The organism is Sphingobacterium sp. UBA7249, assembly GCF_002472835.1.
In the GTDB taxonomy this organism is placed as follows: Bacteria; Bacteroidota; Bacteroidia; order Sphingobacteriales; family Sphingobacteriaceae; genus Sphingobacterium; species Sphingobacterium prati.
This window is the reverse complement of sequence record NZ_DKST01000010.1, coordinates 1-57671: the sequence shown is the minus strand read 5'-3', so window position 1 is coordinate 57671 and position 57671 is coordinate 1. Positions and strand designations below refer to the sequence as shown.

At 38.5% G+C, this 57671-nt stretch carries 52 protein-coding genes and 1 tRNA gene (1 of these 53 running past the window's edge); 30 read left to right on the top strand and 23 right to left on the bottom strand.

The genetic code is table 11. The features are described from left to right. Positions 1-199: the 3' portion of a DUF6766 family protein gene (locus B4A24_RS06330; RefSeq protein ID WP_293943642.1), read on the top strand. It extends 473 nt beyond the left edge of the window; only the last 199 of its 672 coding nucleotides appear in the window; its start codon lies off the left edge, out of view; its stop codon occupies positions 197-199. Between the two features lie 80 nt (positions 200-279). Beyond that, entirely contained in the window at positions 280-507 is a 228-nt protein-coding gene (locus B4A24_RS06325; protein ID WP_293943641.1) for a hypothetical protein, read from the top strand. 122 nt (positions 508-629) lie between these two features. On the opposite strand, the gene B4A24_RS06320 is transcribed toward B4A24_RS06325, so the two are convergent. Both B4A24_RS06320 and B4A24_RS06315 read right to left on the bottom strand, forming a co-directional pair. Further along, positions 630-1118, bottom strand: a complete 489-nt coding sequence (locus tag B4A24_RS06320) for a hypothetical protein (RefSeq protein ID WP_293943640.1) — start codon at positions 1116-1118, stop codon at positions 630-632. An 83-nt stretch (positions 1119-1201) separates the two neighbouring features. Next, entirely contained in the window at positions 1202-1816 is a 615-nt protein-coding gene (locus B4A24_RS06315; protein ID WP_293943639.1) for a DUF4142 domain-containing protein, read from the bottom strand. Positions 1817-2246: 430 nt separating this feature from the next. Between B4A24_RS06315 and B4A24_RS06310 the strand changes: the two genes are divergently transcribed. Together B4A24_RS06310 and B4A24_RS06305 are read left to right on the top strand one after the other, a co-directional pair. Next, positions 2247-2900, top strand: coding sequence for a response regulator transcription factor (locus tag B4A24_RS06310; protein ID WP_293943637.1), 654 nt, complete (start codon positions 2247-2249; stop codon positions 2898-2900). 219 nt (positions 2901-3119) lie between these two features. Beyond that, entirely contained in the window at positions 3120-3350 is a 231-nt protein-coding gene (locus tag B4A24_RS06305) for a hypothetical protein (RefSeq protein WP_172394039.1), read from the top strand. A 135-nt stretch (positions 3351-3485) separates the two neighbouring features. On the opposite strand, the gene B4A24_RS06300 is transcribed toward B4A24_RS06305, so the two are convergent. Both B4A24_RS06300 and B4A24_RS06295 read right to left on the bottom strand, forming a co-directional pair. Next, on the bottom strand, positions 3486-3977 hold the full coding sequence (locus B4A24_RS06300) for a low affinity iron permease family protein (RefSeq protein WP_293943634.1): 492 nt from the start codon (positions 3975-3977) through the stop codon (positions 3486-3488). Positions 3978-4040: 63 nt separating this feature from the next. Continuing rightward, a complete protein-coding gene (locus B4A24_RS06295; protein WP_293943632.1) occupies positions 4041-4814 on the bottom strand; it encodes an SDR family oxidoreductase in 774 nt (257 codons plus the stop codon). A gap of 209 nt (positions 4815-5023) precedes the next feature. Here B4A24_RS06295 and B4A24_RS06290 point away from each other — a divergent pair, with 209 nt between their 5' ends. After that, positions 5024-6547 (top strand): FAD-dependent oxidoreductase, encoded by a 1524-nt coding sequence (locus B4A24_RS06290; RefSeq protein WP_293943630.1) that lies wholly within the window; start codon positions 5024-5026, stop codon positions 6545-6547. A gap of 263 nt (positions 6548-6810) precedes the next feature. Then, positions 6811-7977 (top strand): alpha-hydroxy acid oxidase, encoded by a 1167-nt coding sequence (locus B4A24_RS06285; RefSeq protein WP_293943628.1) that lies wholly within the window; start codon positions 6811-6813, stop codon positions 7975-7977. Between the two features lie 84 nt (positions 7978-8061). On the opposite strand, the gene B4A24_RS06280 is transcribed toward B4A24_RS06285, so the two are convergent. Beyond that, positions 8062-8229 carry a hypothetical protein gene (locus B4A24_RS06280; RefSeq protein ID WP_293943626.1) on the bottom strand — a complete coding sequence of 56 codons (168 nt, stop codon included), beginning with the start codon at positions 8227-8229 and terminating at the stop codon, positions 8062-8064. 49 nt (positions 8230-8278) lie between these two features. Next, a complete protein-coding gene (locus tag B4A24_RS06275) occupies positions 8279-9892 on the bottom strand; it encodes a fimbrillin family protein (RefSeq protein ID WP_293943624.1) in 1614 nt (537 codons plus the stop codon). Positions 9893-10557: 665 nt separating this feature from the next. Between B4A24_RS06275 and B4A24_RS06270 the strand changes: the two genes are divergently transcribed. The 4 genes from B4A24_RS06270 to B4A24_RS06255 all read left to right on the top strand — a co-directional run bounded on the left by B4A24_RS06270 (position 10558) and on the right by B4A24_RS06255 (position 18761). After that, positions 10558-10887, top strand: coding sequence for a DUF6660 family protein (locus B4A24_RS06270; protein WP_293943623.1), 330 nt, complete (start codon positions 10558-10560; stop codon positions 10885-10887). A 206-nt stretch (positions 10888-11093) separates the two neighbouring features. Beyond that, positions 11094-15371: a CusA/CzcA family heavy metal efflux RND transporter gene (locus tag B4A24_RS06265; RefSeq protein ID WP_409456470.1), complete on the top strand. Its 4278-nt coding sequence runs from the start codon at positions 11094-11096 to the stop codon at positions 15369-15371. An 11-nt stretch (positions 15372-15382) separates the two neighbouring features. Next, positions 15383-16693, top strand: a complete 1311-nt coding sequence (locus B4A24_RS06260; RefSeq protein ID WP_293943619.1) for an efflux RND transporter periplasmic adaptor subunit — start codon at positions 15383-15385, stop codon at positions 16691-16693. A 37-nt stretch (positions 16694-16730) separates the two neighbouring features. Further along, positions 16731-18761: a heavy metal translocating P-type ATPase gene (locus B4A24_RS06255; protein WP_293943617.1), complete on the top strand. Its 2031-nt coding sequence runs from the start codon at positions 16731-16733 to the stop codon at positions 18759-18761. Between the two features lie 75 nt (positions 18762-18836). Here the strand turns inward: B4A24_RS06255 and B4A24_RS06250 are convergent, their stop codons facing one another. The 4 genes from B4A24_RS06250 to B4A24_RS06235 form a co-directional block, all read right to left on the bottom strand. Further along, positions 18837-19124 (bottom strand): hypothetical protein, encoded by a 288-nt coding sequence (locus B4A24_RS06250; RefSeq protein ID WP_293943615.1) that lies wholly within the window; start codon positions 19122-19124, stop codon positions 18837-18839. A 168-nt stretch (positions 19125-19292) separates the two neighbouring features. Then, entirely contained in the window at positions 19293-20528 is a 1236-nt protein-coding gene (locus tag B4A24_RS06245; protein ID WP_293943613.1) for a TCR/Tet family MFS transporter, read from the bottom strand. Positions 20529-20695: 167 nt separating this feature from the next. Beyond that, positions 20696-21163 carry an OsmC family protein gene (locus B4A24_RS06240; protein ID WP_293943611.1) on the bottom strand — a complete coding sequence of 156 codons (468 nt, stop codon included), beginning with the start codon at positions 21161-21163 and terminating at the stop codon, positions 20696-20698. Positions 21164-21211: 48 nt separating this feature from the next. Beyond that, on the bottom strand, positions 21212-21664 hold the full coding sequence (locus tag B4A24_RS06235) for a DinB family protein (RefSeq protein WP_293943609.1): 453 nt from the start codon (positions 21662-21664) through the stop codon (positions 21212-21214). Positions 21665-22130: 466 nt separating this feature from the next. On the opposite strand from B4A24_RS06235, the gene B4A24_RS06230 reads away from it, so the two are divergent. After that, positions 22131-22847: a DedA family protein gene (locus B4A24_RS06230; RefSeq protein ID WP_293943607.1), complete on the top strand. Its 717-nt coding sequence runs from the start codon at positions 22131-22133 to the stop codon at positions 22845-22847. A gap of 83 nt (positions 22848-22930) precedes the next feature. Here the strand turns inward: B4A24_RS06230 and B4A24_RS06225 are convergent, their stop codons facing one another. Continuing rightward, complete coding sequence (locus B4A24_RS06225; RefSeq protein WP_293943605.1) at positions 22931-23341, bottom strand: DUF6157 family protein; 411 nt, start codon at positions 23339-23341, stop codon at positions 22931-22933. 1012 nt (positions 23342-24353) lie between these two features. Here B4A24_RS06225 and B4A24_RS06220 point away from each other — a divergent pair. From B4A24_RS06220 to B4A24_RS06205, 4 genes are all read left to right on the top strand, one after another. Continuing rightward, on the top strand, positions 24354-25628 hold the full coding sequence (locus B4A24_RS06220) for an aminotransferase class I/II-fold pyridoxal phosphate-dependent enzyme (protein ID WP_293943603.1): 1275 nt from the start codon (positions 24354-24356) through the stop codon (positions 25626-25628). Positions 25629-25712: 84 nt separating this feature from the next. Beyond that, positions 25713-26360 carry a TetR/AcrR family transcriptional regulator gene (locus B4A24_RS06215; protein ID WP_293943601.1) on the top strand — a complete coding sequence of 216 codons (648 nt, stop codon included), beginning with the start codon at positions 25713-25715 and terminating at the stop codon, positions 26358-26360. 69 nt (positions 26361-26429) lie between these two features. After that, positions 26430-26855 carry a VOC family protein gene (locus tag B4A24_RS06210; protein ID WP_293943599.1) on the top strand — a complete coding sequence of 142 codons (426 nt, stop codon included), beginning with the start codon at positions 26430-26432 and terminating at the stop codon, positions 26853-26855. A 199-nt stretch (positions 26856-27054) separates the two neighbouring features. Then, complete coding sequence (locus tag B4A24_RS06205) at positions 27055-28254, top strand: metallophosphoesterase (RefSeq protein ID WP_293943597.1); 1200 nt, start codon at positions 27055-27057, stop codon at positions 28252-28254. A gap of 515 nt (positions 28255-28769) precedes the next feature. On the opposite strand, the gene B4A24_RS06200 is transcribed toward B4A24_RS06205, so the two are convergent. The 4 genes from B4A24_RS06200 to B4A24_RS06185 form a co-directional block, all read right to left on the bottom strand. Then, positions 28770-29354, bottom strand: a complete 585-nt coding sequence (locus B4A24_RS06200; protein ID WP_293943596.1) for a hypothetical protein — start codon at positions 29352-29354, stop codon at positions 28770-28772. Positions 29355-29633: 279 nt separating this feature from the next. Further along, positions 29634-30728 carry a DNA alkylation repair protein gene (locus B4A24_RS06195; RefSeq protein WP_293943594.1) on the bottom strand — a complete coding sequence of 365 codons (1095 nt, stop codon included), beginning with the start codon at positions 30726-30728 and terminating at the stop codon, positions 29634-29636. Positions 30729-30821: 93 nt separating this feature from the next. Further along, positions 30822-31217: a VOC family protein gene (locus tag B4A24_RS06190; RefSeq protein WP_293943592.1), complete on the bottom strand. Its 396-nt coding sequence runs from the start codon at positions 31215-31217 to the stop codon at positions 30822-30824. A 155-nt stretch (positions 31218-31372) separates the two neighbouring features. Further along, positions 31373-31798 (bottom strand): MarR family winged helix-turn-helix transcriptional regulator, encoded by a 426-nt coding sequence (locus B4A24_RS06185; RefSeq protein WP_293943590.1) that lies wholly within the window; start codon positions 31796-31798, stop codon positions 31373-31375. Between the two features lie 71 nt (positions 31799-31869). Here B4A24_RS06185 and B4A24_RS06180 point away from each other — a divergent pair, with 71 nt between their 5' ends. From B4A24_RS06180 to B4A24_RS06150, 7 genes are all read left to right on the top strand, one after another. After that, a complete protein-coding gene (locus tag B4A24_RS06180; RefSeq protein WP_293943588.1) occupies positions 31870-34125 on the top strand; it encodes an excinuclease ABC subunit UvrA in 2256 nt (751 codons plus the stop codon). Positions 34126-34287: 162 nt separating this feature from the next. Then, on the top strand, positions 34288-36705 hold the full coding sequence (locus B4A24_RS06175; protein ID WP_293943586.1) for a heavy metal translocating P-type ATPase: 2418 nt from the start codon (positions 34288-34290) through the stop codon (positions 36703-36705). A gap of 35 nt (positions 36706-36740) precedes the next feature. After that, the gene (locus B4A24_RS06170) at positions 36741-36962 is read left to right on the top strand and encodes a cation transporter (protein ID WP_293943584.1); all 222 of its coding nucleotides are present in this window, start codon (positions 36741-36743) and stop codon (positions 36960-36962) included. A gap of 359 nt (positions 36963-37321) precedes the next feature. Continuing rightward, entirely contained in the window at positions 37322-37669 is a 348-nt protein-coding gene (locus B4A24_RS06165) for a hypothetical protein (RefSeq protein ID WP_293943583.1), read from the top strand. A 132-nt stretch (positions 37670-37801) separates the two neighbouring features. Further along, positions 37802-38365: a TlpA family protein disulfide reductase gene (locus B4A24_RS06160; protein ID WP_293943582.1), complete on the top strand. Its 564-nt coding sequence runs from the start codon at positions 37802-37804 to the stop codon at positions 38363-38365. A gap of 430 nt (positions 38366-38795) precedes the next feature. Further along, a complete protein-coding gene (locus B4A24_RS06155) occupies positions 38796-39680 on the top strand; it encodes a cation diffusion facilitator family transporter (RefSeq protein WP_293943581.1) in 885 nt (294 codons plus the stop codon). 238 nt (positions 39681-39918) lie between these two features. Then, complete coding sequence (locus tag B4A24_RS06150) at positions 39919-40506, top strand: outer membrane beta-barrel protein (RefSeq protein WP_293943580.1); 588 nt, start codon at positions 39919-39921, stop codon at positions 40504-40506. A 177-nt stretch (positions 40507-40683) separates the two neighbouring features. Here B4A24_RS06150 and B4A24_RS06145 read toward each other — a convergent pair whose 3' ends face one another. From B4A24_RS06145 to B4A24_RS06130, 4 genes are all read right to left on the bottom strand, one after another. Next, entirely contained in the window at positions 40684-41715 is a 1032-nt protein-coding gene (locus B4A24_RS06145; RefSeq protein WP_293943579.1) for a Gfo/Idh/MocA family oxidoreductase, read from the bottom strand. A gap of 442 nt (positions 41716-42157) precedes the next feature. Next, positions 42158-42231, bottom strand: a tRNA-His gene (locus B4A24_RS06140). 260 nt (positions 42232-42491) lie between these two features. Beyond that, positions 42492-44381: a molecular chaperone HtpG gene (htpG, locus tag B4A24_RS06135; RefSeq protein ID WP_293943578.1), complete on the bottom strand. Its 1890-nt coding sequence runs from the start codon at positions 44379-44381 to the stop codon at positions 42492-42494. 255 nt (positions 44382-44636) lie between these two features. Continuing rightward, the gene (locus B4A24_RS06130; RefSeq protein WP_293943576.1) at positions 44637-45200 is read right to left on the bottom strand and encodes a YqgE/AlgH family protein; all 564 of its coding nucleotides are present in this window, start codon (positions 45198-45200) and stop codon (positions 44637-44639) included. A gap of 154 nt (positions 45201-45354) precedes the next feature. Between B4A24_RS06130 and pdxH the strand changes: the two genes are divergently transcribed. The 5 genes from pdxH (at position 45355) to ruvB (ending at position 49825) form a co-directional block, all read left to right on the top strand. Further along, positions 45355-46008, top strand: a complete 654-nt coding sequence (pdxH, locus tag B4A24_RS06125; RefSeq protein ID WP_293943575.1) for a pyridoxamine 5'-phosphate oxidase — start codon at positions 45355-45357, stop codon at positions 46006-46008. A 1-nt stretch (position 46009) separates the two neighbouring features. Further along, entirely contained in the window at positions 46010-46498 is a 489-nt protein-coding gene (locus B4A24_RS06120; protein WP_293943574.1) for an NADH-quinone oxidoreductase subunit C, read from the top strand. A 5-nt stretch (positions 46499-46503) separates the two neighbouring features. Beyond that, complete coding sequence (locus B4A24_RS06115; RefSeq protein WP_409456471.1) at positions 46504-47700, top strand: NADH-quinone oxidoreductase subunit D; 1197 nt, start codon at positions 46504-46506, stop codon at positions 47698-47700. A gap of 351 nt (positions 47701-48051) precedes the next feature. Next, positions 48052-48789: a polyprenol monophosphomannose synthase gene (locus B4A24_RS06110; protein ID WP_293943573.1), complete on the top strand. Its 738-nt coding sequence runs from the start codon at positions 48052-48054 to the stop codon at positions 48787-48789. A gap of 13 nt (positions 48790-48802) precedes the next feature. After that, positions 48803-49825: a Holliday junction branch migration DNA helicase RuvB gene (ruvB, locus tag B4A24_RS06105; RefSeq protein ID WP_293943572.1), complete on the top strand. Its 1023-nt coding sequence runs from the start codon at positions 48803-48805 to the stop codon at positions 49823-49825. 30 nt (positions 49826-49855) lie between these two features. Here ruvB and B4A24_RS06100 read toward each other — a convergent pair whose 3' ends face one another. From B4A24_RS06100 to B4A24_RS06090, 3 genes are read right to left on the bottom strand one after another with little or no spacing between them, the layout of a single operon-like run. After that, complete coding sequence (locus tag B4A24_RS06100; RefSeq protein WP_293943571.1) at positions 49856-50395, bottom strand: hypothetical protein; 540 nt, start codon at positions 50393-50395, stop codon at positions 49856-49858. Positions 50396-50402: 7 nt separating this feature from the next. After that, entirely contained in the window at positions 50403-52943 is a 2541-nt protein-coding gene (locus B4A24_RS06095) for a S9 family peptidase (protein ID WP_293943570.1), read from the bottom strand. Positions 52944-52979: 36 nt separating this feature from the next. Next, complete coding sequence (locus B4A24_RS06090; RefSeq protein WP_293943569.1) at positions 52980-54404, bottom strand: ATP-dependent DNA helicase; 1425 nt, start codon at positions 54402-54404, stop codon at positions 52980-52982. A gap of 85 nt (positions 54405-54489) precedes the next feature. Here B4A24_RS06090 and B4A24_RS06085 point away from each other — a divergent pair, with 85 nt between their 5' ends. Genes B4A24_RS06085 through coaD form a run of 3 tightly spaced genes read left to right on the top strand, consistent with a single transcriptional unit; the run spans position 54490 to position 56304 of the window. Further along, on the top strand, positions 54490-55287 hold the full coding sequence (locus tag B4A24_RS06085; protein WP_293943568.1) for a DUF3822 family protein: 798 nt from the start codon (positions 54490-54492) through the stop codon (positions 55285-55287). Then, positions 55278-55817, top strand: coding sequence for a 16S rRNA (guanine(966)-N(2))-methyltransferase RsmD (gene rsmD, locus B4A24_RS06080; RefSeq protein ID WP_293943567.1), 540 nt, complete (start codon positions 55278-55280; stop codon positions 55815-55817). The genes B4A24_RS06085 and rsmD overlap by 10 nt, the downstream gene beginning before the upstream one ends. Before the next feature lies 1 nt (position 55818). Beyond that, a complete protein-coding gene (gene coaD / locus B4A24_RS06075) occupies positions 55819-56304 on the top strand; it encodes a pantetheine-phosphate adenylyltransferase (protein ID WP_293943566.1) in 486 nt (161 codons plus the stop codon). A 228-nt stretch (positions 56305-56532) separates the two neighbouring features. On the opposite strand, the gene B4A24_RS06070 is transcribed toward coaD, so the two are convergent. Beyond that, entirely contained in the window at positions 56533-57495 is a 963-nt protein-coding gene (locus B4A24_RS06070; protein WP_293943565.1) for an aldo/keto reductase, read from the bottom strand. Positions 57496-57671: the final 176 nt, after the last annotated feature.

Sequence of the window (57671 nt, the reverse complement as noted above, 5' to 3'; positions counted from 1 at the left end):
GCAATTAAAGGGCTTACCCACAGATAAAGCAACTACATATTTTGTAATGCCTGAATTCTGGTTCGAAACATTTCAAAACTGGCAAAGTGAATTCTTATCGGTTTTGTCAATAGTTTTTTTTACAATATTCCTCAGGCAGAAAGGATCACCTGAATCCAAACCTGTTGATGCTCCGAACGATGAGACAGGTAAAGGTTAAATATTCGGAACGCTCCAATTTATAGACGTAATTTAAATAACATGATGAAAAAAACATATTTAATTGTTAGACTTAATTTAATGTTCAGTCTCACTTTGGCCGGCTTTATTTTTTTCGCCTGTGGAGACGGTAAGAAAAGGGCCGAGGTCGAAGTGAACAACAGAACGGACAGTGTTGGAATAAATAATCTCGGTGTACCACTAGATAATATTCATCGCAGCCGACCCAAGGATAGTCTTACAGAAAAAGGAAGTAAGAATTCAGGACTTCCATTGGACAATCTCGACAGAGCTAGAGACGCCAAATAAAATTCTCGACGGTGTGAAATGAGCCTGTATATTTTTGTAACAATCTGATGGCTTCCATAAACAACGTAAGCCGCCGCGGGTCAATATATTTTTTCAGGTCACTGGAGGAGTGGTGATTACCTTTAACGGTAATATGCCCATCCGCGTAGATTTTCAATTTCGTTGGCATTAGTCAAATCCACTACCATATTGAGCCCCAATTCGAAAGACTGCAAACTGGCTGAGTTGAGTTCGAAAATAGGGTAGAAGAGTGCATGTTCATTAGGAAGATCAACATTTCCTTGCAACCACCTGTATCCTTCTGCTTGTAAATTATCTATGAAGGTATCAGTGATAGCACTAAGATAGCGCATCATTTTTTTGATCCACTCGAGTTCCGCATCGACATGCTTAGGATAATGCTCTTTAATAAAATCGAGTATCAATTGCTCCCCTTGGTTATTTAATCCATCGCGTATCATTGCAAGCCCCATGCTCCGCACTTCTTCTTGGTAATAATCGTTTCCATAGGAGAACTTGATTTCCCCAGCAATCCGGCTAGCCTCTATTTTGGCACGTAGGGCCATTTGCCTATTTAAGAGTTCGTGTATGTAATCGAAAGGTTGTTCCATAAACCAGCGTTTGTATTTAATTAAGAGGACAAAGTTCATCTTACTTTGTCCTCGAACTTGGAAAGTGTGGAGTAGTCTGTATATTATTTTAATGTAGGTTTGAGTGTTTTTCCTTTAACTGGACTGGTTGGTCCGGGGATTGTACTATTGGATGTGCCAGTGGGTACTGTACTGTCTGTTGACCCCACGTTTTTTATCTGATCAAGGTGTTTCTCGAAAGCACTGACCTTATCGGATGCAAACTTGCGTAGGTCTGCATCGGAGGCAGCCGTACCACCGCTAGCATCATTATATAAGGTAATGGCCTCTTGATGGCTCTTCACCATCATATCAGCATATATACGATCAAAGTTTGCTGGATCGGCATTATTCAGGTCATCGATCATCTTAGTATAATTTTGATTATCGGGCGTACTTAATTGCCAGTTTTTATTTTTTACTATCGAAGACAGCTCATTACCTACGGTAGTATGATCGTCTACGATCATTTGTGCATATTGTTTAATGCTTTGATTCTGAGACTTAGCCAATGCAATGTTCGCTGCTTGCAGTTCAAAATTATTTGCTGCCGTCGCTTTGCTTGCAAAATCTAAATCGCCCTGCTGTGCTTTTGAACTAGTCGTGTCTTGTGCGTGCAAGACAGTGCTAAAGGTCAAAATGGCTATGAATAAGCCAAGAAATCTTAAAATGGTTTTCATAATACTATTATTTAATTTATTAACGATTCTTATTATTGCGAGTGCCATTTCGCCGACTTCTATAATTGATAAGGATATAAGTCGCTACGAGAATGAACACAATACCGATAACTATTGATGTAAACATAAGCGCTTGTTTTTACTTAGGAACAAAGCTCAGGAATCTACAGTTTGAAGAGTAGGTATTTTAGGTATTTTAGGCAAAAAATGTCATCTATACGTATCGCTAGCGTATTAATCCACTGTATTCCAACAAGAAATGCTTCTTCCAGATCATCTTTCTCTTACTTAGCTAACAGATGAGCAGATAAAGACGTACACATTCTATAGGTTGTTAAAAGAAAATACTTAAAACTATTTCCAATTAGTCGCTGTTTCTGTTCAAGAAAATCAATTTACCATACCAGTTTTGAAAATAAAACAGACAGCTATGACACGGTTGCTTTTGGTGGATGACCACAAACTTGTAAGATCTGGATTTCAATTAATTTTAGAGGCTCAAGAAGATATTGACGTTATTGCTGAAGCAGAAAACGGAGATAAAGCATTGCAATATCTTGCGCAAACAAGACCTGATCTCATCTTAACAGATATTCATATGGATGTAATGGATGGGCTCAAATTTATTAGGCACGTAAAAGCGTTATATCCAAATGTTAAAATCGTTGTATTATCAATGGATGATAAAATCCAAACAATACGCGAAGCTTTAGATTCAGGGGCAGATGGCTATTTGTTAAAGAGTTCTCATGTTGACGAGATTTTATTCGGCATTAAACTAGTCATGGATGGAATGCAGTACATCAGCGCAGCACTGGGAATAGAAATGATAAATTATTTTTCCCAATATATCGATCCGCAAACCGATAAGAAGGAAATAATGGTAAAATATGAAATCTCCGAAAGAGAACTATCAGTTCTAGAGTTAATAGCAGAAGGGTATACAAACGCTGAAATTGCTGATAAAATTTTTCTTAGCAAGCGCACTGTAGAAGGTCAGCGACAACTACTGCTCGAGAAAACTAATTCCAGAAATACTGCTCAATTGATTCAATTTGGCTTTCAAAAAAAGTTACTCTGCTGATATCTGTTTTGTTGCTCTTCAAAGTATTTGTACTTGATAATATACTTCGTGTTTTATACCACAAAAAAAGTGTTTTTACTTTAACTAAAGGATATATGCGTGATTCGTGAATTTTCCGAATAGTATGTGAACCAAAAAAGTTTAAGCCCTGTTTTAAATTAAGAAATGCAAATGTAATTGATATATAAACAACATTTTTTAACATTAAACTTTAAGATTATGGCATTAACAACAGGAAATGAAGGTGAAATCACCAAAAAAATTGAAGAGCAAACCTCTAAATTACCGTCAACGCTTTTTTTGGGAGCAGCATTGCTTTCTATGGGTGTGTCTGCAGCGCTTAAATGTATGACTAATGATAAGACGGCCTTGTTTGTTGGACAATGGGCCGCACCTTTTTTATTATTAGGTATTTACAATAAAATTGTCAAAACCGAAGGACATGACTAGCGTCTTTTGGTAGAAAAAATGAATGGAAAATGGAAGGATGGCTCAACGATGTTGGGCCAATCTTTATGTAAATAATTGTGTAAAACTTATAAAAATGGATAGAAGAACAGCAATAGGCAATATGGGAACGGGCATTTAGCCCTTATCAATTTTCTTCCCAGTTTTTGAAACATCTTTCCTTTGCCGACGAAACTTTCGTTTAAAATCATGATTCTCTTCAGCCGCATCAATAGAGTGTGTACAAGTAAGCTCGCCTTCTTTTAGTGCCAGTTTGGCAATATGTGCATAAAACTTTGCGAGTTGATCCAGTTCTTCTTCGCTGAGATTTTCCAAATTTACCATACGATTGCTCGTCCCTTCATGGGAAGCAATTAATTCGTTTAATTTTAAATGAATCGCTTTTGAATCTTTATTTTGGGATTTTTGAATCAAAAACACCATTAGAAAGGTAATAATTGTTGTTCCTGTATTGATGACCAACTGCCACGTCTCAGAGTAACCGAAGATCGGGCCGCTCACTGCCCACAGAATTACCGTAGATGTTGCCAGGATAAATGCTGCGGAACTTCCAGTCGCATGTGTTGCCCAGTTTGAAAACCGTTCAAATAAATTTTTTTTTGTTTTCATGTTTTCCGTTTCTTATTTGGACGTTTGCGTCGAGTGATTTGTTTGTTTTTTTACGGGATTATATTAAATGATTTGCCGCAAAGGCTTCACCTGCATGCTCACAATTGAAGTTCGCATGGGTTGGGATACAATAAAGGCAATTGCCCGAGCAATGTCTTCAGCAAAAAGCATCTCCATGGATTCGATTTTATTGCGCTGCTCTTGTGGTGAATAAGGCTGCATATCAGTCCCAACGGAACCAGGTTCAATAAGTGACACCTGAATGCCCTTAGGATTTACTTCCTTACGCAATGACTCAGTGAAGGCTTGGATACCTCCCTTTGAACATACATATACAGAGCTTTCTGCTTCCCGAATATCGGCACTCATAGATCCCACATTTACAATGTGTCCTGAACCCCTGGGCTCCATGCGCGACAGCGCAGCCTGGGCACAAGAAAGATAAGCAAGAATATTGGTTCGTAACAGATAGGCCTGATCAGAATAAGTTCCTTGTTTGACGGATTGGAAGGCGATCGCAGCATTATTAACTAAGATATCTAGATGCTCATACATATTGTCAAACTCTTCAAACAATTGTTGTATCCCCGCCTCAGTAGCTAAATCTACAACAATACCCGATAAAGAACCTGACGTATTTAATGCTTCAAAATCATGCAGTGTATCGTTGAGCTGTTGCTCGTGATGCCCACATATAAAAACGTTGTTACCCATAGCGGCTAATAGCAGCGCAGTGGCTCGTCCAATGCCTGTAGTACCGCCAGTAATTAATATTTTCCTGTCCTTTATCCACAAGGGGAGAATGGAATTAATATAGTCATCGAGATTGCTTATCATAATTTTCAATTTAGTTATCCTGATTTTGGAAATGAACAATGCCAATATGCGCTTGGTTTGATGCTATAGACGAAGACGTATTTTTTCTTTATTTTACGTATTTAAATCAGAAACGATTGCTTAGTGCTGTGGTTCTTAATAGAAATCATAATTAGTTATACCATCAAAATCTGGGTATCTATAGCTCCCAGCCTTTAAATGAATCTTATATGAAACGCGACGGTAATAATAAGAGCTTTTGGCAAACTACGGATAGCCAAAAATTTTCGACTAATTTAACAGATGTGACGTTTGATACTATTGTTGTAGGTGCAGGTATCACTGGCATAACCTTAGTAAAGGAGCTTCAAAATAGGGGAATAAAATGTTTACTGTTAGATAAAGAAAATCCAGGCTTTGGAACGACAGGGGGAACAACTGCGCACATCAATAACTTCTACGACGCATCCTACGATGAAATCATAAATAGCTTTGGCGAAGACGCTGCTCAGCTGTTGGTCCAAAGCACAGATAATACGTTAAACTATATTAAGACGAATATTTCGAGGTATGGAATAAATTGTGAGTACAACGCATGTGACTTCTTTCTTTTCAGTGCCGAGCAAGCTCAAAATGAACAACTTGATAAGATTCGCGCTGCTCACCAACAATTGGGAATAAAAACGACCGAATGTAATACCATCCCTTTTAGTTTGCCTTTTGAAAAAGCAATCAGAATTGAGGGGCAGGGGCAATTTCATCCTTTAAAATATATAGAAGGATTATTGGAAGCATTCTGTGAAAATGGGGGTGCTGTATTGTTAAATCAATCCATTTGTGATTATATGAATAAGGATGGTATGGTTACCTTGAAAACGACTGGCTCAGGTATCCACTCCGCAAAAAATATTATTTGGGCAACACACGTGCCTCCGGGGGATAATAGGTTTGGTTTGTTAGTCGCACCTTATCGCAGTTATGCCCTCACCGTGCAAGTTAGCCGAGCCCCAAAAATGCTTGCACAGACCGCAGATCTTTATGATCCCTACCATTATTTTCGCTACCATCGTACGGAAGACAAATACTATCTGATTGCAGGTGGGTTTGATCATAAAACGGGTGATGAAAAAAATACAGCGCAACATTTTAGCGATTTAAAGGCTTTGGTCGATAAGCATTTTGAATACGATAAACTTATTGCACAATGGTCTTCTCAATATTATGTATCGGCAGACGGATTACCTTATATCGGCCGCATGCCTAATGAAGATAACGTATATATTGCTACTGGATATGGCGGAAATGGAATGACCTTTGGATCAATGGCATCATTAGTGATTCCTGATTTACTAGAGCAAAAGGAGACTCCTTTATCAAAATTGCTATCGCCTTCTCGTATAAAACCGATCGCCAGTGTGAAAAGTGTATTGTCTGAAGGATGGAGCGCTTCGAAGCACTTTATAATGGATAAATTGTCGGCGGAAAAAATTAAAGCAATGGAAGATATTACTGTCGGTGAGGGTAAGATTGTCAACTATGAAGGTAAAAGATTCGCGGTGTATTGTGATGATGGGGGGACTCTACATTGTTTGAGTTCGATCTGTCCCCACATGGGGTGTACAGTTAGCTGGAATCCTTCCGAAAAATCTTGGGATTGTCCTTGTCACGGTTCCCGTTTTGATATTGAGGGTAAACTTTTGAACGGCCCAGCAACTTCTGGCCTAAGAAGATTGGAGGGGTTAGATTTCAAATAGCTATCTATACTTTTGATGATGCTATATTTCCTACTTAGCGCGATTTGGAGCATCCGGCAAGCACGATGATAAAGAATTTTAGTCCAACTTTTTACTATTCAAAGGCCCAGCATTATAGGTGTGGACTTTCCTAGCCGTGGCACAACTGAATCAGCCAACGACAAAATCGATGTGAGAATATTGGTCAAATACCTAACAATTTTCAAATTATATAGTATATTTGGCGCGCAGATAAATCACTGCTAATATTTAATACATCAATCATGAGCCAAAAGTTTACGTACAATACGCGATTTCCTGCTGTTGAAGATTTAAGAAGACAAGCAAAGAAAAGAATTCCAAAATTTGCATTCGACTATTTAATAGGGGGTGCCAACGAAGAGCTCAATCTTGCTCGGAACGAAAATGATTTTGACAATATTTTATTAAAACCGCAATACCTTCAGGTGAGTGAGGAAATTGATATGTCCGTAGAGCTCTTTGGTCGCCGCTATAGTGCACCATTTGGCATTTCACCAATTGGCTTACAGGGCTTGATGTGGCCAAATGCGCCAGAAATTTTGGCAAAAGCAGCTGCCGAAAATGATATTCCTTATATTTTGAGTACCGTATCGACAAGCAGTATCGAGCGCATTGCCGAAGTATCAGGAGGAAAAGCTTGGTTTCAACTTTATCACCCTACAGAGAACAAATTGCGTGATGATATTTTAAGGCGACTGACGGCGGTCGAATGCCCCGTACTTGTCGTTTTGGTCGATGTTCCTGCCTTTGGACTTCGCTATAAAGAGATTAAAAGCGGCTTGTCCATGCCCCCAAAAATGAATATCGCGAATATCTTACAAACATTTGCTTGCCCGATTTGGGGCATCGAAACACTTCGACATGGAATTCCATCTTTTGCAACCTTAAAACCTTATATGGAAAAGGGGCTGGATCTTGCACAATTGGGACAATTTATGAACAGAACTTTCACCGGTAAAGTTGATAAGGAAAAGATTAAAGCTATTCGGGACTTATGGAAAGGACCGCTGGTCTTAAAAGGAATTGCAACTGATGAAGATATGCAGGCTGCTATTGCCCTGGGTGTAGACGGGGTTATCGTTTCAAATCACGGGGGCAGACAGCTTGACGCCAGCGAATCATCAATCAATTCGCTAATTCATCTCACAAACAACCCCGAGTATAAAAACAAAATCAAAATTATGCTGGACGGTGGTATACGCTCTGGGGTGGACTTGGCCCGTGCACATGCAGTGGGGTCTGACTTTAACTTTATGGGGCGACCATTTATGTATGGCGTAGGTGCCCTAGGAAATGCTGGTGGCGAACATACCATCAATATGTTCAAAGCTCACCTGTTTCAAGTGATGAAACAGCTTAGCATTTCAAAAATAAACGAATTTTCAAAACGATTACAGAAGGTATTGTAACATTGCGAAACAATAAATTAAAAGCCGAATTAAACACAGATCATATTGTGTTTAATTCGGCTTTTTGCTTGATGATAATATCGCTTACCAGTCTATTGTACGATTGTCGTTGTCTCCAAGCCCCCATTGTTCATTGACTTGACCGTTGGAGTCTTCGGGTCTTGCAGTTGCTGAACCGGCAGCTATGCCTTGCTCAAGTTCGATCAGTTGTACTTTAACCTGAGGGACGATATAGGCCATTTTCTTTTTCATAGTCTTTTATTTAATGAATTATGTGTGTTTTTAAAATCTATTCCTTCGTTTAGCTACAAGGTATTTTCTTCTTACCAGCACCCACGCCTTTAATAATTGTACGGCCATCCACAAGTTGAGTTACTTTAACAGCATTACTCTGTGTACTTCCCCAAGGAAAAGTATTGAAGGCATTACCATTGACCAGTACAAGCTCATATAACGGTCCACCACTGGTTTTACTGCCAAACATAGTCACTTTGCCTGTTCTACTGATCACAAGCTTGATCAATGGATTAGCTGCTGTTCCCTGCATATTATAGACTTGATCAATTCTTTTGTTTGTTTGCACATTTGTTCCCGCATATTTACTTCCGTCAAGGAATTGGATATTCTGTGCTGAAGACGCACCAACTTCAAATTGGATTTCATTCTTCGCCAATTTCACACCATTAATTTCCATATTGAAAGCATTATCCAACTCGGTGATGTCAAACACAAACCCGTAGTCTGCAGCAGGGGCAGTGAAGTTTTTGGAGATTGTGGTACCGTTTCTATAAAATACGCCGTCAACCCGGATTCCGGTTTTGCCACCAACAGTTACTGCGGGATAGCTCCAGTTTAATCCATCACTAGTCACATCTTGTGTACAAGTTTTGAAATTAAGCTTCAGATCGTATTTTTGTCCCGGATTGATATTTACATTTGGGATAGTCACGTTTGACTTGGTCTCGCCATCGATGGTTAAGCTTCCCAATTTTAAGGTTCCTGCATTTGTTGCGGGGTGGATCAATAGGGAAGGAGTGCTAACTACTGTACGTAACCCTATCCCCAAAGCAGGAAATTGCGCAAGTACACCAGCATCATTTAATCCATTGTATGTAAGCGCTTCATCCGAAAGTTTTAGGTTAGCAGATAGATGACTTGGTTTAAATACCGCATTTTCAATCTTGGTAATGGCACCAGTCATATTCGCATCCATTGTCAACGTTGTTGTGATTTGACTGAAGCGGTGTTTTAAAACAACGTTTAAGTTGTTCACTCCACTGTTTAGTTTCTGCTTGCTTGCAAAATACATCAAATCGCCACTGATATTGTTAAGACTCGCTGACGATAATGTACCTTGGCTATTGATACTTGGCACCGTACTTGTGCTATTTGTCGAATAGGCAATAAAAGTATACGTTTTTCCGGCATCAAGAACAATACCTTCGGCAACTGCTTCTCCGCCATAACTATACGTTTTCTCAGTAACGTAATTACCTTGTTCATCATAAACAACAACTTTGTATTTCACACCGGTATCCAAAGGTTTTTCGCTCACCTGAGGCGTTGTAGCTGTGGTACTTGATGAAGCAACCAATCCCTTTTTAACTGCTGCAGCCGAGCTGTTTGTCAGTACAACATCGATGGAAGTGCCATTGCCGAAAGGAACGGTCATTTCCTGTACCTCAGAAGCGTCCCTTGCAGCGGAAGCGCTAACGGAACCTTGCTTCTGTCCTACAGCGTTGCCCTCACCTTCAATGTAAGCCGCAACCCCCTGTAGATTGATCTTGACCATCGTTTGTTCGGCCGCGATTGTGTTTTCACCACTCTTTTTACAAGAATAAAGAGTTGAAGCAGCTAGTATAACGCATCCCAGCATTATAAAATTTTTAAAATTGCGGTAATGTTTCATTTTCATGTTAGTAGACATTTTGATTTTACTTCGTTTTCCAATGATTTTGAATGAATTATTATTGTATTATTACTAATTTATCAATAGAGTTAACATTTACTTGAATCACATCTTTTTTATGCTAATCAGTATTAAAATTTATTTGTGCAATTATATATATAGCATCTTATTTAATCATTATTATTCTCAATAAGTATTTTTTACTGTAGTGAAAATTCTACAAATCAACAAAAGTGTTTAAACATTAGCTTATAGCATCTAAAAAGGATTATTTATTGTTTTATTTAAAATTTTATTGGGTTATAATTTTCGTATAAATTAATATTCTAATTTATTCTTTGGAGATAGAGTGCGTCAAACGGATATGAGGATATAACCAAAAAAAATTTCAGGACCTCCCTAAAATTGGCTAATGTACAGATCATCTATAGCTACGCATAGGAGCATAATGCGTACAACCTTGATATATCAATTCATAACTTTATATGAAGAACTGATCTTAATTACATGAAGCTGATTTGTTATCAGGCACAAATTCTAAGCTGAGCCATTAGAATAGTAGCTGTTTATTGTTGGTCGTTGCAGTGTTTCCTCTCCGTTTAGTTCAATTTAATGGTGCAATTATTGTCAAAAAATAAATTTTTAAAATATTTTTCTAAATTTGTATAACAATGAGGTTAACTGTTATCATACTGATCACCTATATTTTGGGACTTTCCTTTGTCCCATGCAGTGATGCGAACATTCGCACCGATGGAACAGCTATGGAAGCACAATTAAACGAACCTCATAATCATAGTGAAGATACCACCGATGCCTGTTCAATTTTTTGCTATTGCAACTGCTGTAGCGGAAATATTACGGTATTTGAATATCAACTACCAAAACTTGCAGGTATTCCGATTTCGATTTATTTTAATAATCGTATGCCGGTTCTCGACACACCTATTCTATCTAACTACTTCGGAACTATCTGGCAACCGCCCAAGGTAGATGCTTAATTTCAATTTTTTAATAACTGTACACTAAAATCGTTGGAAAAATTCCTTTTTCCAACGAATGTTAGCTGGTTATATTTAGCTGTAGCATTTTATTGTTACAAGGAAATAAGATATTCTATATATCTATTATTTAAGCATTAATCAAATATATTGTGTTAGATAGTATAATTAAATTTAGCATCAAGAATAAGATCATTATTGTCTTAATGACTTTATTACTTATTATCTGGGGCAGCTGGAGCGCAACAAAACTACCGATAGATGCAGTTCCTGACATCACCAATAATCAAGTTCAAATATTTACTTCTTGTCCAACCTTGGCAGGGCAGGAAGTCGAACAATTAGTTACTTTCCCAATTGAACAAAGTATCGCTACGGTACCAAAAATTGAGGAAATCAGAAGTATATCCCGTTTTGGGCTCTCGGTAATTACTGTCGTTTTTCAAGAGGATGTAGACATTTACTTTGCGCGGCAGCTCATCAGTGAACGTATAAAAGAGGCCGTAGACCAAATCCCCCAAGGTATTGGTAAGCCTGAGTTAGCACCTGTCAGTACGGGCTTAGGAGAGGTGTACCAATATATCATCCACCCCAAGAAGGGCAGCGAGGGCAAGTATAATGCAAAGGACCTCCGGACAATGCAGGATTGGATCGTGGCCCGTCAGCTCTATGGTACCCCTGGAATTGCTGAGGTCAATAGCTTTGGCGGTGAACTGAAACAATATGAAGTAGCTGTTGACCCGAATCGCCTGAAAGCGATGAATATCAGCATACCAGAGATCTTTACTGCGTTAGAAAAAAATAATCAAAATACAGGTGGTGCTTATATCGACAAAAAGCCGAATGCTTACTTCATCCGTGGCATTGGACTCGCAACATCACTGGAAGATGTCAAAAATATCGCCATCAAAAAATCTGGCACCGTACCTATTTATGTGAAGGACGTGGCTGATGTACGTTTTGGACATGCCGTCAGATATGGGGCCCTTACTTATAATGGCGAAGTGGATGCCGTAGGGGGCGTGGTAATGATGCTCAAGGGCGAGAACAGCAATGAGGTGGTCAAACGGGTAAAAGATAAACTGCCTACAATCCAAAAATCCCTGCCCAATGATGTGGTCATCGAACCTTATCTAGATCGCACAGATCTGGTCAACCGGGCTATAGGCACTGTTGAAAAGAACCTCATAGAAGGGGCGTTGATTGTGATATTTGTATTGGTACTATTTTTAGGCAATCTCCGTGCGGGTCTTATTGTCGCATCAGCCATTCCATTATCCCTACTATTTGCTTTGGGACTGATGAACGTGTTTGGCGTAAGTGCCAATTTAATGAGTTTGGGAGCTATAGATTTTGGCCTCATTGTGGATGGTGCAGTCATTATCGTTGAAGCCACACTTCACCATTTGGGATTACGCAAGTCTACCGAAAAGCTGACACAGTCGGAAATGGACCATGAGGTGTTTGAATCGGCCTCAAAAATACGGACCAGTACCGCCTTTGGCGAGATTATCATCCTAATTGTTTATATACCTATATTGACGTTAGTAGGCGTAGAAGGAAAAATGTTCCGCCCTATGGCACAGACAGTAGGTTTTGCGATTTTTGGAGCGCTTATCCTTTCGCTGACTTACATTCCAATGATGTGTGCCCTGTTTTTACCTAAAAAGCATCTCGACAAGAAGACTTTCAGTGACCGTTTTATCGAAAAACTTCAGCGCATCTATGCGCCTTTATTGCAGAAAGCTATCCGTTTCAAATATTTTATCGTCAGCTTGACAGTCGCTTTCTTTGTCCTATCTGTTTTCTTCTTTAAAAATATGGGGGGGGAGTTTATCCCGCAGTTGCAGGAAGGGGATTATGCCTTTCACTGTATATTACCACAGGGAAGCTCGCTTTCACAAAGTATAGAAACTTCCATGCAGGCTTCCCGTATCATTAAGGAGTTTGACGAAGTAAAAATGGTTGTTGGCAAAACCGGAGCGGCGGAAGTACCGACGGATCCTATGCCACCGGAAGCGACCGATTTGATGGTCGTACTGAAACCCCAGAAGGAATGGAATTCCGGCCGAAGTTATAATGAACTCGGCGCAGCGATCCTTGAAAAACTGGAAGTTATCCCGGGTGTTTTCTTTGAAAAGAACCAGCCAATACAGATGCGATTCAATGAGTTAATGACAGGAATCCGTCAGGATGTTGCCGTGAAGATTTTCGGTGAAAATATCGACTCTCTGGCATCTTATGCGAATATCGCGGCAGCACAGATTCAGTCCGTTAAAGGTGCTAGTTCCCCGCAAGTGGAGCGCGTGTCGGGGCTACCACAGATCAATATTGTATATGATCGTACACGCATTGCGAATTACGGTCTTACGATTCAAGATGTCAATGATGTGGTAAGTACGGCTTTCGCTGGTCGCAGTACTGGACAGATTTATGAAAATGAACGTCGTTTTGACCTAGTTGTTCGCCTGGATACGACACACCGCAATAGTATAGATGATGTACGCAATCTGATGATTCCAACTGACACAGGTATTCAGATCCCACTCTCGCAAGTAGCTACAATTGACTACAAACTTGGGCCTGCCCAGATCAGTAGAGAAGCTGGCAAACGAAGGATCGTGATCGGGTTTAATGTCGCTGGTAGAGATGTGGAAAGTGTGGTCAAAGATATTCAGCAGCAACTGTCAACGAAGGTCAAACTGCCAGCAGGCTATTATTTCACCTATGGAGGCCAGTTTGAGAATTTACAGAAAGCAAGCGCTCGTCTGATGATTGCAGTGCCTGTTTCCCTCTTACTGATCTTTATGCTATTGTATTTCACATTCCATTCCTTTAAGCAAGCAGCGCTGATCTTTACCGCCATTCCAATGAGTGCAATTGGTGGTGTTTTTGCCCTGATGCTCCGCGATATGCCTTTCAGCATCAGTGCCGGAATCGGTTTTATTGCTTTGTTTGGTGTTGCTGTACTAAATGGTATTGTACTGATCGGGACTTTCAACCAGCTGAAGAAGGAAGGTATAGATGATATTTTTCAGCGCGTGAAGGAGGGTACATTGACAAGGTTGCGCCCAGTACTTATGACAGCTACTGTAGCTTCGCTGGGCTTTCTGCCGATGGCAATCAGTACGAGTGCTGGCGCGGAAGTTCAGAAACCATTGGCGACAGTTGTTATCGGCGGACTGGTAACAGCAACCTTCTTAACGTTGTTTGTACTGCCTTTGCTGTATATTATTTTTAACTCAAAACTGAATATGAAAAAAGGAAATGCGGGTAAGACCATTGCAACGGTATTGGTTTTCCTATTTTCTACCATTGGATTTAAGGGCTTTTCACAGGAACGGATCGGGATTGACAACGCTATCGATATGGCATTGAAGAGCAATCGCCAGTTTCAGGTCAATGAGGCTGAAATAACCGGAGCAACTTATAATGTCAAGACCGCGAATGAAATCCCAAAGACGGGTGTTTTTGTGGAGAATGAAGATTACCGACCCAGCGATAAGACAGGGATCATGAAAATCGGTATCACGCAAAGCATTGCATGGCCGGGACTCTACGCGGCACGAAAGGAATATTTTAAGCAACAGCTAAAATATGCCAATCTGAATACCGAAGTACTCAATGCCAATATTAAGAAAGATGTGCGCACAGCATATTATCAGCTCTGGTATCTTCAAGACAGACAGAAGCTCTATGTGGAGTTGGACAGTATCTACTCGGCGATGTTTAAGGCGACCGAATTACGTTTTAAAACCGGAGATGTCGCAGCATTGGATAAAATTGCCGCGGAGGCGAAATTACGGGAGTTGCAGGCTCAATTGATTCAAAATAAGAAAAATATGTTGGTTCAACAGCAGCAATTGATGATGCTTCTCAACCGCAATGAATGGATATTACCTGTAGAGCAATCGCTGGAAAAGATAAAAATGGACGTGGATGTACAAAATCCATCGGTTAATGCCTCACATCCTGTTTTAGCTTTGCAACAACAGAATGTCAATATCGCATCCTCCAATATCGCAGTCCAGAAAAACACAAATAAGCCGGAGTTTTCGGGCAGATTCTTTTCGCAACGCCTTTGGGGAGCAAAAGATCCTTTTACGGGTTTCTCGATATCGGCATCATTTCCTGTATTTGGCCTGGGCGCTTATAAAAGCAAGGTAAAAGCTGCAAACGCGGAAATGGAGGCGCAACAAAGACAACTGGAATATGATACACAAGTTTTTCAGACGAATAAGGTGAATGCATTGGCTGATATTGAGAAAAATACTGCGCTGTTGCAGTTCTATGAATCCGCAGGCCTCAAGCAAGCTGACGCCATCATCAAAGCCGCGAGTCTTGGTTACAGAACAGGTGAAATAAGTTTTGCGGAGATGAGCCAGTTCTTAAGTCAGGCGATCGGTATCAGACAGAACTATTTAGATGTGCTCAATCAGTATAATCAATCGGCAATCCAATACAATTACTTCAATAATAAATAAATAAGTCAACAATGAGAGTTATCATAAAAATATTTTTTGCACTAGCGATTACAACAGTTTTATATAGCTGCGGATCAGATTCAAAAGGTGCTGGCGATGCCAAGAAGGAGGAAGGGAAAGGTGCTACCGAAGAAAACCATAACGAAGGACCAGTGACTGTAGCAGCATTGAGTGAACAACAGATAAAAGCTGTAGGTATTGCTTTTGGAACTATAGAGGAAAAGGAGCTGACAGCGACGATCAAAGCCAATGGCGTACTTAGTGTGCCCAATAACAACAAAGCCAATGCGACAACTTTGTATGGTGGCGTTGTTAAGACGTTAAATGTGCAACTAGGTGACTTTGTGCGCAAAGGGCAGGTCATAGCAACCATTACGAATCCGCAATTTATTCAGCTTCAGGAAGAATATGTCGCTCTGGCAAGCAAAATTACACTTGCAGAACAAGAGATGGCAAGACAGCAAGAGCTCAATGAAGGCAACGCTGGAGCAATGAAAAACTTGCAGTCTGCGACAGCGGATTTCAATAGTCTTCGCGCCAGAAAGGCATCGCTACAACAACAGATTCAACTGATGGGCATCAATCCCAATGGTGTGAGCCTTTCCAATTTGCGGGCTTCACTCGTGGTGACAAGTCCGATTAACGGCACTGTGAGCAATGTCTTTGCCAAGATAGGTAGCTATGTGGATGTTTCATCGCCGGTTATTGAGATTATAGATAATAGTCTATTGCACCTTGATCTTCAGGTTTTTGAAAAGGATCTCCCTATGGTTAAGATTGGGCAGATTATTAATTTTCAGTTGACAAACAACCCCGATAAAACCTATTCGGCTAGAGTATTTACGATAGGCTCATCTTTTGAAAATGATAGTAAAACAATTGCTGTTCATAGCACTGTGATCGGTAGCAAGGTTGGTCTGATAGACGGTATGAATATTACAGGGATGATCGGGATCAATAATGTCACCGCTCCAGCAGTTGCGAATGACGCGATTGTGGAAGCGGATGGTAAGTTCTACATTTTCGTAGAAACAAGCAAACAGGCCGAAGAGCATGAAGAAGGACACGATGATCATGGACATGCACATGATGAGGGTGAGGCTAAGCACGAACATAAAAATGAAACAGAAGCTGCTAAACACGCAACTGAACAGGGTAAGAATGTCAATTTCGAGAAGGTTGAAATTCAAAAAGGTGTCTCAGCATTGGGATATACAGCAATTACACCAGTACAGGAAATTCCTGCGCAAACCAGGATTGTTGTGAAAGGAGCATTTTTTATCAATGCCAAGATGAGCAATACAGGTGGGCATGAACATTAAGTAGTAGCATTTGTTAACGAAGTAATCATGATAAGGTATGGAACACAAACATATTTATGATGCACAAGGTAAACAACTTTGTTGTACACAGACGGAAAAAATATATAATCAGGCAGGCGCCCAACGTTTAATACAGGGCGCGCCGACCCAGGATCAGGCACATAGTCACAGTGATGATGACGGTCATGATCATTCAGTGGCAGAAGGTAGCACCTTACAGCTCTTTCTGCCAGCGATAATTTCATTTGTCTTGCTGATTGTAGCCATTGCAATGGACAATTGGGTACCACAGGAATGGTTCAAGGGTTGGATCCGGATCATTTGGTATGTACTGGCTTACATTCCGGTAGGATTTCCAGTGATTAAAGATGCATTGAAGAGTATTGGAAAAGGAGAGATTTTCTCCGAATTCTTACTGATGAGCATCGCCACTATTGGTGCTTTTGCAATTAAAGAATACCCAGAGGGTGTTGCTGTAATGCTTTTTTATGCGGTAGGGGAAGTATTTCAGACATTGGCTGTCAGTCGTGCCAAGAACAATATTAAAGCGCTCCTAGATCAGCGCCCGGACGAGGTGACTATTGTGGAAGCGAACAGTAGTCGAGTCATTAAAGCAGAAATGGTGGCTATCGGTGCTATTATTCAGCTGAAACCCGGAGAGAAACTTGGTTTGGATGGTGAATTGATCTCCGATACAGCTGCGTTCAATACAGCAGCACTTACAGGAGAAAGTAAACCAGATACAAAAACCAGAGGTGAAGTCGTACTGGCCGGGATGATTAACATGAATACCGTGAGCTTGGTAAAGGTGACAACAGCATACCAAGACAGTAAATTGAGCAAAATCCTAGAGCTGGTGCAGAATGCAACTTCGCAGAAGGCACCAACGGAACTCTTTATTCGAAAATTCGCAAAAATATACACCCCCATTGTCGTACTTTTAGCCATAATGATCTGTCTTGTCCCTTATATTTTTGTTGCGCAATATATATTTAATGACTGGCTCTACCGCTCACTTGTATTTCTTGTGATTTCTTGCCCCTGTGCGTTGGTAATCTCTATACCGCTAGGTTATTTTGGAGGAATCGGTGCCGCGAGCAGAAATGGTATCTTATTTAAGGGCAGTAACTTTTTAGATGCTATGGCCGGGATCCAACATGTGGTTATGGACAAAACTGGCACCATGACTGAAGGTGTTTTCAAAGTGCAGGAAGTTCGTTTAGAATCAGGTTTCGATGAAAAAGCTATACTCAAACTGGTTAATAAAATTGAAAGCCATAGCAGCCATCCCGTCGCTACAGCAATCAAGGAATATGTCGGCGAGCCAGATGAAACCATCAGCCTTACTGATGTCGAGGAAATACCCGGGCACGGGCTAAAAGGAACTGCAGACGGAAAGGTACTTCTGGTTGGCAACTTTAAACTTTTGGACAAATTTAATATTGCTTATAACATAGACCCGAATGGTATTGTCTATACGACAATAGCCATAGCGCTCGACAACCGTTTTGTAGGTTTTATTACCATTGCAGATAGCATTAAAGAAGATGCCGCAATGACGATACAACTGTTACATAAATTGGGTGTAAAAGCTACCATGCTGAGTGGCGACAAGAGTACCGTGGTTACTTATGTGGCTAAGAAACTCGGTATTGATAAGGCTTTTGGGGATCTTCTTCCCGAAGATAAAGTTAACAAGATCAAGGAAATAAAAACACTAAACGAAAGTGTCGCTTTTGTCGGTGATGGAGTTAATGATGCACCCGTTGTCGCTTTGAGCGACGTTGGAATCGCTATGGGTGGACTGGGAAGTGATGCTACGATCGAGACTGCAGATGTGGTTATACAAGATGACAAGCCTTCTAAAATACCCATGGCAATCAATATTGGTAAACAAACAAAGAAAGTAGTTTACCAAAATATTGGACTAGCATTTATGGTCAAGGGTATTGTTTTAATCCTTGGTGCTGGAGGATTGGCAACGATGTGGGAGGCTGTATTTGCAGACGTTGGTGTTTCGCTTATTGCAATATTGAATGCTATCCGAATTCAGAAGATGAAGTTCTAAATCAGTTTTTATTAATAATGTACTTACCCAGCACCTTACCACCCTAAGGCTCTTTGTTTTCTTTCGGGTGCTTTTTTATTTACCGACGAGCTTTTCGTAAAGAGGCCATATTTCCGCTAAATCATCGTTTGACTGCGCTTCTGGATAGTGTTCATCATGCAAATTACGGATTTCGACTCCTTGCCCTTGATCATTTATCACAACAGCGGCCCGAAGCTCGTCGGTACCATCATAATAAATACCTACGCCAACAAGCCTACCATCGAGGATAATTTCACTTACGAGATACTTCCTAGCATTCTTGCCTTTGCCGACATTATGACCGCTAGAAATCGTATTTCCTTTGCTATAGCGTCTTTCCATATCCATAGAACATCGAAAATATCAATTTGTTGTGTTTTTAATATATTTCTGCCTTATTTGATCAAACAATAAACTCGGAAGTTTTTCAGTGTCCAAACGACAGATAATGGGGAATGCGGGCACGATCTTGCGATCGAGTGAACTATACAATAAATTCTCACCTAAAATTTAAACTCCAGGTTGCTCTTTCCTCTTCCGTCTAAAAGCTGAATATACAATAATCACGCTAATGGTCATTAAAATAAATGCTAGGAAAAAGGGCGCTCCAGAGAATTTAAATGGTGCTGTATCGTGCGTGAAATAGTAAAACAAATTAGTCATCATTGGCGGGCCTATAATCGATGTTGCACTCATTAAGCTTGTTAATGCACCTTGAAATTCACCCTGTTCGTTTGACGGGACATTCTTTGTAATTACAGATTGTAGTGCAGGCCCACAGATTCCACCTAAGCAGTAGGGGATTAGAAAGACAAACATCATCCATCCCTGATTAGCGAATGCAAACAGCAATAACCCTATAGCGTAAAATATTAACCCGTAATAAATACTCTTTTGTTCGCCTAGTTTTGGAGTTGTCCAGCGTATTAAAACGCCTTGAACCAAGCCAATTAATAAACCAATTACGCCAAGGGAGATACCCACCATTCTTTCTGTCCAGTCAAATTTATACATGGTGAAGAAGTTCCAGTTGCTTTGCACTGCGTGTCCTGCAATATAAATCAATATCAATGCTACGATTAAACCGGAGATCTCAGGATGCTTTCCTAAGAATCTGAATGATCCAATTGGATTTGCGCGCCTCCAGTCAAATGCTCTTCGCTTATCTTTATCCAAACTTTCGGGAAGAATAAAATATCCATAAAGAAAATTCAATAGACATAAACCAGCAGCGGCGTAGAAAGGAACCCTTGCTCCATAATGTCCAAGCAATCCACCGATTACTGGGCCAATAATAAAGCCCAATCCAAAAGCGGCGCCAATAAGACCAAAATTTTTAGCACGGTCTTCATCCGTAGAGATATCTGCAATATAAGCACTGGCTGTTGTGAAACTGGCTCCCGTTAGTCCTGCTATCACCCGCCCCAAAAATAGCCAGCCGATCGAAGGGGCAAGCGCTAGAAAAATATAATCTACCGCGAAACCAAATAAGGAAATTAAAATAATAGGTCTCCGACCATATTTATCACTCAGATTTCCCACCACTGGTGAAAATATAAATTGGGTGAATGCATAAGCAAAACCGAGCCAACCGCCATACTTGGCCGCCTCACTGATGTCACTATGAATAAGTTCCTCGATAAGCTTGGGAACGACAGGAATAATGATGCCCCATCCGGTGATATCAATGAGTAAAGTAATAAATATAAAACCTATAGCGGCTTTCTTTTTCGAGCTGTCAATCATGGTCTAAAAATAGAAAAAACTTGAAAAAATTTCATCTAAATTTTAAAAGCTTAATTTATGATAAACGATCGGATCAATCGAGGAGGTTTGTGGACGAAAGATCAAATCGAATGTAATATGTTTCGGTCATGCTAAAAGGCAAACTATAGCAGTTATCTAAGTAATTATCACAAGACATCACAAAGAGGATGATGTCGTACCGGGAAATTACAAGAGTTGGCTATAAAACAAAGCCGACTCGCTTCATGATGTAGTGATAGTGCCAATGCTATCTTTGTGGGATCTGATATATTGACTTTTGGATGTAGATCGACCTGAACAAACCGACCACTACCATCAGAACTTGTTTCTAAAATTGCTTCGGCATTGTCTGTGTAGGAAATTATCTCAATGTTATTTTTAGAACAAACATATAAATAAGACATCATGTGACAAGAGACAAGGCTACTCAATAGCAGATCCTCTGGATTATACAATGTCGGATCCCCCTTAAAAACCTTTGCAGCTGAGAGCTGTAAATCCGTCTTACCCTGGATAGAAATCCTGTGACTCTTATGATATAACTTTGCTGTTTCTGAGGGCTGCTGTTGATGAAACCATCTTAAAGTAGCCTTAAAATAATGCTTTATAGCCATCCTGCAAAAATTTGACGTGTTATTAGTTATTACTTCCAGCCGTTCTCTTTATGTTCGAACGAAAGAAATGTAGTCTGTGTTAATAGGGTCAAGCCCACTTCTTCTCATTTCCATAGCGATTTGTGCCCGGTGGTATGTGCCATGATTAAATATATGTAGAAGGATATCCCCAAAAGAATTTTGAAACTGCTCATTCTTGGTGTTTGTATAGTTTACGACTTCCATCGTTTTTACCTTGTCAACGCGCACCTTATCTGCAAATGCTGAAGAAGCTAATTGGTGATATTGTTCACAGGTTAACAAGCTATGTTCGTCCCATACACCCACAGGTGGTTTTTTGCCATTAAGTCGATATAACCATATCAGCTGCGCATTCATAATATGACTTAATAATCGTAAACAGTTCGACGGAATGTGTTCGGCATCCTGTTTCATTTTTTCGATCAGTAAATTATTCGCCCAATTGTTATATAACCATAATTGTACCAGCGTATCCGACATTGTGAATCGTTTTATTTAGGGATTAAATATACACAAGAATAAGCGAGTAAATGCAGACTGAACGATTAATTTTATGTCAGGTCAGGCTATCAATCTATTCGCACTTCTCTGGCTAATTCAGTAGATTCCTTGTGGGACGAATGATAGACGCTGGTTTTTGGTTTTTCAGATTTAGGAGGAGTTGACAATTTTCTGCTAGGTCCCGATGGTAGAATAATCGCCCGGAATCTAAGAGGCGAAGATTTGCAAAGTAAACTGAAAACAATCTTTAAAGCGCAAGCAATTCAGTAATATTCACATCGGATTGTCAAAAAAGAACCTGCAAATTGTGTTTTCGTATGACAAGCTATTTTGTTCCAAAAATAAGTTTAAAAAATTGCTTGCAATTGCGGCTGATTTTCTATCTTGCGCCTTTAATTAAAGATCACATAGCTGTAAGATATTTGGGCTGTATTCCAATTAACCGGTGCAGGGTGCTTTAAAATTGGAAGAGCGGCTGATCGTTTTGTATGTGATATTATTCGACTTATTGATGGATGTTTTTTTTGAATTTCTGAATAACCTCACAAATCCAGACTGGATTGTTAGTCATGGAGGTTTATATCTACTGTTGTTTATTATTTTTGCCGAGACAGGTATCCTCATTGGATTTTTCCTTCCTGGTGATCCGATTCTTTTTATTGCTGGCATGATCGTCTCGAACATGACAATTCCACCTTCGGAACAGATACCTACACTCTTGTATTGGATTGTACTTGTATCGCTCGCTGCAGTGATAGGAAATTTTGTCGGATATTGGTGTGGAAAGGTCTTTGGTAAACGAATAATGAGCTTAGAAGATAGCTGGCTCTTCAAAAAAAGCTATATATTGAAAGCACAGGAGTTTTACGAAAAAAGAGGTGGGGGAGCCATCGTTCTCGCAAGGTTTCTTCCTATTGTTCGGACCTTTGCTCCAATTGTGGCCGGCCTTGTTGGCATGGACTTTAAAAAATTTGCGTTATACAATGTGATTGGTGCGATTGTATGGTCTGGAAGTTTGGTTACTCTGGGCTATTTGTTGGGCGAAAATGTCTGGGTAAAGGAAAACCTGGAACTTGTAATTATTGTTATTGTGTTGATTGCGACAGCACCTGTCATCGTAAAAGCATTCACATCAAAAGACCGAGCAAAGATTATTCAATAAATCGGGATTTATATGGTTTAAACTACGCTATTGCTTCATATAACTAGAGCTAGTGCCTATGATTGATTTGCAAATCAGACCATTTACTTATTTGATTTCATCGCCTTGACTTTTTTAATTTTATCATCGTTTAAAAAGTCCTGATATTCTTTTGTTTCCATTCCATAAAGTGCTATTCTGCCTTCATGATTACTATGAATTCCAAAACCGTATTTTTTTACGAGGGGAGATGCCCGCAGGCAAGCTTGCCCCTTTGAAAAAAATATGTTCTTGGCGTCAGCATACTCTTCCTGGATTAGTCCATTACGATCTGCATAAACCTGAAAAAGTAGTTCATCAGAAGTATACTTATAAGGTGATTGTGAGATAAGCTCATATTGCATTTCCGCTACAGTCTGTTTATCCCTTTTTGGCGGATGATTTCCTGTGGACACTGTTATATCTTCAGCTACCTCTATAAAAGTGTCAATGTAGTTCGTAGAATGGATTTTCATACAATTATTGATTTATTTTGGTCAACAACTATAAAACTCTGGTATGCAGAGATAAACGTAAAATAGGGCACTCTTTCAGCTTTACGAAAAGAATGAAAGAAATTATTATCCAAATCATTACTAATTTCATCTGTGTTTTAAACATTTTTTTTCACGGAAAAGAAATGTTTTGCAGTATTTTTCTTAAATTTACAGAAATATTGCGCAGCACCCTACAGTATACCTATCATAAATGGCTACAAATCAATTGATAAGTGGCCATTTTCCTATTAATAACATATCGCATATCCGCATATACCATTCAATTACATATTTATAGCAAATATACCATAAAGTAACAATTGATGATTTTAATCGTTTGCCATCTTCAAATTTAAAACATTAATTTATAATATTCCTTGTTTTGAGAAAATTTATTGTCGTATTATGCTCTTTATATATTATTTTCTTATAGGGACGAAAAAATACAAGTAAATATAGTTTAAAGAGATTATAAGATTCGATGATAATGGTTCACGATTCGGTCACAAAAGATTTTATATGTAATTTTATCTTTTTTTAATTTTAACATACAAGGGAAAATTAATTTTTCTATATTTGTATATCATTGAGGCATTTTTTACTTATTCAAATTTAATGCGCAGTCTAAGTAAGCTCTTTATATGGAATTTCCCATACAAAATGTAGATATGATATGTATACTGTAGGTAGGTGTATAATTTAACAGGGGTAGCTGTAGGGGCTACCCACTGTTGTTTTTAATCGCTTTTTTGAATTGTATAATATCCAGGTTTTAACAATCGTCTTGCGAAGCTGAGCTTTGGTAATTGATGTTTACCCTATTGTCATTTACCATAAAAACCCGAATTTGCAGATCAGTACATGATTGATATATCCCCCCAATCTTGTAAACGTACCGTCAAAAATTCCACTAAATACATGCTCAAGGTAATGATCAGCCTATTTTTTACTTTATATTTAGGTATGATTATACTTACCTAAAAAACTATCGATGGAGAATAAAGAACAGATTGATTTTGCGACGGCAAGCTTCAAAGAATTTGAAAATATTGCTGGTTTGGATATAATGGATACGGCAAGGTATTTCAATTCCTATATCAATTACATGAAAAAAAATGAACATCTCAACTTTAGGTTTATAACACAAGGTTGCGGCCCAACTGCGATTGTAAGTTCGCCCTTTCTAAAGAAACCAACTGAATGCGTAAGTCTTGTGTCAAACGATTACCTTAATTTTTCTCAACATCCAAAAGTGAAAGCCGCAGCGATAGCGGGAATAGAGAAATATGGCACAGGAGCGGGGGCATCCCCTTTAATCGGCGGACACCATGAATATCATGTTGCGTTAGAACAAAAGCTTTGTAAATTTTTCAATCGTCCAGAGGGATCAAGTATTATTTTCACGACCGGGTATACAGCAAATAGTTCTACTTTATTGAGCTTACTAAAACTAGAGGACTGTGCCATTGTTGATATGGAAGTACACGCAAGTGTGTACGAAGGATTATTAAATACAAATATTAAACGATTTCCACATAACAGTACTGTCCATCTTGAGCGGGCATTAGTCGAAACCCAGAATAAGTTTAGAACTAAATTAGTTATCATTGACGGCGTGTATTCGCAAAATGGCGATTTCGCGAAAATGGACGAAATCTATGCGCTGACTAAAAAGTATGGAGCATATCTAATGGTGGATGATGCCCATGGCATAGGCGTTGTGGGAGATAACGGCAGAGGTGTTATTGAAGCTTACAATCTGTTAAATAAGGTTGATATTATTGCGGGAACGCTGAGTAAAGCGTTTGGTCATATTGGTGGTTTTATCATTTCGACGCCTGAGATCATTAATTACCTTCGCTATCAGTCCAGGCAACAGGTATTCTCTTCGACGTCAACCCCGGCAAGTTTCGGTTTATTAAAAGCTATTGATTTAATTGATGAAGAGCCCTTTTGGCGCAACAGGCTCAAAGACAATGTTAAATATTTTAAAGAGGGATTGCAATCATTGGGTGTAGATATTGGGACATCATCTTCACCAATAATACCGATAAAGATAGGTGATCCAATTCGAACTGCTCGAATATCCCGCATGTTGTTACAAAATGGAGTCTATGCGAATTGTATCGTCTATCCCGGTGTAGCAAAAAAAGATGCACGTATTCGTACAAGCCTGATGGCTACGCATAGTAAGGAACATTTGGATAAAGTATTAAACGTACTGGAAGACATTAGTAAGGTTGTGAGCTTGAAAAAATCAAGATAAGTTAACCTTATCATCTTTATTATTTATTATATTGATCTGAATCCTTAATTTTAGGAATTCAGATCAATACCATATCGATAACACATGCGTAAAACTTATAAAGGAGAAAAAAATGATAAAGAACGCACCATGAACAAACTTATTTTGTCTGTTGGTCAGGTTCTTAGAGAAAAGGGGTATACAGGATTAACAATTGCCAATATTTCTAAAATTGCAGGTGTTGACAGAAAACTCATTTCGCTTTATTTTGGTTCCGTTGATAATTTAGTGGAAATCTATATTAGAAGTAAAGATTACTGGGTGGCTGCAACCTTGGGCGCTGTTGAATATTTTGGTAGCGCACCAAAGGAAGGGTCAAAAGGTTTTCTGGAATCACTTCTATTGAATCAAATGGATAGTTTTCTTGAAAATACTGAAATGCAAAAGGCAGTCCTCTGGCAAATAAGTGAAAAATCAGAGATTATGTCACAGATTACAAGAGAGCGTGAAAAGATGAGCGCCTTATTCTTCGCATTTGCCGATCAAGAGCTAGAGGGTAGAAATGTTGATTTAAGAGCCATTAGTAGTATTCTTACTGCGGGGATTTATTATCTAGTATTGCATTCAATAAATACGGACAGTACTTTTTGTGAAATTGAATTAAATGATGAGGGATTAGACAGAATTCGTAATGCAGTTAAAACAATTCTTTCCTGGGCTTATGGGGAAAATGAAAAAACTGTATCTTCATAAGCGCTGTTCTTATTATATACTATTTATTTAATATGCATAGCTATGATTCAACAAAGTAAATTATTGCGAATGGACAATGTTGGTATTGTAGTAGACTCGCTAGACAAAGCTATTTTATTTTTTGCAGAACTGGGATTGCAGCTTGAAGGACGCAGTATTATCGAGGGCGAATGGGCAGGTCGAATTACAGGTGTCCCTGGACAGCTGGTTGAAGTGGCGATGATGGTTACGCCTGATGGCCATAGCAGGCTAGAATTATCTAAATTCCATGCGCCACCAGTGATATCTGACCATAGAACTCCACCTGTGAACTCTTTAGGCTATTTGCGAGCGATGTTTACAGTTGATAATATTGATGAGTTGTTGACGAGACTTATCACACATGGAGCTCAGCTTGTGGGAGAGATTGTCCAATATGAGGATGCTTATCGCCTTTGCTATATCCGTGGGGTGGAAGGGCTACTTATCGGTTTGGCTCAACCCGTCCGCAAATAGTTACTGTAGCTTCTAACACCAAAACATAACCTATACTTCTACTCAAATTTGTATGCCAATTTGTCAATTGTGCTAACTAAATCTTGGTAAATACATCGTATTGTCATACAGAAATCAGGATTTGATCCAAGGAGATACCCATTTCATACAACACACTTTTTGGCATATCATTAGCCAGCTTAGATTTATATTCAGAATCATGGGAAAAAGATTATTGATCGTATTAATGGCATTTGTAATTGCTGATATTTACTTCTTCCAAGCATTTACCACTGTTTTTCACGCACCATTATTGCATAAAATATATTGGTACATAGATGTATTAATGCTTTTAGGTGTGTTTATGCTAATTTTTTTTCGGCGGCAGGGGAGGGATATACAACGATTGGCAGGTGATTTAGCCACTACTTTTCTATTAATATTTATACCAAAATTATTTACCTTCCCGATCTTATTGATTGAAGACGTGATCCGTCTGCTACAGGCTTTTCCACCCCGAAATATATATGTAAGCGAACTGGTGCTTACACTTGCAATGTTAATTCTATTCTTTATCACGTTCGGGCTGACAAGAGGGCGACATCTTTATCAAGTAAGGGAAGAGACCCTGAGCTTTCCTGATTTACCAGATGCCTTCGACGGTTTTAAAATTACACAGATTTCAGATATTCATTCCGGAAGTTTATCCGATATCAACGGTGTACGAAAGGGCATCGCTTTGGCAAATGCCCAGCATAGTGATCTGTTGCTGTTTACAGGAGATCTTGTTAATAACAAAGCCGCTGAGATGGAATCTTGGATATCGGATTTCAGCTTATTAAAGGCTCCGTTTGGCAAATTCTCAGTGCTCGGGAATCATGATTATGGAGATTATTTGCAGTGGAACAGCGATGAGCTAAAGGCGGAAAATCTTAATAGGTTGAAAGAGATTCATCAGGAAATGGGATTTAAACTATTGATGAATGAATCTGTCGCTATTCAAAAAAAGGGGGCCAGTATCGCATTGATCGGTATAGAAAATTGGGGGAAGGGTGGTTTCCATCAATATGGAGACCTCAGTAAAGCAACCTCCCAATTATCGATTGATTCTTTTAAAATATTGATGTCACATGATCCCTCGCATTGGGACCTAGTGACCTTAGCACATAATCAGCATGTGCACCTGACTTTTGCTGGCCATACACATGGTATGCAATTTGGGATCGAACTTTTTGGTTTTAAATGGAGTCCAATACAATATTTTTATAAACAGTGGGCCGGATTATATCAAAAACAAGGTAAATATCTGTACGTAAACCGTGGCTTCGGTTACCATGGGTTAAAAGGAAGAATCGGTGTATGGCCGGAAATTACTGTCATCACGCTCAAAAAGTCTACCCATAATTTTCCGGTATCCTAAAAGATAACCGAAGGTAAATAAGAACTAAGGCGAAATGTACCAGTTGCTTATTAAATTCCCAACAATGCAGCACTGGGAGTGCATTTATACAATTCTTGCACATGTTGTCATCAGTACTATCACACATAATACCAATAGGACAATAACAGTTGTAGTATAAGGTGTTCTTCTCATAACTTTTATTACTTATAAATTCTAATTGACAAAAGTCATGCCTTATTGTAAATATCATTGTAGCGCTAATAAAACTTGTAGTTTGAAAACTACAGGTGATAAAGAAGTTAGCATCCAAATACCCTTATATTGAACTCTTATTATTGTAAATAGGAAATGTGGCTGAATAACCTGAATTGGCCGAAAAGCATATCAGTCTGTTGAAATTTCATATCCCAAGAGATTAGTAATAACGCTGTTGAACAAACAACCCTCAAATAATCAGGAGATAGCATAAAGCTCTTATGGTAGGCCGTCCAACCATAAGAGCTTTAATAAAAAATTGCAGAAAAATCGTAATCCTACTCGTCGATAATCGATAGGCTACTAACAACTTCGAAAGTCGATACATGGTAATCATCACCAAAAAACAAGCCATTGATATAGTGCTGGATGGGATAGAAAAGATCTATGGGAGTTTCTTTATAAAAAGTTTTGAAATCATTTGGAATAGAATAATAATGGCTGTACTTTCCTTTTCCAAGGCTAATACCACCAATTTTTTTCAGGTAACCTGTTATCTTGTGTGTATAGGATTTTGAGAATTCCTCGCTTGTTTCCAAAAAATAGTCCTCAATATAGAAATTTCTTATGTCGTTTAATTTTATAGCTGCCGTTTTATCAGGTTTTATCCTACGCGAATAGGATATATCGCTTAAAATGCATGTTGCTTTTTGAACGGTAGAGACATCAATAAAATAATCCCCATCAACCATAAGATGTTTACTATCCCGGTAGATCCCCAAGATCATCTCGTTGATTTCTCTATCAGAATAGTCCATTATATTTGAAGATCTCCCAAACTTTTCGAATTGCAGTCCGCTATCTTTGACATTTTTTCTGATTTTATTTAGCTCATATTGCTGAAAAGTTCTAATTTTTTCCATATCAGTCGCTCGTTATTTTTAGCACCTTAAAGATAATTTTAAAACTTCGCTTTCAGTATCTTTCTTGAGATCTAATTACAATTTGAATCAAATCTAATTTAACAGTAAGATAATTTTTAGACAACATCGCCTTAGCCAAATGGCATTGCTTTGACAAACTAAACCTTGTGAATGAACGGAATAGGTTCCCAATTGAAAAAACATCTTAATTGCTCACATCGTTTTTAAGCCATTACCGAAAGTTTAAAAAGCATCCGTCGTACCCTTTATTTAACAACACTATATCAATTCGAATTCCATCATTAAAGTTTCCTGTCCATTGACAATAATGGAAATTTTGTGTTTACCAGTGTATAATTTTCTAGTAGTGATCACTTTAAATGACTGTCTCCGTTGTATCAAGCGGGTTTCAGATGCCTGGTAGATCTTTTCACTAATTTTGAATACTTTGCGTGACATTAACCCATTTGACTTTTGATAATGCAATCCATACTCTAGTCTGAGGGGTTTTGAGCGAAGATGGGTGTTTTCAATCTTAAAGGAAAAACTAACATAGTCGCCAATTTTTACAACTGGAGTTTTAATTTTCAAATCAGTGACCTTGAAATGTGCACTATCCAAACCGTAATAATGCAGAATCTCTGGATGTCCTTGCTTGAGCAATGTACGGCATGCATGTTTTATAATTGCATCTGTATCTTTACTAATCCCTCTCCAATGACATGCTATATTCAATAAAATAGCTGGATGATCTTTCGAAATATCATTTAAATTATTGGCGACACTTCTTCTTACAGTTTCGGATACATCATTTTTTAGCGAGTTCAGAATGGGTAAAATTGAAGCCGGATCTTTTTTCAAAAAGGGGATAGCTATTGCCCATGGCAATCGTGGACGAATACCTTCACTTGCTAAACGGCGAACTGGTGCATACGGACTTCCAGCCCATTCCTTCATAACAGCGATCATCTGCTCTCTATATTTGATAATAAAGGGACGAACTGCAAATTCACAGGTTATGAATGTTGTAACTAATTCAAACGATTGTACTGCTAATTCAAAATGATCTATACCATAAGTTTCAATATAGTCAGGAAAAATAATATATTCAAGCCCGCCAGAATGCCCCTCTGCAATTAAATTTTTGACAACCTGATTGATCAAGTTAACTGCATCTCGAAAATCGGGGGGCAGAAAATCATACAGGATTTGCGTGCTGTGTTTTGTCCGTTCCTTCCATTCTAAATCATTAAAATTAGTACCAAAAATTCGCTTGATAAATTGCTTGCGATCAAAATCAGGTTTCACCCTGCTAAACTGATCTGCTAGCTGTTGGTAGAAACTGGCAGAATAGATATCTTTGATAAGACTCATAAATACGGATGATATAGTTTAAACATATTACATTCTTAATAAAGAAATAACTAAAAGGAAAACAATATTATAGTATCTAATAAACGATAAAACCTAACTAAATTTTTGAATAGCTGCAGGACTTACTGGAGTGAAGAAGTTCAGCAGATTTCCATGGGGATCACAAAATAACAGTGAACGATTTCCCCAAGGCATCGTGATAGGCTTTTGAATGATTTTCTCAGTGATATTTTTTATCCTTAAATATCCTTCATCCACATCATTCACCTTAAATTCAATGATGATAGCGGAATTATTTCCGTTAATTGTTAAGTCATCTCCAAATAACTGTAATGTGTGTGTACTACCAATGGCCAGTGTAATGGCATTTATTGACAATTCCGCAAAATCCTCTGTGGACCAATGGGCATCGACTGCTAAAGTCTTTTCGTAAAACGCTACAGACTTCCTGATGTCGTTTGTAATAATTCGAATGGATTGAAATTTCATGTTATAATGTTTTTATTGCTCGACAAAGCTAGACCATAGAACTGACAATAGCTTGTCAACATTAAAAAGATAATGAATAATAAATCGGGGATTCAGATGTATACTTTCAGGCCACCAATAGGCTGGAAAATAGTTGTAAATTATAGAATTTAACCTCATTCGACTTTTATAACCTGCATAACGCGTTGTAAAAGTTGATTAAGTGTTTTCAATTCATCATCTGTCAATAATTTTGAAACTTTTTTCGCAATACTTTCCCTAAAGTTTTCCGAATTATCGATGATATACTTACCTTCATCTGTTGCTGTTAGATCAAAAAACCTACGATCTATCGGGGACTGCTGTTGTGCGATAAGCTTATTTTCAATCAGAAATTTAAGCTGTTTGGAAATAGCAGCCTGACTAATTTGAAAAGCTGCGGCAATCTGTTTTCCTGTTACCTGACGGTTTCTATAAATATACTCAATAATATTATAATGTGTAGCAGTTACGCCATGCACATTGCCCTTATTCATGTGTGCCAATATATAGCACTGTAAGTCTGTAAAGACATGATAGAACTCAATTCCACTCTTTTTCATAAAACAATACATTAGTTAACTTTGTTAAGTAATATACTTAACAAAGTTAATCAATATCAAAGATAATTAAAATGGAGCATATCATCGTTATTAATGCTAAGCAAAACAATTTAAAAAATATCTCGCTTAATATCCCCAAAAGGCAGATTACAGTTTTCACAGGTGTATCTGGTTCGGGCAAGTCGTCCCTAGTGTTTGGGACTATTGGAGCAGAAGCTCAACGCCAATTTAACGAAACTCAAACGAGTTTTATCAGAAACCGATTGCAACATATCGGGGTACCAGAAGTGGACAAAATAGCGTATTTAAATGTGCCAATTATCATCAATCAAAAAAGATTAGGTGGCAACGCCCGTTCTACCGTGGGTACCGCAACAGATGTTTATAGCTCATTAAGGTTGCTTTTTTCTAGAATGGGAACACCTTTCGTCGGATATTCCAACGTGTTTTCATTTAATAATCCACAGGGAATGTGTCATGAATGTGAGGGTCTTGGTTTTGTACAGACCATAGATGTCGGGCAGCTTCTGGATAAGGATAAATCCTTGGATGAAGGCGCAATCAAATTTCCGACATTTCAGCCTGGTGGATGGCGCTTAACCCGTTATACACTATCGGGATACTTTGACAATAATAAGAAACTAAAAGACTATAATGAATCGGAATGGGACATGCTCTTAAATGCGGCGGAACATAAACCCAAACATCCTGATAGACAATGGGGGAAAACTGTAAAATATGAAGGATTAATTCCCCGCATTGAAAAGGCTTTTCTAAAGAAGGACTCGAAAGAACATATCGCCCGTAAAGAAGTGCTCAAGAAGATCATTATCACGACAGACTGTCCTGTGTGTAATGGCAAAAGACTAAATAAAAAGGTATTATCCTGTAAAATATCTGGAAAAAGTATAGCCGATTGTGCATCACTTGCAATAGATGAACTCCTTAATTTCATAAATACCATAAGCTCGAACACTTACGAAGTTTTGTTAAACGAACTGGCCCGGAAATTACAGCATATTGTTGACATAGGTTTGCAATATTTGACGTTGGAACGACGCACAGACACCTTGTCGGGAGGGGAATCCCAACGAATCAAGATGGTGCGTAATCTCAATAATAGCTTGACCGATCTGCTTTACATTTTCGATGAGCCGAGTATTGGGCTTCATCCCAAAGATCTCCAAAATATTGCGGCGATTATCAAGCAGATTAAAGCGAAAGGAAATACTGTATTAATTGTTGAACATGACCCAGATTTGATCAAAATTGCAGATTGGGTTGTTGATATGGGCCCTGGATCTGGAAAAGCGGGTGGTGAAATTATGTACCAAGGCAAATTTGAGGGACTTCAACATTCAAAAGGGCAAACCGGCGCTTATTTTGTACAGCAGTCCGGTTTCAATCGGTCCCCCCGTTCAGCCCAGGATTATCTGGAGATAAAGCAAGCGAGCCTACATAATTTAAAAAATATCAATATTAAAATACCTAAGCATGTACTGTCTGTTGTTACTGGGGTTGCTGGTTCAGGCAAAAGTACCTTGATCAACAAGGTATTGCCAGCATTTTATCCAGAGGTCATCGTAGTCGATCAGACGCTATTCGTGGCTAATGCGCGTTCAAATTTGCTTACTTATCTAAATTTATCGGATGTCATTCGAAGGCTCTTTTCAAAAGCCAACAACGTTTCTGACAAACTATTTAGTAGAAATAGCCTTGGAGCCTGTGACATCTGTAATGGATTGGGGGTGGAAAAAATTGATCTTGCATTTATGGAGGATGTCGAACAAGCTTGTGAGCATTGTGGCGGTTCGGGTTTTACACCTAAAATTCTAAATTATCGCTATAAAGCTAAAAATATAGTTGATATTATCAATATGACGGTCACGGAGGCGGCCAACTTTTTTCCAGAAGAGCCATTTCATTCAGCGTTTGATTTATTATCCAAGCTTGGTCTTGGCTATCTTAGCCTAGGACAGCGACTGGATAGTTTCTCGGGTGGTGAACGGCAACGGCTAAAACTTACACGCAAACTCCATCAAAGCAATGGTATTATTATCCTTGATGAACCGAGTACAGGGCTGCATACGACAGATACGGAAAAGCTATTGAACTTTATAGATATTCTTGTAAAAAATAACAACACGGTTATTGTGATCGAACATAACCTTGATGTTATTGCGCAAGCAGACTGGGTAATAGATATTGGTCCAGGGGCAGGCAAATATGGAGGCGAACTACTTTTTGAAGGTACAGTGTCCAGTCTATTAAAAGATAGAAGGTCATTAACAGCGGATTACTTGCGACAACACTTAAAAATGACATAATAAACTATACTTGTTATTCTGCATTATTTGAAGCACAAAGTGCTATTGTAGGTTGAATTTCAGATTAACCAAGCCATAATTTTACAAATCAATCCTGTAATTCCATAAAGAGTTCAGGACAGTTTTTGCGCAAATTTGTAAAGTAAGATTAAACATACGGATATGGCTACAAATAATTATAAAGAAACAATTTACATACCCTTGGAGGACGTTGAAAGCGAACATTCCGCTTTAATTGTTGAAAAAGAACTGGGCCTACTAAAAGGGATTGAAAGCCACAAAGTAGAATTAAATAACCGTAGGGCAGCTATAACTGTCAAAAATAATGATGTTATTGCCATGGCCGTAAAGGCTGTCAAAGACCTTGGTTATGGCGTATCGACTACAAAAAAAAATTTTCCGGTATTGGGGATGACCTGTGCTTCCTGTGCAAGCAGCGCAGAGAGTATGGTAAAATACGAGCCCGGGGTAGTCAATGCATCTGTAAATTTTGCCACAGGGAACTTGGCGGTTGAATATCTTCCAAATATAACCGACACCACGAAAATCCAGAAAGCCGTTCAAGCTGGTGGCTATGATTTATTAATTGAAGACGAAACGACACAACAGGAAACCTTGGATTCCATTCACGCCGAAAAACTCAAGACACTCAAAAACAAAACAGTATGGGCAATAATCCTATCTCTGCCCGTGGTAGCTATTGGTATGTTTTTTATGGAAATACCTTATGCGAACCCGATTATGTGGTTCTTTGCGACACCTGTTGTACTTTGGTTTGGGAAAGACTTTTTTATCAATGCATGGAAACAAGCAAAACACGGTTCGGCCAATATGGATACATTGGTCGCGTTAAGTACTGGGATTGCCTATACATTTAGCGTTTTCAATGTGCTTTTTGCCGATTTTTGGCATCGACGTGGCTTACACGCCCATGTTTATTTTGAAGCGGCAGCTGTGGTGATTGCTTTTATCTTGCTTGGGAAACTATTGGAGGAAAAAGCAAAGGGCAACACTTCGTCGGCCATTAAAAAACTGATGGGCTTACAACCCAAGACAGTGATGGTCATACAAGCTGACGGATCTGAACGACAGGTTGCTATAACAGCTGTGCATGTTGGCGATATTATTCAGGTAAAACCGGGTGAAAAAATTGCTGTTGATGGCATGGTCATATCGGGAGATTCCTATGTCGATGAAAGCATGTTGAGCGGTGAGCCCGTGCCTGTACTGAAAAAAGAAAATGAAAAAGTTTTTGCTGGTACAATTAATCAAAAAGGCAGCTTTCAGTTTAAAGCAGTAAAAGTGGGTAAGGAAACCATGCTAGCACAGATCATTAAAATGGTGCAGGATGCACAGGGCAGTAAAGTGCCCGTACAGAAAATGGTTGATAAAATCGCAGCGATATTTGTTCCAGTTGTAATTGTTATTACCCTATTTACCTTTGCCATCTGGTTTACGCTGGGTGGAGATAACGGCATCGTACACGGTTTGTTGGCTGCTGTTACCGTATTGGTTATTGCCTGTCCCTGTGCACTAGGATTAGCAACGCCTACAGCGATCATGGTTGGTGTTGGAAAAGGAGCGGAGCATGGTATCTTGATCAAAGATGCGGAGAGCCTTGAACTTGCTAAACGTGTAAATGCGATCATCTTGGATAAAACCGGGACAATCACAGAAGGTAGACCACAGGTAATGGGAATCCAATGGCTAAACGATGAAGATGCCACAAATGGTATCTTGTTGAATATTGAAAAACGGTCCGAGCATCCTTTGGCAGAAGCAGTAGTCAATCATTTGAAAGGAGTAATAGGGATGCCAATAACAGCGTTTGACAGCATAACGGGCAAAGGAGCAAAAGCCAATTATGGTTTGGAAACTTATTACGTCGGGAATAAGAAGCTACTGATGGAAAATGGAATTATAGTCTCACAACAATTGCAGCTTCAGGCTAATCAATGGAGTGAAGAATCTAAAACTGTTATTTGGTTTGCAAACAGTAAAAATGCACTTGCAGTAATTGCAATTTCCGATAAAATCAAAGAAACCTCGATATTAGCCATTCAAGAAATGCAGGCCATGGGTATTGATCTTTATATGCTGACGGGTGATAACGAATCTACTGCAAAAGCGATTGCCGAACAAACAGGTATTAAGCATTACAAAGCGGAAGTAATGCCACAACACAAAGCTGACTTTGTCAAAGAACTTCAGCAACGGGGAAAAGTGGTGGCCATGGTAGGCGATGGCATCAATGACAGTACGGCGCTGGCAACAGCTGACGTTAGTATAGCGATGGGTAAAGGAAGTGATATCGCGATGGATGTAGCAAAAATGACCATTATCTCTTCGGATCTAACTAAAATACCGCAGGCAATTCGGCTGTCAAAACAAACAGTAACTACAATTAAACAAAATTTATTCTGGGCTTTTATTTACAATGTAATCGGTATCCCGGTCGCTGCTGGTATACTCTTTCCAGTCAACGGTTTTCTTTTGAATCCTATGATCGCTGGAGCAGCCATGGCCTTAAGCAGTGTTAGTGTAGTGAGCAATAGTTTGCGTTTAAAATGGAAAAAATAGATAAAAATAGAAATAATAACATCAAATTAAATAACATGGAAAGCAAAAATATTCAATTCAAAACAAACCTCAACTGTGGAGGCTGTGTGTCCAAAGTTAGTGCAGATCTAAACAACGCCGAAGGGGTCTGTGAATGGAATGTCGACACATCACATAGTGACAAAATTCTTACTGTAAAATCAAACGGTATAACTGAAGAAGAAATTATCGAAATTATCAAAAAGAAAGGTTTTATCGCGGAATCACATTCCGCATAATTCTACTCAATCATCGAGGAGAGTCGTTCCTTTAACCCGAGCGGCTTTTCCTCTTGCAATACGGTTACGATAAGATCGTAGAATTCCATCGACACTTGAAACCATGTATAAACTTGCCTATGGCTAATGGCTTATATAAATAACACCTAGAATGAGTGAATAGTGTGTTTGTTTAATTCTAAAGTCAATCATTTCGAGAAACAACCACCTGATGTAACGGCTACTTTTAAAGATAAGTAAAGAACTTTAAAAATTAATAAATAGCTTAGGTCACTTGTGTGCTTGCACAATTAAGCTTATTTTAGCCTTTGATGGGTTACACTAAATCTAACATTTTCAAAAATCATGGACGATACATAATGACTTTACTTATGTTCGTCATCGTCTTGCTCACTTCCTGCCCAATAAAGAGTAGTATCAAAAGTCTCATCGGGGTACAGATAAATACGGTAAAAGGAGGAACAATGCATCGTCCGGTCCCAGCTGAAAATAGATCTGAACAATGTACCGAGTTGATAGATAGTGGAAATACGCGATCGGCCTTTGCGCACGGAAACCCTCTTTTACCAGGTGATGTACTCAAACGTACGTTGTTTTGTCCTTTTAATAAATATGGGTATCTGCGCTTGCTTACAATTAGGCACCGAAGTCAGATCGCTGTCCGAACTGTGCCCATCTTTCTCCAATATCAAACATTACGCATTTAGCCTTTAGCATTTTCCAACTAGCTTTTGGCGCGTGTGAGGAAACTATATTTATATACCGTTGAACGCTAGGACGATGAAAAAAAAATGAAGACAATAAATTTCGAATATAAACTATTATAAGTTACACATACTATGACGAATATAAAATTTAACTGTATAAATACGCATATTGGGCTGTTTATCATTGCCGTAAGCATTTTAACCGCCTGCGGAAATTCTGCAGATCATAACAAACCCAAAGTAGAAAGAGAACAACCTTCCCAAGAAGTCCAAATGCCGAAGCTTACGGAAGTTTCCTTTAAAGATGAGGCGGGAACGATTGTATCATTGAGTGAATTAAAAGGTAAAGTCATATTTATCAATTTCTGGGCGACATGGTGTCCTCCATGTATACATGAAATGCCGTCCATAAATACTTTAAGGCAAGGATTTAAGAATAATAAAAATATAGAATTCCTAATGGTCGATGTAGATAATGACATCGATCAATCAGCGGCATTTATGAAAAAGAACAACTATGATTTACCACTATACACTCCTGCAGGAGAAATCCCACCCGAGTTTTTGGGTGGATCAATTCCTACGACAGTAATTCTGGACAAAAGTGGGCAAATTGTCGAGCGCTTAGAGGGGAGTAGGGATTATGCCGCTCCAGAGATAGCAAAGGCATTGGAGGAACTGACAAAAGCAAACTAACACGAGCTTGAAAATACCTTAAAAAGAGCTAAATAGGCTTAACCTATTTAGCTCTTTTTATAATATAATCGTCTTAAGATATTGCTAAAACATATCCCTCCGCATGAAGTTTAATAACATCTAATGGGATCCATCTTCCCAATCGCCATGAACTAAAATAATTGTTACTTTGTAATTTTTCGTATTTATTGAAATTTACAGCCAAATAGATATTTAATAATTTATTAAACAAATTAATTTAAATAACGTAAAAATGAGTACACATATTTTTTAGCTCAACTGTAACTGACAAGATATGATTTAAAATATTTAATATTAAAACTATTAAATTATTTTAAAACTTATTACAACATTCAATAATTGAATTACACAGATCGTTTACCGTGGTTATAAAAATGTTACCTTCGTAATACATCAAAGCGATATTGATATGTCACAAATTAAAGAACAAACAGCCGTAAAAACTATCTATTTCAGTATTATTGGAAATACAATGTTGGCTCTGCTGAAGTGGCTAGCGGGATTTTTCGGAAATTCATACGCGCTTATCGCAGATGCCATAGAATCAACCGCAGATATCCTCTCTTCTTTTCTTGTTCTTTTTGGATTAAAGTATGCGCAACGACCCGCTGACAAAAATCATCCTTATGGTCATGGTAGGGTAGAGCCGCTTATCACCTTTATTATTGTGGGTTTTCTCATCATATCAGCTACCGTAATTGCCTATGAAAGTATTGCGAATATTGGGACACCACACGAGTTGCCCAAGCCCTGGACGTTATTTGTACTGGGAGCGATTATTATCTGGAAAGAAAGTTCTTACCGAATCGTAAAGAAAAAGAGTCGTGAAACCAATAGCTCTTCGCTAAAAGCAGATGCTTGGCATCATAGAAGTGATGCAATTACTTCTGTAGCTGCTTTTATTGGGATATCTATTGCATTGGTGTTGGGTAAGGGGTATGAGAATGCAGACGATTATGCTGCGCTATTTGCCGCCGGATTTATCTTATATAATTGTTATCATATTTTTAGACCAGCCCTTGGTGAAATCATGGATGAAAATGTCTATGTGGAAGTGATTGAAGATATTAGAAGACATGCATTGGAGGTAAAAGGAATCAAAGCAACCGAGAAATGTTATGTTCGAAAATCAGGGACAAAATATCATGTCGACTTACATGCAGTAGTCGATAGCGATATCACTGTAAAAGCAGGGCATGCCTTGGCTCATCAACTCAAAGACTATCTGATTAAACATGTTCCAGACTTAGGGCATGTCATGATCCACATTGAACCCTCGGAATATACAGACTGAAACACAAAATTGAAACAAAAATTGGTGTGTTTGTATATAAAAAAACACTGTTCGTAGAATTTTGTCAATCTGTATTTATTTTTCTTTTAGCTTTATCTTAAGTAACAGCTTGCTGCTTAAAAAATAGTCTTTTTGTAAGCGTTTGCTGCTATTCACTATGAATTTTGCTCGATACAAGAATGCTGTTCAGTTTGTGAACAGGTCATCTAGAAAAACTTAAAATAGTAAATAACATTATATGCCAGTCAACAAAAGGAAGAAAATTGTATTTGCCATTGCAGTAATTTTTGGACTACTGCCCACGACTAAAACTTTCGCACAATTTGGAATGAGCATTCGGGCGGGGGGAAATTTATCAAGTACAAATGGTTCTGCTTTCCACTCAAATAAGAAAATCGGTTTTCAGATCGGAGGAGATCTTACCTACCATTTTGATAAAAACATTGCTTTACAAGCTGAACCAGCTTATAACTTGATACGAATCCGAAATAATGACCAAACAGCACAGCGTGCCCATGGAATAGGGGCTGGTACCAGAAAGTTAGCTTATATGAGTGTACCACTCTATTTAAAATTAAATTTTACCCGTACAATTGCGATCTTGGGTGGTCTTGACTTTAATTTTTTGCTCAACGATGATCGCTACAAATTAAATAATGGAGAGAACGCATTCCGTAGCAGGCCGAGAACAGGCTACAGTTTAGGTGCAGAATTGGGTGGACTTTATTTTCGATATCGAAAATTTAATAGAACAAATAATATTATTGACAATTGGACCGCGGATATAGAACAATATCAATTGGGATTTAAGTTTGAATTATTCTAAATGGATTTCGGCTCAATATTCATTTGTAAAAGAGGTTGTTACAAATTTAACCTTAATGCAATAACAATTTATAGTGGATATAATGAGCCATCCCGATGTGATGGGGATGGCTCATTATATCCAGAAAAGAATAGTTTTTTACAAGTTGCTGTTGTGGGCAATCTATTTAGCATTATTTTACACTTTATCTTCTGCTGACAGCAATTCAAGTTGCCACCTAATATGGTCTATTGTAATCGGATATTCAACATCATAAACAAGATTTTCATAGATAGCATTGAATAATAGATTATAATCACCTTTATGCGGAAGGGGGTAAGAAATATGCTTTTGATTTGTCTTATCAACGGTAACAAGTTTGCCTTCACTGCCATGGGGTTCAATACCATATACGGGATTATTAGGAAGCATACCATCTATTAACTGCTGCTCTTGTACATCAGCCATCGTTTTAATAAAGCTACCGTTTGTACCGTGTACAACAAAAGCAGGTAAAGGTTCCGCAACAGCAAGACTTCCTGTTAAAAATACATTCAAACCATCCGAATAACGTAAATGATAATGAAAGTAATCGGCAACTTGGGAACCAGGTCTATTGATTGAGGTTGTTTTACTAAATTCTAATGGCTTGCCAAAAAGAGCAATAGCTTGGTCTATAATATGAGGTCCCAAGTCGTATGTAAGACCGCTGGATACATATTGATTATTTTCCTTGAAATATTTTTGACCCAATTCCATTTTATAGCGGTCAAAGCGAAAAGATACTTCGGCTAGCTTGCCAAGGGTACCACCTTCGATAACATTTTTTACATCAAGAAAATGGCTATCATAACGTCTATTTTGATAAAAGAAAATCCGCTTCCCACTTTGTATGCTGACTTCGATAAGTTCATCAAACTGTGCTATATTGTCCACCACCGGCTTTTCAATAAGTACATGTTTTCCTGCTTTTAATACCTCGACGGCAAATTCAAAATGCGTATGATTTGGCGTATTTACAATTACAAGTGCAATCGTATCATCGGCCAATAATTGAGCGACGTTGTCGTAACTTATTATTTCTGGATAAAGCTCCTGCGCCGTTTTATTTGATCGCTCTACGACTGCAGTTAAGTTAAAATGTGGGTTGGTATGGATGAAAGGTGCGTGGAAGACGCGTCCAGACATCCCAAAACTTAAAATTCCGGTGTTGATTTTGTTACTTGTCATTTTTATCTGAATCTTGTTGTAGCGATGCTGTTCGAAATTGAATATTCTTACTGCAATTATTCACTGCATTGTCGAACTTAATAAAGACCTCAATATAAATATAGATATAACTTATCTTATTTTAATGAATCCACTGCAATATTTGATGTGATTTTTCTAGAAATAATATTTTAAATTATCTTCGTCAACACCGCATCACAGCACTCCATTATACGCGAATTCTTGAGAGAGAAAGATAATATTCGGCTAGATACTGAAAACTATAGTCCGTACTTATCAATAACTAGACCAGATCGCTTATGTATATATGTATATATAACAATTGCTATTTTCCGAAATGACTTAAGACTATATTTTTAGATTAACAAATTCAATATGAATTAAGACATGAAATATATGCACAAATGAAAATGGCAAACCAATTATATTGATTTGCCATTTGGGTAAGTAATCGGGCTCGAACCGACGACCCCTAGAACCACAATCTAGTGCTCTAACCAACTGAGCTATACCTACCGTGATTTTGATGATACAAAAGTACGATTAAACACTATTCCCTCCAAATAATTAAACGAAAAAAAACAGCGATTAAAGGCAACTAGGTGAAGATTAGTTTATTAAATTCTAATAAAAAATAGTTGCGAAAGCGAGCAGGTGGAAAATTGATGTTTTTTCTCAAAGTGATGCTAACTAACTAGGGATTCTTTGAATAAAATATACAAAAAAAGGCGATTACTCGTGTCGGTAATCGCCTTTTTCTATAAAACTGTTGACTATTAGATCATCTCAACACTTCTTTTTACGAAAGAAGTTAAATCTGCTCCCGATAAAAGTCCTCTAGATAATAGGGCTAAATCAAAAGCTTGTTTCGCTAATTTAGCACCTTCTTCGTCAGAGGATGACAGAATTCGTTTGATCAATGGATGGTTACCATTAACAGTTACTTTATAATTATCTGGCAATGAGCCGTAGAAATTCATGCCGCCTCCGGTTTTGGCCATATCTTTCATTCTACGCATAAACTCATCAATGGTAACGGACACTGGCAAGTCGCTTTCCCGAAGGGCATCGACTTCGACTTTCATATCTTGACGAGAAATTGATTTTTCAAAAACTTCCAGTGCTTTTTTGGATTCTTCTTCGGACAAGGAAAGCTCTATTTTTTCATCTTTTTGGATAAGCTTGTCGATTACATCTGCATCTACACGTTTAAGCTGTACTTTTTCTCCTCCTTTTTGCTCCAAGTAAGAGGTAAAGTGTGTATCAAGCGGGCCATCGAGCACTAATACGTCATAGCCTTTGTTTAACGCTGTTTGGATAAAGCCATCTTGTTGAGCAGCATCATGTGTATAGAGGTAAACGATATTACCCTCCTTGTCGATTTGAATGTCTTTTACCTTTTCGTAATATTCTTTGATGGTAAAGCTGGCATTGCTCGTGTTTTTCACAAGACAGAAGTCACTTGCTTTTTCTGCAAATTTCTCATCGCTTAGCATACCATATTTGATAAACAAACCAATATCCGCCCATTTTTCCTCAAAACCTTTGCGGTCAGTTTTGAATATTTCATTTAATTTATCTGCAACTTTTTTGGTGATGTAGCTATTGATCTTCTTAACATTGCTATCAGCCTGTAAGAAGGAGCGCGAGACATTCAATGGAATATCAGGTGAATCAATTACACCGTGTAGCAACATTAGGAATTCTGGAACGATATCTTTAACTTCATCAGTAATAAATACCTGTCTCGAGTAAAGCTTGATTTTGTTGCGTTGAATTTCAAGCTCATTTTTTACTTTAGGAAAGTAAAGTATACCTGTCAGATTAAATGGGTAGTCAACATTAAGATGGATCCAAAACAGCGGTTCATCCATGGAATATGGATATAGCTCTCGATAGAAAGCCAGGTAATCCTCATCTTTTAATTCAGAAGGAGACTTTGTCCAAGCTGGATTTGTATTGTTGATAATATTATCAACTTCTACAGACTTATATTTCGGTTTACCTTCTTCGTCTTCACCATCCGGCTCAGAACTTGTTTTGGTACCGAAACGAATTGGAATAGGAAGGAACTTTGCATATTTGTCCAAGATATCCTGCAGACGGGCCTGACTCAAAAACTCCGTAGACTCGTCATTTATATGCAAAATGATATCTGTACCACGTGCTGTTCTCGTTCCTGTTGAAATTTCGTATGAGGTACTACCATCACAAGTCCAGTGCGCCGGCTCAGCTCCATCTTGGTAGGATAATGATTGGATTTCTACTGTGTCTGCTACCATAAATGCAGAATAGAATCCTAATCCAAAGCGACCGATAATCTCGTTTGCATCGTTCGCTTCTTTGAATTTCTCCATAAATTCTGTCGCTCCCGAAAACGCAATCTGATTAATATATTTTTTGATTTCGTCGGCTGTCATACCAATACCTTTGTCTGAAATCGTAATGGTTTTGGCCGCTTCGTCAAACTTTACGTCTACGATTAACTCACCAGTTTCGCCATTGTATTGCCCCAAAGAAGCCAAACGTTTAATCTTTTGGGAAGCATCAACTGCATTAGATACCAGTTCGCGCAAGAAAATCTCATTATCTGAGTATAAGAATTTTTTGATTACGGGAAATATGTTCTCCGTGTGGATTGAAATACTACCTTTTTCTGGATTCATAATTTTGTATGTCGCTATTTAATGTTATGATTTGTTGATCCTCGCACAATCAGTGTTCCAAATAGTGATAGTAAGACAGGATGGCAGAAATTCATTCATTTTGTCATAAACACTCATTATTCGATGATAATCGTAATAGAACACCTGTCAGGATACGGAAGACAGAAAAAGTATAACCAAACTATTGAGAGCAAGTTTTTGAAATTTTTGAACCCTTTGATCAGAAATCTATGGAATCTAGGTCGCGCAATAAGCTTAATTTAATTCAGGGCTTTGCGGAAAATTAGCGACATGTGCATATTTTGGTCCCAGTCCAATAATAGCATCCTTCCAGAGCAGCTCACCATTCCCCTCAAAAATAATATGATGATGGTATTTATTTTGAACGGCCCAACTGTTCTCGTTGATTTCTTTATCCAATTGGCCGCTAGACCAGCCTGAATAGCCAATGAAAAATTTAATTTCATCAGCTTTAATCTGATCCTGTTGAATAGCGCTGATAAGCTTTTCTTCGTCACCACCAAAATAGAGATTTGGCGCAACCTCTTCGCCACTTAGTAAAAGATCAAACCGGTTATGTACAAAAAATAAGCTTTCTTGTGCCACGGGTCCGCCCACATAGATTGGGAATATGCATGATGATATTGGTTCCAATAGCTGACCAATTTGAACATTTGTTTTGTTATTCAACACAAAGCCCAAGCTCCCTTCACTATTATGGTCACATAAGAGGATGACGGATCTTAAGAATCGGGGATCCAACATAAATGGCTCCGAGATCAATAAACTTCCTTTTTGTGGGTCTAACTCATTAAACATAGATTGCAAAATTAAGTGTATGTCGAAATTAATCCTTTTTATTTAACGTATGCGAGATTTGTGCCAAAAAAACGTTTTTTGGTAATTTCTACTAAGTTTATAGAGAAAAAGCAATGATTTTAGTAAGTTTGTAGGAATATAAAAATAGGTTTCTATGTCCATTCAACATAAAAATATTGCAGCGATCAGACAAGATTACGTTTTAGGTAACCTATCTGAATCGGATGTGGATTATGATCCCATCAATCAGTTCAAAAAATGGTTTGATGAGGCCATTCATAGTGATGTCATTGAGCCCAACGCTATGGTATTGTCTACTGTATCATCGCAACATTTGCCTTCTTCAAGGATTGTGTTATTAAAAGATATTTCTGATGGGGGCTTGGTTTTCTTCACGAATTACGAAAGCCGAAAAGGAGAGGATATAAAAGCCAACCCGCATGCAGCACTTTTATTTTTTTGGCCTGAACTACAACGACAGATCCGTATCGAGGGTGTCATTGAATTTGTCAATGAATCTGATTCAGATGAGTATTTCCAATCGCGTCCCAAAGCAAGTCGTATAGGAGCTTTGGCATCGCCTCAGAGCCGAGAAATTCCAAACCGAATTTTTTTGGAGAGTAGAGTAGAGGAGCTTAAAGAGCAATATACAAACGATGCTACTGTACCCCGTCCAGCGCATTGGGGCGGTTATATTCTAAAACCAATCTATTTTGAATTTTGGCAAGGACGAGCAAGCCGTCTTCATGACCGTATTGTCTACAAAAAGGTATCAGATTCTTGGAAAATCACGCGTCTAGCCCCCTAATATGACATTTGACGAAATAAAATTAAAACTAGCTGCCGCTTTAGGAGCTACAAAAATATTGAAAGAAGAGATCACAGGCTTACAGCCGGCTTTGTTTATCGCTTCAGAAGATCTACTTACAGTCTGTTCCTTTCTTCGAGACACAGAAGGACTTTATTTTGACTTTTTGAGCAATATAACAGCCGTAGATTACGAAGACCACTTTACTATTGTTTACCATCTTAGTTCGCTGCCTTACCAGCATACACTTGTTTTGAAAGTAGAATTGGAGACTAATCGGTCTCTGGACGATTTACCAGAGATTGATTCAACGACATCTATTTGGCGTACGGCCGATTGGCATGAAAGAGAAGCATTTGATCTGATGGGAATTTATTTTTCCGGACACCCTGATCTCCGACGAATTCTCTTACCCGACGATTGGGAAGGGCATCCGTTACGAAAAGATTATCAGGAAGCCGAAAAATATCATGGTATTAACATTAATTAATCCCCATGGCGAATCCAAAATATAGAGAAGCTTTAGAGCGTTATGAAAAACATCTAACGGAAATTTCAACGCAAGAAATGGTATTGAATATGGGGCCGCAACATCCCTCAACCCATGGTGTACTGCGCTTGCAACTGATTACAGACGGCGAAATCGTTAAAGAAGTTGTTCCACACGTGGGATATCTACATAGATGTTTTGACAAACATGCTGAATCATTGAATTATGGCAAAACCATCCCTTTCACCGATCGCTTAGATTATCTGGCGTCAATGAATAATAGCCATGCCTTCGTCATGGGAGTAGAACGGATGTTAGGTTTAGATAGTAAAATTCCCAAGAGAGTGGAATATATTCGTGTGCTGGTATGCGAACTCAATCGGATAGCATCACATCTTATAGCCATCGGCACATACGGTATTGATATTGGAGCGACAACTCCTTTTTTATGGTGCTTTAGAGATCGCGAGCATATCATGAACATGTTAGAATGGGCGTCCGGTTCACGTATGTTATATAATTATATATGGGTGGGGGGGCTTTTCTACGATTTACCCGTTGGTTTTGAAGCGCGTTGTTCGGAATTTATCAATTATTTTAAGCCGAAATTAGTTGAGCTGGATCAAATATTAACACAAAACCAGATATTTATCTCCAGAACAGCCAATATAGGCGTCTTACCAGCTGATGTGGCCATTAATTATGGTGTTTCGGGGCCTATGTTACGCGCTTCTGGTATTAAATGGGATTTAAGACGGATTGATGGGTATTCCGTTTATCCGGAAATAGATTTTGAAATTCCAATAGGAAAAGGAGCCATGGGCAACCTTGGAGATTGCTGGGATCGTTACAAAGTTAGGGTAGATGAAGTCTATGAATCCGTTCGTATCGTCGAACAATGCCTTGAACGGTTACAGAAAGATTTTAAGCGTACCGCCGATTTTGACCCGCGTGCTCTAGTGCCAAAAAAAGTAAATTTGAAAGCGCAAGATTACTACGTACGTGCAGAAAACCCGAAAGGAGAACTTGGTTTTTATTTTGTAACAAAAGAAAAATCAGACATTCCCTTAAGGGTAAAATCAAGAGGACCAAGCTTCAACAATCTTTCTGTCATTTCCGAATTGGGAAAAGGGGTTTTAATTGCTGACCTCATCGCAATACTTGGATCCATCGATATTGTTTTGGGCGAAGTTGATCGATAAAATTGCATTATTATGCATATTATCAAATATTTTTGATATAAACAGAGGTTTTGTATTGAAAATGTTGCATAAAAACGCATAAAAATTTGCACATATAAGCAATATTCACCATATTTGCAGTCTCATAATTTAAGTTTATAATTGGTTAATGAAAGCTCGTTACTCCCATAGTAGCGGGCTTTTCTTTTAGTATTGATTTTGTGATAGTCGCCCAGATACATTTATTATTGAAATAGAGATAACATCAGGAAAATATTCTTTCAAAATATCCTTTTTGTATCGATTTCATCCAAATTCGTATCAAAGAATTTAGCTTAATTTGTTACCTTTACTGGTCTTAAATAAAAGAAAGTGACGGAGAGTTTAGTTATTATTCCAACATATAATGAAAAGGAGAATATTGAGAAAATCATTCGTAAAGTTTTTTCCTTGTCACATGCATTTGATATTCTGATCGTTGATGACGGATCGCCTGATGGAACGGCAGATATTGTAAAGCATTTACAATTAAATGAGTTTCAAGACCGTTTATTTATAGAGGAGCGGAAAGGTAAGCTAGGTTTGGGAACAGCGTATATCCATGGATTTAAATGGGGGCTCGCAAAAGAACATTATCAATATATCTTTGAAATGGACGCTGATTTCAGTCACAATCCTGAAGATTTGATCCGATTGAGACAAGCCTGCGTGGATGGTGCTGATATGAGTATCGGTTCCCGATATATCAAGGGTGTAAATGTTGTCAATTGGCCTATGAGCCGTGTATTGATGTCATATTTTGCTTCAGTATATGTCCGCTTTATCACTGGGATCAACATTCAGGATGCGACAGCAGGTTTTGTATGTTTTACACGTGAGGTCCTAAAGACCATCCCTTTGGATAAGATCAAGTTTGTGGGCTACGCCTTCCAAATTGAAATGAAATTTACAGCCATACGCTATGGTTTTAACGTTGTGGAGGTACCTATTATATTTACTGACAGAACCGAAGGTACATCTAAGATGAGTACGAGTATCTTTAAGGAAGCTTTTTTTGGTGTGATCCAGCTGAAATTGGGAAGCATTGGAAAGAATTATAAGAGAAATTAATATTTATTGGTCAATGAACGAGAATTTAGATCCAAATCCTGAACGTTTAAGCAATACCGACCGTGATATCGAACGGGCATTGCGACCTCAAGCATTTGAAGATTTTACTGGGCAGGCAAAAATACTGGAGAATTTAAATATTTTTGTGCAGGCCGCACGCATGAGAGGGGAAGCACTGGATCATGTCTTATTACATGGCCCTCCGGGACTGGGTAAAACTACACTATCACATATCATCGCAAATGAAATGGGGGTAGGCATAAAGATTACCTCCGGACCGGTCTTGGATAAGCCGGGCGACCTTGCTGGGCTCTTGACCAATCTAGAGGAGGGAGATGTGCTCTTTATTGATGAAATCCATCGATTAAGCCCTTTGGTCGAAGAATATCTATACTCGGCAATGGAAGATTTCAAAATTGACATCATGTTAGAGACAGGACCGAATGCCCGCTCTGTTCAGATTTCATTGAATCCTTTTACGCTAATTGGTGCAACAACACGTTCGGGTCTATTGACGGCACCGCTACGGGCACGGTTTGGGATCAATTCGCGGCTCCAATATTATGACGCAAAATTATTGACAACGATTGTACTTCGTTCGGCGCATATTCTGAATACGCCGATTTCTGACCAAGGTGCATATGAGATTGCCCGTAGGAGTAGAGGAACTCCACGGATTGCAAACGCTTTGTTGCGTCGTACGCGAGACTTTGCTCAAATTAAAGGGGATGGAAATATAGATCAAGAAATTGCTAAATATGCGCTACACGCGCTTAATGTAGATGAAAATGGTTTAGATGAAATGGACAATAAGATCCTGACCACAATTATTGATAAATTCAAAGGTGGTCCTGTTGGACTCAAAACTGTTGCCACTGCTGTAGGAGAAGATGAAGGCACAATAGAAGAAGTTTATGAACCTTTTTTGATCCAGGAAGGTTATATCATGCGCACCTCCAGAGGACGCGAATGCACCGAAGCTGCATATAAACATCTTGGCCGCACACATAGTCCGAAAGGAAACACATTATTTTAATTACTAAGAACTTAAGAGACCAGCCTTTGGTCAGACGCTTCGAAGGATCCTTTTTGTACGGCTCAGCAATGCAGGGCTAGGCTTTATCTTCTGAAAATAACTTATCTGAGCAAAAAGTTCCTCTTTTACCCAAATATGCTTCTTGCTCAGATTATTTAGAATATCTAAACAATTGACCAGAACAGCTACAGGGCATTCCTGTTCGATCAGCCATTGAAAAGCATGTTCAATAATATCTTCCTCGGTTCCTTCATCAAGATTATAGCGCCTATTTTTGTTTGAAGTTAGGTACATCAAAAGTTTGCTATAGCTTCTGAGGCAGCTCCAATTTTTTTGTTTTTTTAGATTATTGAAGAATTGTGGTAACAATCCCTTAAGTAAGCTAGTGTCCTTTAATACAATTGTTTCAAACACCCAGGCAGCCCGGAAAGAAATAGTTTTATCTTTCTCCAGCGAAATGTCAAGCAAGTCCTGAAGGCTAATATCGCCAAGCATATCCAAAGAAAAATCCGTTACCTCAAACGATCTTAAGGTAACGGATAAAAACTTTATTTTTTCATTATAGGTCATAAACCTGTTATTTTAACGGTTTCTCGCGATTCATTTCGGTCATATCGACTTCATTCATTTTGGAATCACCCAAGAGATATTGGCTAAAATAATCGCCCATCTTCCAGAAAAAATACTCTGTCATATCCCCGAACCCATGCCGCTGTCCTGGCAAGAGTAGGAAGTCGAACCGTTTATTTGCTTTGATTAATGCATCAACCATCCGGATCGAATTTGCTGGGTGCACATTGTTGTCAATATCCCCAGTAGCAATCAATAGCCGGCCTTTAAGGTTCTTGGCTAATTCAGTATTTTTGGTAATCTGATATGAGAAAGTCGTGTCACCTTTCGCTGAGACTTTTTCTGTTACACCATGGTGACGTTCGCTCCACCAGCGGTTATAGATTTGATTTTCATGGTTTCCAGCTCCGGATACAGCAACTTTAAAGAAATCGGGATAAACAAGCATTGCTGCTGTAGACATAAATCCACCTCCAGAATGTCCTGTGATACCTACACGATTAACGTCAATAAATTTATAACGGTCAGCAAGCTGCTCCGCTGTCACCTTTTTGTCCTCCAATCCATAATCACGCAGATTGCCATAGCCATAGGTATGGTACCACTGTGAACGAGATGGATGTCCGCCTCGATTTCCTACAGTGACAACGATAAAACCAAATTGGGCCAGTCGATCTATCCGATCCATGCTCCGTCCAAAAGATTTATTGACAGCTTCTGTCTGTGGACCTGGATAGACATATTCTATGATAGGATAGATTCTTGTACTATCAAAATCAAAAGGTTTGTACATGACACCATAGAGATCTGTGGTGCCGTCACCAGCCTTTACTTTAAACGGTTCAGGGAATTTATAACCTGCAGCAAATAATAGCGACAGATCTGCCTTTTCAAGTGTCATGATCTTCTGTCCGTTGCTATTCAATAATACAGATTCGGGTGTTGTATTTACTCTTGAGGAGTTGTTTACAAAATATTTGGATGATTCGCTCATCTCAATCTGATGATCAAAGTTTCCCGGATTTAGCAGTTTAATTCCATTGCCGTTGAGATTCACACTATAATGGTGAAGGTAGTAGGGATCTTCATCTTTCTCACGACCGGATGCTGTAAAAAACAAAGTCTGTGTTGTCGGATCTATCCCAGTAATTTCTTCACAGTGAAAACTTCCCTTAGTAATTTGGTTAATAAGCTTACCATTGGTATCGTAGTGATAGTAATGGCTCCATCCATCTCTTTCAGACCAATGAACCAATCGCTTTCCATTTTCGGTCAAGAGCGGTTTTTGGACATCAAGATATACGTTTGATCGTTCCTGAATAATAGGATTGACCATTCCATTTACATTCACCTTTAACAAGTCTATTCTTTTTAAATCACGGCTGGAACGTGAGATATAGAACTCTTCGTTATTACCTAGCCAATAGTTAATAAAATAGTCCTCCTTGTAAGAGTTTCTATCTGGAGTTTTTGTCCAATTGGAGATTGTTTGGTTTTTAAAAGCCGTAATATTTAGCCTACGTGGGGCCTTTGCTGCAGCTTCAAAGATATAGAATTCAGTTTCAGTTGAATCGACCTCGCCTGGCATTTGGTATTTGTAAGTCTCCAGGGTAGGGCGAGAAGAACCTACGTTATTGATCACCCATAAAGGTCGCAACGATCTGTTATCTTTTCTTGTCAGTGTAAAATAGCGGCCGTCTGGTGACCAGCTTATCCATACACGTTTGCGTTTCGTTTCATTGTCTTTATCCTTTTCGTCACCTGTTGTCGTACTATATTCATCGCCGCCCCATGCATAGTATTGTACACCATCTTTTGTAATCTGGTGTTCAACAATCGTGCTATCTTTTTCATTCTTTACCGCTTTGAGATAGTTGGCTTTATCCATCCAATACAGATTAAAGTCTTTGGCGAAGTAGACGGTATTGGTGTCGGGAGAAAAACTTGCCCAAGCTAGTGGAGCTTTAACCTTGGTAGAATCACTGATTTCGGTTACTGTTTTTGAAACAAAATCATATTCCAAATAAAAGAGCTTTTTCTTTGTTGTATCAGATTTATTTTTAAGTTTTTCAATTTCATCTTTGGATTTTACGGTATCTTTTGTACTCTGAATCTGAAATCTAATCTTTTTTTCATCTTTGGTGAATCTCAAACCCTGTAATTCCAGATGCTGCGCGTCGACAGGGTTTTTAACAATCTTGGTTATTTGAGCAGCTATACTCTCGCTGTCAAAAAGAGTCTCTTTCTTTTTAAGTGCTGGATTGACTATATACCAGTTTTTTCCTTGTGGACTTGCGTAATCATACCAGAATCGGTCCGAAAAATTGATCCAGTTTGGTTTGATAGTTGTAGAGAAAATCATTTTTTTTAATTTCTCTGGGGAAAATTTGGCGGCCAACCGATAATTCGGTTTTGTCGGAGGTTCTTGAATCTGCTGTCCGGAACCGAAATAGGGCAATAGACTGGCTGCAAAAATAAAATAGAACTTATGCATCAAATAAATATAGAATAATTGTGTAATCTTAGTTTTGGTCACTAAAATATTCATTATTATATACTCGTACGAATGATTCGTGTAATAATCCTATGATGGATAGAAGTTTTCGCTAAAGTTTACCAAAAATAGTTCCTGCGTGGCTCGGGTAACACCAGTGTATAGCCAGCGAAGAAATTCAAGATCCAACATTTCATCATTGATATATCCCTGATCTACAAAAACAATAGGCCACTGCCCCCCCTGAGCTTTGTGACAGGTGATTGCAAAAGCAAATTTAATCTGTAATGCATTATAATAAGGATCTTTCTTAATCGCTTCCAGTCGATCCTTCTTATCCAGAATATCTGCGTAGTCCATTCCGATCTCTTCGTACAGGTTTTTCTGGCTTTCATATGAAAGGTTAGGCCCTTCGGTATAGAGGCTATCTAAAATAACGCGACAGGTAATAGGTTCTATCTCGTCAATATCCATAAATTCGAGTGTAACGTCAGCAAACCTATAACCGTGCTGTTCATGAATATTACTCACCTTCCTGACTTTGGCCATATCGCCATTAGCAATAAAGCCATCGCCCATATTGTTTTCCTGTAGCCAGAAATAATTGTTCTTCACCACCATAATATAATCTCCACCTGTTAACTCTTCATCCCTAAAAAGAATTCTGTTTCGGATGTTCTGATTATATAAATTTGCCGAACGATTTGAACGACATATGATCATGGTGTTCTCCACGCCATATTTATCATAGGCATAATTTATCCCTTCAATTAAGCGTTCACCCGTCATACGATAAACATCTTTAAATCCCTTTGTTATGAATTTAGGAAATGGAAAATCAATCTGCCCAGCTTCAGCTGATATGATCTCATTACGTATTTTAGTTGCATTGTACAATATCCCAGAGTCTTGAGACTGTCGGACTACGGTAGTCATTTCGTAAGGATAGACACAGAGGTGAAACTCACGTTCAAGGTAGCTGGCGCTCAATGCTGGACTATCCAATAAACCAACAGGTGGTAATTGGGCAGTATCACCAACAAAAAGCAGACTACAATTCTTGCCGGATTGCACATAACGAATCAGGTCATTTAAAAGACTTTTTGAAAACACATTTACAGCTTCATTGGAGATCATTGAAGCCTCGTCAACAATAAATAGGGTATCTTCATGTAAATTTTCGGCAAGCGTAAAATCCAATTGAAAAGAAATGGCAGACTTCTTTCGATAGATTTTTTTGTGGATAGTTAGCGCTTTTCGTCCGGAATAATAACTCATCACTTTAGCAGCCCTACCAGTCGGAGCCAAGAGTACAGCGCGTTTTTTCAATGCTGGCAATACTTTGACCAATGCCGCAATCAATGTTGTTTTTCCGGTACCAGCATAACCTTTAAGGACAAAACAAGACTGCCTATCAAAAGCAAAAAGAAACTCTTCCAATAACTCGAATACCTCCAACTGCTGTGCGGTTGGTTGCCAGGGAAATTGTTGTATTAACAGATTTTTGATGAACACACCCAAAGTTATTTAAAAGGTTTGTCTTATCCTCTAGAAAAAGCTATTTTTGCTTTAACAAGTTTTTATTTTTACAATTCAGCGAATGAATTATATTTCAAAACAATTTAACATTCATTACCTACCTGAGTATAATCTTTTGGTAAAAGCTGGCTTCCAAAAAGATGTATTGGCGGTAGTCGATAAGAAGTCAGTAGCACCGATATTGATCGAATATCCGTCAGAGGAGCCAATTTTAGATGCAACAAGAATAATGAGTCTACCTTTCCGATTCGTTCGGATTGTTATCCCACACCAGAGTTTTACCTTTATACCCAAGGAGGTTTTCCAAAAGGACAATACACAACAATATCTGCAGTTTTTGGATATGTCAGACGCTGATAATACATTTATTTATTATTTAGATAATCTTAAATTAGTAGCTTTATATCAGTTTGATAAACTCCTTTTAAATCGTTGGCGCAGACTATTCCCTGATGCTGTTATTCTTCCTGAATTTGCCGTTGTACTGGATCGTGCGCAGGAGCATATATCCATTAGAGGGAGTGCGTTGGGATTGCACTTTGTTGCTGATAACATTATTGATTTTTATTTATTTAACAATGGTGTCTTTCAACTTTATAACAGTTTTGAAATTCACAACCTAGATGATATTAGTTATTACGTATTGAATATATTAACACAGTTCAGTCTGGGTGATTCCACTGATAAGATTCTCCTTTCCGGCGAAATTCCCAACGATTATTATTATAAACGCATTGCTTCCTATGCAAGCGACGTTGAAGTATTGGAGTTGAAAACAAAAGTGGTCTTGGCGGATCAGATGACAAACAACAACTTAACACCGTACAATGTATTATTTGATTCAATATTATGCGAATAATAGGAGGTAGACTCGGTGGTCTAAGGCTGAATCCACCAAACAACTTACCAGTCAGACCAACCACAGATATTGCTAAGGAAGCATTGTTTAATATTTTGCAGAATCGTCTGGAATTTGATGACCTAAATTGCCTTGATCTTTTTGCGGGAACTGGTAATATTAGTTTTGAACTTGCCTCGCGGGAAGTAAAGCAAGTTGATTCTATTGATCTACATTTTAAATGCGTACAGTATATTAACGAAACCGCAAAAAAAATGAATCTGGAGCAGATCAAAGCAAAGAAAGCAGATGTTTTTAAATTTATTAACAGTTGTAAAAATACCTATGATTTAATCTTCGCGGATCCACCTTACGATATTCCAAAACTGCCCCAATTACCAAAATTGATTTTCGAAAACAATCTGCTAACGGACAATGGGCTTCTTATTGTCGAACATCCATCTTCAAGGCAGATGGAGGAGCATCCGAATTTTATAGAAACTAGAAAATACGGTTATTCATCTTTTTCATTTTACACAAATCCCTCATAGTATGAAAATTGCTGTTTTCCCTGGCTCATTTGACCCTTTTACTTCAGCTCATCAAGATCTGGTCGAAAGAGCCCTGCCGCTATTTGATAAAATCATTATTGCTGTAGGTTATAATGCGAACAAAAAAGGCATGTTAGACCATGATGAGCGTGTCAATTGCATACAGCATCTTTTTCAGGACGTCCAAGCGATAGAAGTGGTAAAGTATAGTGGTTTGACCGTAGATTTCTGCCAGAAAGTCGGCGCGAAATTTATATTACGCGGTTTACGGAATACAGGAGATTTCGAGTTTGAAAATGCAATAGCTCAAAACAACCTGTTACTAAACCCTGCGGTCGAAAGCTATTTTTTGATGAGTAGATCCGGGAAGGCGCACATATCGTCAACTATCGTACGGGACGTCTGGTTTAACGGGGGAGATGTTAGCGCAATGGTACCAACAGAGGTCCTTAGCTTATTGAACGAGAAGAGACCGACAAACCCCTGATTGTTATTTATAACGATAAAACATATAAAATATCCTGACAAAATAATATTTTGTCAGGATATTTTTCTTATTGAAATACAAATACTTATGATTTAAAATGTAAAGAATTAATTTACCACTAATCCAAACATCAAACCTTTTATGGCAGAACTTGCCAAATAATATTCCGAATAGCGTCAAATTTTATTTTAAAAATCTCTATACCAGCAAATTAAAACAAAATACACGTCAATTTTCTTCCCATGCGCTAGCTATATTTAACAGGGACATTTCTTCAGTGGACAAATTTATTTTGGTTGCTTTAGTTAGTTCCTCAAGTTGTTGCAGGGACGTGGCACTAACAATAGGTGCGGTGACTGAAGGTCGATGAAGAATCCAGGCGAGTGCAATTGTTGACATAGCGACCTGTTGATTGTGGGCTACTTGGGCTAAGGCATCCAGAATACGAAGTCCACGGTTATCAAACCGACCTTTTAAGGCATCCGATCGCTTCACATCTTTAATATCCTCCATCGACCTATATTTTCCCGAAAGAAATCCGCTTGCAAGGGAATAGTAGGTGATTACACCCAAGTGATTTTCAATCGCGAGTTGCTCATAATCTTTCTCATATTTTGAACGGTCGTACAAATTATATTCGGGCTGGATGGCAATATAAGCAGGGAGACCATGCTTCTCCGCGACAGCCAATGATTCCTTTAGGCGCTCAGGGCTTAAATTAGACGCTCCAATCCATTTTACCTTACCAGCATGCATCAGTTGCTGGTAAGCCTCCAACGTTTCATCTATAGCCGTTGAAAGGTCATCGTGATGCGACTGATAAAGATCTATTGTGTCCACTTGTAACCGCATGAGCGATTCGTCAACAGACTTGATAATATGTTCTTTTTTCAAATTAGGTTTGTCATTAGCGGCATGGCGTCCACCCACCTTCGTCGCAATCTGAATTTTATCCCGCACATCCCGTTTATTGATCCATTTGCCGATAATGGATTCGGACTCTGATCCAGTGTGACCAGGTACCCAATGGGAGTAGTTGTTGGATGTATCTATAAAACTAAAGCCCATATCAACAAATGCATCCAAAAGAGCAAACGACTGTTGCTCATCTACAGTCCAGCCAAATACATTTCCACCGAAAACGATCGGTTTAAATTCAATTTCACTATTTCCTAACTTTACCTTTTCCATAATTTGCCTAATATTTCCAGCTTAAAATTAAGAAAAAAATGCCAGTTAAGCCTTTAGAGGGGTATTGCAAATAATTTTATAAAAAATTTCTAATTCATTTTCAGGTAGTTTAGGAAAAGAAGCAAAGGATCGTTTGGAAAAATAAAAACTTTCCTTACTTTTGCATCATCCCAAAC

What these genes read in the sequence shown, in the direction of transcription:
- B4A24_RS06325 (WP_293943641.1), top strand. Translation starts at nt 280, where the DNA reads ATGTTCAGTCTCACTTTGGCCGGCTTTATTTTTTTCGCCTGTGGAGAC.
- B4A24_RS06320 (WP_293943640.1), bottom strand. Translation starts at nt 1,118, where the DNA reads ATGGAACAACCTTTCGATTACATACACGAACTCTTAAATAGGCAAATG.
- B4A24_RS06315 (WP_293943639.1), bottom strand. Translation starts at nt 1,816, where the DNA reads ATGAAAACCATTTTAAGATTTCTTGGCTTATTCATAGCCATTTTGACC.
- B4A24_RS06310 (WP_293943637.1), top strand. Translation starts at nt 2,247, where the DNA reads ATGACACGGTTGCTTTTGGTGGATGACCACAAACTTGTAAGATCTGGA.
- B4A24_RS06305 (WP_172394039.1), top strand. Translation starts at nt 3,120, where the DNA reads ATGGCATTAACAACAGGAAATGAAGGTGAAATCACCAAAAAAATTGAA.
- B4A24_RS06300 (WP_293943634.1), bottom strand. Translation starts at nt 3,977, where the DNA reads ATGAAAACAAAAAAAAATTTATTTGAACGGTTTTCAAACTGGGCAACA.
- B4A24_RS06295 (WP_293943632.1), bottom strand. Translation starts at nt 4,814, where the DNA reads ATGATAAGCAATCTCGATGACTATATTAATTCCATTCTCCCCTTGTGG.
- B4A24_RS06290 (WP_293943630.1), top strand. Translation starts at nt 5,024, where the DNA reads ATGAAACGCGACGGTAATAATAAGAGCTTTTGGCAAACTACGGATAGC.
- B4A24_RS06285 (WP_293943628.1), top strand. Translation starts at nt 6,811, where the DNA reads ATGAGCCAAAAGTTTACGTACAATACGCGATTTCCTGCTGTTGAAGAT.
- B4A24_RS06280 (WP_293943626.1), bottom strand. Translation starts at nt 8,229, where the DNA reads ATGAAAAAGAAAATGGCCTATATCGTCCCTCAGGTTAAAGTACAACTG.
- B4A24_RS06275 (WP_293943624.1), bottom strand. Translation starts at nt 9,892, where the DNA reads ATGAAAATGAAACATTACCGCAATTTTAAAAATTTTATAATGCTGGGA.
- B4A24_RS06270 (WP_293943623.1), top strand. Translation starts at nt 10,558, where the DNA reads ATGAGGTTAACTGTTATCATACTGATCACCTATATTTTGGGACTTTCC.
- B4A24_RS06265 (WP_409456470.1), top strand. Translation starts at nt 11,094, where the DNA reads ATGACTTTATTACTTATTATCTGGGGCAGCTGGAGCGCAACAAAACTA.
- B4A24_RS06260 (WP_293943619.1), top strand. Translation starts at nt 15,383, where the DNA reads ATGAGAGTTATCATAAAAATATTTTTTGCACTAGCGATTACAACAGTT.
- B4A24_RS06255 (WP_293943617.1), top strand. Translation starts at nt 16,731, where the DNA reads ATGGAACACAAACATATTTATGATGCACAAGGTAAACAACTTTGTTGT.
- B4A24_RS06250 (WP_293943615.1), bottom strand. Translation starts at nt 19,124, where the DNA reads ATGGAAAGACGCTATAGCAAAGGAAATACGATTTCTAGCGGTCATAAT.
- B4A24_RS06245 (WP_293943613.1), bottom strand. Translation starts at nt 20,528, where the DNA reads ATGATTGACAGCTCGAAAAAGAAAGCCGCTATAGGTTTTATATTTATT.
- B4A24_RS06240 (WP_293943611.1), bottom strand. Translation starts at nt 21,163, where the DNA reads ATGGCTATAAAGCATTATTTTAAGGCTACTTTAAGATGGTTTCATCAA.
- B4A24_RS06235 (WP_293943609.1), bottom strand. Translation starts at nt 21,664, where the DNA reads ATGTCGGATACGCTGGTACAATTATGGTTATATAACAATTGGGCGAAT.
- B4A24_RS06225 (WP_293943605.1), bottom strand. Translation starts at nt 23,341, where the DNA reads ATGAAAATCCATTCTACGAACTACATTGACACTTTTATAGAGGTAGCT.
- B4A24_RS06220 (WP_293943603.1), top strand. Translation starts at nt 24,354, where the DNA reads ATGGAGAATAAAGAACAGATTGATTTTGCGACGGCAAGCTTCAAAGAA.
- B4A24_RS06215 (WP_293943601.1), top strand. Translation starts at nt 25,713, where the DNA reads ATGCGTAAAACTTATAAAGGAGAAAAAAATGATAAAGAACGCACCATG.
- B4A24_RS06210 (WP_293943599.1), top strand. Translation starts at nt 26,430, where the DNA reads ATGGACAATGTTGGTATTGTAGTAGACTCGCTAGACAAAGCTATTTTA.
- B4A24_RS06205 (WP_293943597.1), top strand. Translation starts at nt 27,055, where the DNA reads ATGGGAAAAAGATTATTGATCGTATTAATGGCATTTGTAATTGCTGAT.
- B4A24_RS06200 (WP_293943596.1), bottom strand. Translation starts at nt 29,354, where the DNA reads ATGGAAAAAATTAGAACTTTTCAGCAATATGAGCTAAATAAAATCAGA.
- B4A24_RS06195 (WP_293943594.1), bottom strand. Translation starts at nt 30,728, where the DNA reads ATGAGTCTTATCAAAGATATCTATTCTGCCAGTTTCTACCAACAGCTA.
- B4A24_RS06190 (WP_293943592.1), bottom strand. Translation starts at nt 31,217, where the DNA reads ATGAAATTTCAATCCATTCGAATTATTACAAACGACATCAGGAAGTCT.
- B4A24_RS06185 (WP_293943590.1), bottom strand. Translation starts at nt 31,798, where the DNA reads ATGAAAAAGAGTGGAATTGAGTTCTATCATGTCTTTACAGACTTACAG.
- B4A24_RS06180 (WP_293943588.1), top strand. Translation starts at nt 31,870, where the DNA reads ATGGAGCATATCATCGTTATTAATGCTAAGCAAAACAATTTAAAAAAT.
- B4A24_RS06175 (WP_293943586.1), top strand. Translation starts at nt 34,288, where the DNA reads ATGGCTACAAATAATTATAAAGAAACAATTTACATACCCTTGGAGGAC.
- B4A24_RS06170 (WP_293943584.1), top strand. Translation starts at nt 36,741, where the DNA reads ATGGAAAGCAAAAATATTCAATTCAAAACAAACCTCAACTGTGGAGGC.
- B4A24_RS06165 (WP_293943583.1), top strand. Translation starts at nt 37,322, where the DNA reads ATGACTTTACTTATGTTCGTCATCGTCTTGCTCACTTCCTGCCCAATA.
- B4A24_RS06160 (WP_293943582.1), top strand. Translation starts at nt 37,802, where the DNA reads ATGACGAATATAAAATTTAACTGTATAAATACGCATATTGGGCTGTTT.
- B4A24_RS06155 (WP_293943581.1), top strand. Translation starts at nt 38,796, where the DNA reads ATGTCACAAATTAAAGAACAAACAGCCGTAAAAACTATCTATTTCAGT.
- B4A24_RS06150 (WP_293943580.1), top strand. Translation starts at nt 39,919, where the DNA reads ATGCCAGTCAACAAAAGGAAGAAAATTGTATTTGCCATTGCAGTAATT.
- B4A24_RS06145 (WP_293943579.1), bottom strand. Translation starts at nt 41,715, where the DNA reads ATGACAAGTAACAAAATCAACACCGGAATTTTAAGTTTTGGGATGTCT.
- htpG (WP_293943578.1), bottom strand. Translation starts at nt 44,381, where the DNA reads ATGAATCCAGAAAAAGGTAGTATTTCAATCCACACGGAGAACATATTT.
- B4A24_RS06130 (WP_293943576.1), bottom strand. Translation starts at nt 45,200, where the DNA reads ATGTTTAATGAGTTAGACCCACAAAAAGGAAGTTTATTGATCTCGGAG.
- pdxH (WP_293943575.1), top strand. Translation starts at nt 45,355, where the DNA reads ATGTCCATTCAACATAAAAATATTGCAGCGATCAGACAAGATTACGTT.
- B4A24_RS06120 (WP_293943574.1), top strand. Translation starts at nt 46,010, where the DNA reads ATGACATTTGACGAAATAAAATTAAAACTAGCTGCCGCTTTAGGAGCT.
- B4A24_RS06115 (WP_409456471.1), top strand. Translation starts at nt 46,504, where the DNA reads ATGGCGAATCCAAAATATAGAGAAGCTTTAGAGCGTTATGAAAAACAT.
- ruvB (WP_293943572.1), top strand. Translation starts at nt 48,803, where the DNA reads ATGAACGAGAATTTAGATCCAAATCCTGAACGTTTAAGCAATACCGAC.
- B4A24_RS06100 (WP_293943571.1), bottom strand. Translation starts at nt 50,395, where the DNA reads ATGACCTATAATGAAAAAATAAAGTTTTTATCCGTTACCTTAAGATCG.
- B4A24_RS06095 (WP_293943570.1), bottom strand. Translation starts at nt 52,943, where the DNA reads ATGAATATTTTAGTGACCAAAACTAAGATTACACAATTATTCTATATT.
- B4A24_RS06085 (WP_293943568.1), top strand. Translation starts at nt 54,490, where the DNA reads ATGAATTATATTTCAAAACAATTTAACATTCATTACCTACCTGAGTAT.
- rsmD (WP_293943567.1), top strand. Translation starts at nt 55,278, where the DNA reads ATGCGAATAATAGGAGGTAGACTCGGTGGTCTAAGGCTGAATCCACCA.
- coaD (WP_293943566.1), top strand. Translation starts at nt 55,819, where the DNA reads ATGAAAATTGCTGTTTTCCCTGGCTCATTTGACCCTTTTACTTCAGCT.
- B4A24_RS06070 (WP_293943565.1), bottom strand. Translation starts at nt 57,495, where the DNA reads ATGGAAAAGGTAAAGTTAGGAAATAGTGAAATTGAATTTAAACCGATC.